General features: G+C 55.9%; 59 protein-coding genes, 1 tRNA gene and 1 riboswitch (1 of these 61 running past the window's edge). Of the genes, 24 read left to right on the forward strand and 36 right to left on the reverse strand.

The window, feature by feature from the left end; genetic code table 11:
* Positions 1–133: 133 nt before the first annotated feature.
* The 3 genes from AB4Y96_RS13475 to lepA all read right to left on the reverse strand — a co-directional run bounded on the left by AB4Y96_RS13475 (position 134) and on the right by lepA (position 2,441).
* Positions 134–298, reverse strand: a complete 165-nt coding sequence (locus tag AB4Y96_RS13475) for a hypothetical protein (RefSeq protein WP_091878955.1) — start codon at positions 296–298, stop codon at positions 134–136.
* 101 nt (positions 299–399) lie between these two features.
* Positions 400–597, reverse strand: coding sequence for a hypothetical protein (locus tag AB4Y96_RS13480; protein WP_441918003.1), 198 nt, complete (start codon positions 595–597; stop codon positions 400–402).
* 35 nt (positions 598–632) lie between these two features.
* Positions 633–2,441: a translation elongation factor 4 gene (gene lepA / locus AB4Y96_RS13485; RefSeq protein WP_441918004.1), complete on the reverse strand. Its 1,809-nt coding sequence runs from the start codon at positions 2,439–2,441 to the stop codon at positions 633–635.
* 60 nt (positions 2,442–2,501) lie between these two features.
* On the opposite strand from lepA, the gene AB4Y96_RS13490 reads away from it, so the two are divergent.
* Positions 2,502–4,319 (forward strand): phospholipase D-like domain-containing protein, encoded by a 1,818-nt coding sequence (locus AB4Y96_RS13490; RefSeq protein WP_441918005.1) that lies wholly within the window; start codon positions 2,502–2,504, stop codon positions 4,317–4,319.
* Here the strand turns inward: AB4Y96_RS13490 and AB4Y96_RS13495 are convergent.
* From AB4Y96_RS13495 to AB4Y96_RS13505, 3 genes are all read right to left on the reverse strand, one after another.
* Positions 4,310–5,314 carry a cytochrome d ubiquinol oxidase subunit II gene (locus AB4Y96_RS13495; RefSeq protein ID WP_441918007.1) on the reverse strand — a complete coding sequence of 335 codons (1,005 nt, stop codon included), beginning with the start codon at positions 5,312–5,314 and terminating at the stop codon, positions 4,310–4,312. The genes AB4Y96_RS13490 and AB4Y96_RS13495 overlap by 10 nt on opposite strands.
* Positions 5,315–5,526: 212 nt before the next feature.
* Positions 5,527–6,888 carry a cytochrome ubiquinol oxidase subunit I gene (locus AB4Y96_RS13500; protein WP_441918009.1) on the reverse strand — a complete coding sequence of 454 codons (1,362 nt, stop codon included), beginning with the start codon at positions 6,886–6,888 and terminating at the stop codon, positions 5,527–5,529.
* Positions 6,889–7,029: 141 nt separating this feature from the next.
* On the reverse strand, positions 7,030–7,908 hold the full coding sequence (locus AB4Y96_RS13505) for an SMP-30/gluconolactonase/LRE family protein (protein WP_441918011.1): 879 nt from the start codon (positions 7,906–7,908) through the stop codon (positions 7,030–7,032).
* A 116-nt stretch (positions 7,909–8,024) separates the two neighbouring features.
* On the opposite strand from AB4Y96_RS13505, the gene AB4Y96_RS13510 reads away from it, so the two are divergent.
* Positions 8,025–8,798 (forward strand): helix-turn-helix domain-containing protein, encoded by a 774-nt coding sequence (locus tag AB4Y96_RS13510; RefSeq protein WP_441918013.1) that lies wholly within the window; start codon positions 8,025–8,027, stop codon positions 8,796–8,798.
* A gap of 34 nt (positions 8,799–8,832) precedes the next feature.
* Here the strand turns inward: AB4Y96_RS13510 and AB4Y96_RS13515 are convergent, their stop codons facing one another.
* The 3 genes from AB4Y96_RS13515 to AB4Y96_RS13525 all read right to left on the reverse strand — a co-directional run bounded on the left by AB4Y96_RS13515 (position 8,833) and on the right by AB4Y96_RS13525 (position 12,682).
* A complete protein-coding gene (locus tag AB4Y96_RS13515; RefSeq protein ID WP_441918015.1) occupies positions 8,833–10,824 on the reverse strand; it encodes a PhoX family protein in 1,992 nt (663 codons plus the stop codon).
* 133 nt (positions 10,825–10,957) lie between these two features.
* Positions 10,958–11,590 carry a dihydrofolate reductase family protein gene (locus tag AB4Y96_RS13520; RefSeq protein ID WP_441918016.1) on the reverse strand — a complete coding sequence of 211 codons (633 nt, stop codon included), beginning with the start codon at positions 11,588–11,590 and terminating at the stop codon, positions 10,958–10,960.
* Positions 11,591–11,698: 108 nt separating this feature from the next.
* Complete coding sequence (locus AB4Y96_RS13525; protein ID WP_441918145.1) at positions 11,699–12,682, reverse strand: threonine ammonia-lyase; 984 nt, start codon at positions 12,680–12,682, stop codon at positions 11,699–11,701.
* Positions 12,683–12,838: 156 nt separating this feature from the next.
* On the opposite strand from AB4Y96_RS13525, the gene mbfA reads away from it, so the two are divergent.
* Positions 12,839–13,822, forward strand: a complete 984-nt coding sequence (mbfA, locus tag AB4Y96_RS13530; protein WP_441918018.1) for an iron exporter MbfA — start codon at positions 12,839–12,841, stop codon at positions 13,820–13,822.
* A 248-nt stretch (positions 13,823–14,070) separates the two neighbouring features.
* Complete coding sequence (locus tag AB4Y96_RS13535) at positions 14,071–14,205, forward strand: hypothetical protein (protein WP_280139032.1); 135 nt, start codon at positions 14,071–14,073, stop codon at positions 14,203–14,205.
* Here the strand turns inward: AB4Y96_RS13535 and AB4Y96_RS13540 are convergent.
* From AB4Y96_RS13540 to dut, 9 genes are all read right to left on the reverse strand, one after another.
* Positions 14,196–14,543 (reverse strand): antibiotic biosynthesis monooxygenase family protein, encoded by a 348-nt coding sequence (locus AB4Y96_RS13540; RefSeq protein ID WP_112522558.1) that lies wholly within the window; start codon positions 14,541–14,543, stop codon positions 14,196–14,198. The genes AB4Y96_RS13535 and AB4Y96_RS13540 overlap by 10 nt on opposite strands.
* The gene (locus AB4Y96_RS13545; protein WP_091878972.1) at positions 14,540–14,869 is read right to left on the reverse strand and encodes an NIPSNAP family protein; all 330 of its coding nucleotides are present in this window, start codon (positions 14,867–14,869) and stop codon (positions 14,540–14,542) included. The genes AB4Y96_RS13540 and AB4Y96_RS13545 overlap by 4 nt, the downstream gene beginning before the upstream one ends.
* 110 nt (positions 14,870–14,979) lie before the next feature.
* A complete protein-coding gene (gene cysK, locus AB4Y96_RS13550; protein ID WP_091878974.1) occupies positions 14,980–15,954 on the reverse strand; it encodes a cysteine synthase A in 975 nt (324 codons plus the stop codon).
* A 138-nt stretch (positions 15,955–16,092) separates the two neighbouring features.
* Positions 16,093–16,713 carry a LysE family translocator gene (locus AB4Y96_RS13555; protein WP_441918021.1) on the reverse strand — a complete coding sequence of 207 codons (621 nt, stop codon included), beginning with the start codon at positions 16,711–16,713 and terminating at the stop codon, positions 16,093–16,095.
* Between the two features lie 93 nt (positions 16,714–16,806).
* Complete coding sequence (locus AB4Y96_RS13560) at positions 16,807–17,196, reverse strand: energy transducer TonB (RefSeq protein WP_441918023.1); 390 nt, start codon at positions 17,194–17,196, stop codon at positions 16,807–16,809.
* Between the two features lie 14 nt (positions 17,197–17,210).
* On the reverse strand, positions 17,211–18,215 hold the full coding sequence (locus tag AB4Y96_RS13565) for a proline racemase family protein (RefSeq protein WP_441918024.1): 1,005 nt from the start codon (positions 18,213–18,215) through the stop codon (positions 17,211–17,213).
* Positions 18,215–18,871: an HAD family hydrolase gene (locus AB4Y96_RS13570; RefSeq protein ID WP_441918026.1), complete on the reverse strand. Its 657-nt coding sequence runs from the start codon at positions 18,869–18,871 to the stop codon at positions 18,215–18,217. Before AB4Y96_RS13570 ends, AB4Y96_RS13565 begins: the two co-directional genes overlap by 1 nt.
* Before the next feature lie 2 nt (positions 18,872–18,873).
* Complete coding sequence (locus AB4Y96_RS13575) at positions 18,874–19,692, reverse strand: isocitrate lyase/PEP mutase family protein (RefSeq protein WP_441918028.1); 819 nt, start codon at positions 19,690–19,692, stop codon at positions 18,874–18,876.
* A 22-nt stretch (positions 19,693–19,714) separates the two neighbouring features.
* Positions 19,715–20,200 (reverse strand): dUTP diphosphatase, encoded by a 486-nt coding sequence (dut, locus tag AB4Y96_RS13580; protein WP_091878983.1) that lies wholly within the window; start codon positions 20,198–20,200, stop codon positions 19,715–19,717.
* A gap of 163 nt (positions 20,201–20,363) precedes the next feature.
* Here dut and AB4Y96_RS13585 point away from each other — a divergent pair, with 163 nt between their 5' ends.
* The gene (locus AB4Y96_RS13585; protein WP_441918030.1) at positions 20,364–21,173 is read left to right on the forward strand and encodes a class II glutamine amidotransferase; all 810 of its coding nucleotides are present in this window, start codon (positions 20,364–20,366) and stop codon (positions 21,171–21,173) included.
* 15 nt (positions 21,174–21,188) lie between these two features.
* On the opposite strand, the gene AB4Y96_RS13590 is transcribed toward AB4Y96_RS13585, so the two are convergent.
* Both AB4Y96_RS13590 and AB4Y96_RS13595 read right to left on the reverse strand, forming a co-directional pair.
* Positions 21,189–21,503, reverse strand: a complete 315-nt coding sequence (locus tag AB4Y96_RS13590) for a HigA family addiction module antitoxin (RefSeq protein ID WP_091878986.1) — start codon at positions 21,501–21,503, stop codon at positions 21,189–21,191.
* A gap of 17 nt (positions 21,504–21,520) precedes the next feature.
* Positions 21,521–21,802 (reverse strand): type II toxin-antitoxin system RelE/ParE family toxin, encoded by a 282-nt coding sequence (locus AB4Y96_RS13595; protein WP_091878988.1) that lies wholly within the window; start codon positions 21,800–21,802, stop codon positions 21,521–21,523.
* A 169-nt stretch (positions 21,803–21,971) separates the two neighbouring features.
* Between AB4Y96_RS13595 and AB4Y96_RS13600 the strand changes: the two genes are divergently transcribed.
* The 4 genes from AB4Y96_RS13600 to AB4Y96_RS13615 all read left to right on the forward strand — a co-directional run bounded on the left by AB4Y96_RS13600 (position 21,972) and on the right by AB4Y96_RS13615 (position 25,067).
* Positions 21,972–23,561 carry a peptide chain release factor 3 gene (locus tag AB4Y96_RS13600; RefSeq protein ID WP_091878989.1) on the forward strand — a complete coding sequence of 530 codons (1,590 nt, stop codon included), beginning with the start codon at positions 21,972–21,974 and terminating at the stop codon, positions 23,559–23,561.
* A 143-nt stretch (positions 23,562–23,704) separates the two neighbouring features.
* Complete coding sequence (locus AB4Y96_RS13605) at positions 23,705–24,103, forward strand: ArsR/SmtB family transcription factor (RefSeq protein WP_441918032.1); 399 nt, start codon at positions 23,705–23,707, stop codon at positions 24,101–24,103.
* A 4-nt stretch (positions 24,104–24,107) separates the two neighbouring features.
* On the forward strand, positions 24,108–24,653 hold the full coding sequence (locus AB4Y96_RS13610; RefSeq protein ID WP_441918034.1) for an SRPBCC family protein: 546 nt from the start codon (positions 24,108–24,110) through the stop codon (positions 24,651–24,653).
* A gap of 48 nt (positions 24,654–24,701) precedes the next feature.
* A complete protein-coding gene (locus AB4Y96_RS13615) occupies positions 24,702–25,067 on the forward strand; it encodes a VOC family protein (RefSeq protein WP_441918035.1) in 366 nt (121 codons plus the stop codon).
* Between the two features lie 58 nt (positions 25,068–25,125).
* On the opposite strand, the gene AB4Y96_RS13620 is transcribed toward AB4Y96_RS13615, so the two are convergent.
* The 5 genes from AB4Y96_RS13620 to ubiE all read right to left on the reverse strand — a co-directional run bounded on the left by AB4Y96_RS13620 (position 25,126) and on the right by ubiE (position 30,100).
* Positions 25,126–25,659: a GNAT family N-acetyltransferase gene (locus AB4Y96_RS13620; RefSeq protein WP_441918036.1), complete on the reverse strand. Its 534-nt coding sequence runs from the start codon at positions 25,657–25,659 to the stop codon at positions 25,126–25,128.
* Positions 25,660–25,741: 82 nt separating this feature from the next.
* Entirely contained in the window at positions 25,742–26,254 is a 513-nt protein-coding gene (locus tag AB4Y96_RS13625; RefSeq protein WP_441918037.1) for a GNAT family N-acetyltransferase, read from the reverse strand.
* On the reverse strand, positions 26,251–27,669 hold the full coding sequence (gene coaBC, locus AB4Y96_RS13630) for a bifunctional phosphopantothenoylcysteine decarboxylase/phosphopantothenate--cysteine ligase CoaBC (RefSeq protein WP_441918038.1): 1,419 nt from the start codon (positions 27,667–27,669) through the stop codon (positions 26,251–26,253). The genes AB4Y96_RS13625 and coaBC overlap by 4 nt, the downstream gene beginning before the upstream one ends.
* A gap of 68 nt (positions 27,670–27,737) precedes the next feature.
* Positions 27,738–29,315: a 2-polyprenylphenol 6-hydroxylase gene (ubiB, locus tag AB4Y96_RS13635; RefSeq protein ID WP_441918040.1), complete on the reverse strand. Its 1,578-nt coding sequence runs from the start codon at positions 29,313–29,315 to the stop codon at positions 27,738–27,740.
* A gap of 8 nt (positions 29,316–29,323) precedes the next feature.
* Positions 29,324–30,100, reverse strand: coding sequence for a bifunctional demethylmenaquinone methyltransferase/2-methoxy-6-polyprenyl-1,4-benzoquinol methylase UbiE (gene ubiE, locus AB4Y96_RS13640; RefSeq protein ID WP_091879000.1), 777 nt, complete (start codon positions 30,098–30,100; stop codon positions 29,324–29,326).
* A gap of 116 nt (positions 30,101–30,216) precedes the next feature.
* Between ubiE and AB4Y96_RS13645 the strand changes: the two genes are divergently transcribed.
* Positions 30,217–31,200 (forward strand): adenosine deaminase, encoded by a 984-nt coding sequence (locus AB4Y96_RS13645; protein WP_441918041.1) that lies wholly within the window; start codon positions 30,217–30,219, stop codon positions 31,198–31,200.
* Between the two features lie 67 nt (positions 31,201–31,267).
* On the forward strand, positions 31,268–31,894 hold the full coding sequence (gene upp, locus AB4Y96_RS13650) for a uracil phosphoribosyltransferase (protein WP_091879003.1): 627 nt from the start codon (positions 31,268–31,270) through the stop codon (positions 31,892–31,894).
* A 177-nt stretch (positions 31,895–32,071) separates the two neighbouring features.
* Here the strand turns inward: upp and deoA are convergent, their stop codons facing one another.
* The 7 genes from deoA to AB4Y96_RS13685 are packed head-to-tail and all read right to left on the reverse strand — an operon-like array spanning position 32,072 to position 38,794.
* A complete protein-coding gene (gene deoA / locus AB4Y96_RS13655) occupies positions 32,072–33,385 on the reverse strand; it encodes a thymidine phosphorylase (protein ID WP_441918146.1) in 1,314 nt (437 codons plus the stop codon).
* A 6-nt stretch (positions 33,386–33,391) separates the two neighbouring features.
* Positions 33,392–34,192, reverse strand: a complete 801-nt coding sequence (locus tag AB4Y96_RS13660) for a purine-nucleoside phosphorylase (protein ID WP_441918042.1) — start codon at positions 34,190–34,192, stop codon at positions 33,392–33,394.
* Positions 34,189–34,596 carry a cytidine deaminase gene (locus AB4Y96_RS13665; RefSeq protein WP_091879006.1) on the reverse strand — a complete coding sequence of 136 codons (408 nt, stop codon included), beginning with the start codon at positions 34,594–34,596 and terminating at the stop codon, positions 34,189–34,191. The genes AB4Y96_RS13660 and AB4Y96_RS13665 overlap by 4 nt, the downstream gene beginning before the upstream one ends.
* Position 34,597: 1 nt before the next feature.
* Positions 34,598–35,569, reverse strand: coding sequence for an ABC transporter permease (locus AB4Y96_RS13670; protein ID WP_441918147.1), 972 nt, complete (start codon positions 35,567–35,569; stop codon positions 34,598–34,600).
* Complete coding sequence (locus AB4Y96_RS13675; RefSeq protein ID WP_441918044.1) at positions 35,569–36,714, reverse strand: ABC transporter permease; 1,146 nt, start codon at positions 36,712–36,714, stop codon at positions 35,569–35,571. Before AB4Y96_RS13675 ends, AB4Y96_RS13670 begins: the two co-directional genes overlap by 1 nt.
* Entirely contained in the window at positions 36,711–37,265 is a 555-nt protein-coding gene (locus AB4Y96_RS13680) for a cysteine hydrolase family protein (RefSeq protein ID WP_441918046.1), read from the reverse strand. Before AB4Y96_RS13680 ends, AB4Y96_RS13675 begins: the two co-directional genes overlap by 4 nt.
* A complete protein-coding gene (locus tag AB4Y96_RS13685) occupies positions 37,262–38,794 on the reverse strand; it encodes an ABC transporter ATP-binding protein (protein ID WP_091879010.1) in 1,533 nt (510 codons plus the stop codon). Before AB4Y96_RS13685 ends, AB4Y96_RS13680 begins: the two co-directional genes overlap by 4 nt.
* Before the next feature lie 159 nt (positions 38,795–38,953).
* Here AB4Y96_RS13685 and AB4Y96_RS13690 point away from each other — a divergent pair, with 159 nt between their 5' ends.
* The 3 genes from AB4Y96_RS13690 to AB4Y96_RS13700 are packed head-to-tail and all read left to right on the forward strand — an operon-like array spanning position 38,954 to position 40,815.
* Positions 38,954–40,126 carry an iron-containing alcohol dehydrogenase gene (locus AB4Y96_RS13690; RefSeq protein ID WP_441918148.1) on the forward strand — a complete coding sequence of 391 codons (1,173 nt, stop codon included), beginning with the start codon at positions 38,954–38,956 and terminating at the stop codon, positions 40,124–40,126.
* An 11-nt stretch (positions 40,127–40,137) separates the two neighbouring features.
* Complete coding sequence (locus AB4Y96_RS13695; protein WP_091879011.1) at positions 40,138–40,347, forward strand: SlyX family protein; 210 nt, start codon at positions 40,138–40,140, stop codon at positions 40,345–40,347.
* Positions 40,348–40,359: 12 nt separating this feature from the next.
* Positions 40,360–40,815: a GNAT family N-acetyltransferase gene (locus AB4Y96_RS13700; protein ID WP_441918049.1), complete on the forward strand. Its 456-nt coding sequence runs from the start codon at positions 40,360–40,362 to the stop codon at positions 40,813–40,815.
* Here the strand turns inward: AB4Y96_RS13700 and AB4Y96_RS13705 are convergent, their stop codons facing one another.
* From AB4Y96_RS13705 to AB4Y96_RS13715, 3 genes are all read right to left on the reverse strand, one after another.
* Positions 40,816–41,451: a LysE family translocator gene (locus AB4Y96_RS13705; protein ID WP_441918051.1), complete on the reverse strand. Its 636-nt coding sequence runs from the start codon at positions 41,449–41,451 to the stop codon at positions 40,816–40,818.
* A gap of 22 nt (positions 41,452–41,473) precedes the next feature.
* Positions 41,474–41,555: riboswitch (ZMP/ZTP riboswitch) on the reverse strand.
* A 118-nt stretch (positions 41,556–41,673) separates the two neighbouring features.
* Positions 41,674–42,672: a BMP family lipoprotein gene (locus AB4Y96_RS13710; protein ID WP_091879016.1), complete on the reverse strand. Its 999-nt coding sequence runs from the start codon at positions 42,670–42,672 to the stop codon at positions 41,674–41,676.
* Between the two features lie 247 nt (positions 42,673–42,919).
* Positions 42,920–43,243 carry a hypothetical protein gene (locus tag AB4Y96_RS13715; RefSeq protein ID WP_091879017.1) on the reverse strand — a complete coding sequence of 108 codons (324 nt, stop codon included), beginning with the start codon at positions 43,241–43,243 and terminating at the stop codon, positions 42,920–42,922.
* 372 nt (positions 43,244–43,615) lie between these two features.
* On the opposite strand from AB4Y96_RS13715, the gene AB4Y96_RS13720 reads away from it, so the two are divergent.
* Positions 43,616–43,706, forward strand: a tRNA-Ser gene (locus tag AB4Y96_RS13720).
* 203 nt (positions 43,707–43,909) lie between these two features.
* Entirely contained in the window at positions 43,910–44,284 is a 375-nt protein-coding gene (locus AB4Y96_RS13725) for a VOC family protein (RefSeq protein WP_441918052.1), read from the forward strand.
* 20 nt (positions 44,285–44,304) lie between these two features.
* Here the strand turns inward: AB4Y96_RS13725 and AB4Y96_RS13730 are convergent, their stop codons facing one another.
* Complete coding sequence (locus tag AB4Y96_RS13730; protein ID WP_441918054.1) at positions 44,305–45,210, reverse strand: LysR family transcriptional regulator; 906 nt, start codon at positions 45,208–45,210, stop codon at positions 44,305–44,307.
* Between the two features lie 99 nt (positions 45,211–45,309).
* Here AB4Y96_RS13730 and AB4Y96_RS13735 point away from each other — a divergent pair, with 99 nt between their 5' ends.
* The 8 genes from AB4Y96_RS13735 to AB4Y96_RS13770 form a co-directional block, all read left to right on the forward strand.
* The gene (locus AB4Y96_RS13735; RefSeq protein ID WP_441918056.1) at positions 45,310–46,362 is read left to right on the forward strand and encodes an NAD(P)H-dependent flavin oxidoreductase; all 1,053 of its coding nucleotides are present in this window, start codon (positions 45,310–45,312) and stop codon (positions 46,360–46,362) included.
* 164 nt (positions 46,363–46,526) lie between these two features.
* The gene (locus AB4Y96_RS13740; protein ID WP_441918058.1) at positions 46,527–47,927 is read left to right on the forward strand and encodes a glycerophosphodiester phosphodiesterase family protein; all 1,401 of its coding nucleotides are present in this window, start codon (positions 46,527–46,529) and stop codon (positions 47,925–47,927) included.
* Positions 47,928–48,036: 109 nt separating this feature from the next.
* Positions 48,037–49,404: a phosphatase PAP2 family protein gene (locus tag AB4Y96_RS13745; protein WP_441918060.1), complete on the forward strand. Its 1,368-nt coding sequence runs from the start codon at positions 48,037–48,039 to the stop codon at positions 49,402–49,404.
* Positions 49,405–49,916: 512 nt separating this feature from the next.
* Positions 49,917–52,289, forward strand: a complete 2,373-nt coding sequence (locus tag AB4Y96_RS13750) for a penicillin acylase family protein (RefSeq protein ID WP_441918062.1) — start codon at positions 49,917–49,919, stop codon at positions 52,287–52,289.
* A 166-nt stretch (positions 52,290–52,455) separates the two neighbouring features.
* Complete coding sequence (locus AB4Y96_RS13755; RefSeq protein ID WP_091879026.1) at positions 52,456–53,445, forward strand: AraC family transcriptional regulator; 990 nt, start codon at positions 52,456–52,458, stop codon at positions 53,443–53,445.
* 59 nt (positions 53,446–53,504) lie between these two features.
* Positions 53,505–54,713 (forward strand): MFS transporter, encoded by a 1,209-nt coding sequence (locus AB4Y96_RS13760; RefSeq protein ID WP_441918064.1) that lies wholly within the window; start codon positions 53,505–53,507, stop codon positions 54,711–54,713.
* Positions 54,714–55,078: 365 nt separating this feature from the next.
* A complete protein-coding gene (locus AB4Y96_RS13765) occupies positions 55,079–55,426 on the forward strand; it encodes a YciI family protein (RefSeq protein WP_441918066.1) in 348 nt (115 codons plus the stop codon).
* 49 nt (positions 55,427–55,475) lie between these two features.
* A protein-coding gene (locus tag AB4Y96_RS13770; protein ID WP_441918067.1) for an RNA polymerase sigma factor crosses the window boundary here: on the forward strand, positions 55,476–55,670 show its 5' end (the start). The gene runs 1,038 nt beyond the window's last position; the window shows 195 of its 1,233 coding nt (coding positions 1–195); its start codon is at positions 55,476–55,478; its stop codon lies beyond the right edge, outside the window.

Raw genomic sequence — 55,670 nt, forward strand, 5'->3', positions numbered from 1 at the left:
GGTCAAGCCCGAGGATGACGGAGATGAGGATTGCAGGGAGCCAAGTTCTGCAGGGTTGGTGATTAGCGTTGCAGCCCCCATGTCCCTCATGGTGAGCGTGTCGAACCACGCCCCCCTTGCCACCAAACCAAGTTCAGCTGCGGGTCATCTCGCGGGCGATGCGGGTAAAATCGGCCTGCTTGATGCCGATATCGGCGCGGTCTGCCGGGCTCATGGCATTCAGCAAAGCCATGGCATTGCGGAAATCCTGATCCTTGCGGCGACGCCCGCGCGTGGTGAAATCAAAAATGAAGCTCATTGGTGGTATCCGTGTCTCTGTTTTCTGGACACAGGATAGTTCCACACACTCGGATTGTGCAGTGCAATATCTGCATGGGACCCATGCAATAGCTCAATTCCTTACCAACCCACCTGCTCGGCCTCGTCGACCGTCAGCGGTTTGATACCCGGCGTTAATGGCTCGGGTTTTTCGTCCTGCATGACCGGGGATGCCGGTGTGGGTTGCCGCACGGTGGTGCAGGCGGCAACGCAGATAAGAAGCGTGCCAAAGGCAAACACCCCCGCCGTAGCGCGGGTGAGCCTGAAAACATCTGTCATGCCTGAAAAACCGGGTTTCACGTTTTCCAGATGGATCAGTTGTCGCTCATTTTCAGGGCCTGAATAAAGGCTTCCTGCGGGATTTCGACCTTGCCGAACTGGCGCATGCGCTTTTTGCCTTCCTTCTGCTTTTCCAGAAGCTTGCGCTTGCGCGAGACGTCGCCGCCGTAGCACTTTGCCGTCACGTCCTTGCGCAGGGCCGAGATGGTTTCGCGCGCGATCACCGTGCCGCCGATGGCTGCCTGAATCGGGATCTTGAACATGTGCTTGGGGATGAGATCTTTCAGCTTTTCGCACAGATCACGCCCGCGCTTTTCGGCGGCGGCGCGGTGCACCATCATGGACAGCGCATCGACAGGCTCGCCATTGACCAGCACCGACATTTTAACGAGGTTGCCCTCGCGGTAATCGGACAGGTGATAGTCGAAAGAGGCATAGCCCTGACTGATGGATTTCAGGCGGTCGTAGAAATCGAACACCACTTCGTTGAGCGGCAGATCGTAAGTGACCATGGCGCGCTTGCCGACATAGTTGAGATCGACCTGAATGCCGCGGCGGTCCTGACACAATTTCAGGATCGAACCGAGATAATCATCGGGGGTGAGGATCGTTGCGCGAATCCAAGGTTCTTCGATGGTGGCGATCTTCATCACCTCGGGCATATCAGCAGGGTTGTGCAACTCCCGCTGCGTACCATCGGTCATGTTGAGCTTGTAGACAACGCTTGGGGCGGTGGCGATGAGATCAAGGTTGAACTCGCGCTCCAGCCGCTCCTGAATGATTTCGAGATGCAGCAGCCCAAGGAAGCCGCAGCGGAAACCGAAGCCGAGCGCCGCAGAGCTTTCCATTTCGAAGGAGAACGAGGCGTCGTTGAGGCGCAGGCGGCCCATGGCAGCGCGCAGGTCCTCAAAGTCAGCCGCATCAACCGGGAAGAGGCCGCAGAACACCACTGGCTGTGCCGGCTTGAAACCGGGCAGGATGGTGTCGGTCGGACGCTTGTCCTCGGTGATGGTATCGCCAACGCGGGTGTCGGCCACTTCCTTGATCGAGGCGGTGATGAAGCCAAATTCGCCGGGTCCAAGCTCGTCCACAGCCAGCATTTTTGGCGTGAACACGCCGGTGCGTTCAACCGGATATTTCGCGCCGGTGCCCATCATGCGGATGGTCTGGCCCTTTTTCAGGACGCCATCAATGATGCGCACGAGAACGATAACGCCGAGATAGGCATCGTACCAGCTATCGACAAGCATGGCTTTCAGCGGCTTGGTGCGGTCGCCTTCGCGGGGCGGCGGCAGCTGGTTGACGATCGCCTCAAGCACATCGGGAATGCCAAGGCCCGTCTTGGCCGAAATCAGCACGGCCTGGCTGGCATCAATGCCGATGACCTCTTCCACCTGCTCGCGGATACGTTCCGGTTCGGCGGCGGGAAGATCGACCTTGTTCAGCACCACGACAATCTCGTGGTTGTTGTCGATGGCCTGATAGACATTGGCGAGGGTCTGCGCCTCGACGCCCTGCGAGGCGTCAACGACAAGCAGCGAGCCTTCGCAGGCGGACAGGGACCGCGACACCTCATAGGCAAAGTCGACATGGCCCGGCGTGTCGATCAGGTTGAGGATATAATCCTCGCCATTATTAGCCTTGTAGTTCAGCCGGACTGTTTGCGCCTTGATGGTGATGCCGCGCTCGCGCTCGATATCCATCGAGTCGAGCACCTGTTCCTTCATGTCGCGCAGCTCAAGCCCGCCTGTCTGCTGGATCAGGCGGTCGGCAAGGGTGGATTTGCCATGGTCGATATGGGCGACGATGGAAAAATTACGAATGTGGTCAAGTGGAGTGCTCATGCGCGCGATTTAGCAGTGAACCGGCAAAACGCAAAGCGGGAAATGCAGGGACACCGTCACATGTCTGCATCGAACGTGCTATATTTTGCCCCTGTGCCACACACGGGGGATGTGATGATGGACGAATTCTTCAATTTCAAAGAGACGGATGGGTTCCGCGTCAAACTATGGCGCGGCGAATATATGTGTCTGCTGGGCTTCGACGTGGATGCGCCGGAGGATGATTTTGTCGGTTTCGCGGTGGAATATAAAGAGCCGAAGGGCACGAAATTCCTCAATCTGCGCAACCGCATTGCCTTTGATTATGGCGAACCCGCCAAGAAGGCGGTGACGGGCGGGGTCAAATTCCCCACCACCGAAGCGCCGCTGCAAATGTTCCGCTGGGTGCATTTTCCCTATGAGCCGCAGGACGGTATCTACACCTATCGCATCACCAAGATGCATATGCCTGAAGATGGCAAGCTGGTACGCGGCACCATGATCGAGCTGCCGATCCGCTATGATGCCGTCACCTATGACGGGTTTCTTGATGTGGGTTTTACCCGCAACTTTGCCTCCTCGCAGGCTTTCGAGGACAAGAAAAAGCAGCTGCATCTGACCAATGACATCATCCCCGGCAATGCGGATGATGGTCTTGCCTTTGCGGCCAAGAAAGCCGAGATCGCCAAGACAGGCATTTATGACTGGCTGGGTTTCGAGGCGCGCCGGCTGCTGTTCGGCTTTCTCGACTGGGCGGTGAAGGACCCGACCATCGAGGTGGATGCGCTGGCCTATGATCTGAATGAGCCGGATTTTCTGGCGCAGCTGGAAAAGCTCGGCAGCCGTTTGCGTGTTATCGTCGATGACTCAGGCGCGGTGGACAAGAAGACCGGCGAGAAAAGCGGGCATGGTGCGGCTGATAGTGCGGAAACCCAGGCAACTGCACGACTGGTTAGCAGCGCTGGAGCCGACCACGTAAAACGCGGGCATTTTCGCGGGCTGCAGCACAATAAAGTGCTGATCGCCAAGCGCAATGGCGTGCCGGTGCGGGTGCTGGGCGGATCGATGAATTTCTCGTTTCGCGGGTTTTACATTCAGGCCAACAATCTGTTCATTTTCGATGATGAAACAGTGGCAGGGCTGTTCGAGCAGATGTTCACGCTGGCTTTCACCGACATGGAGAACTTCCAGAAAGATCCGTTCTCCAAGGTCTGGCATTCGGTGAAACGCGAGGGACGTCCGGCGGTGCATATCTGTTTCTCGCCGCACAAATCATCGGAGCTGTCGCTGCAGCCGGTGGGCGGAGCCATCGATCAGGCCACATCCTCGGTGTTCTATTCCTTCGCCTTCATGAACCAGACGAAATCCGGACCGGTGCGCGAGGCACTGGACCGGCTGATCAAGAAGCCGCTGTTCAGCTATGGCGTGGTCGACAAGAAAAGCGGCATGGAAATCCAGAAGCCGAGCGGCGAGAACGGGCTCGTTGATTTTGCCTATCTCGCCAAGAATGCACCGGAGCCGTTCAAGAGCGAATGGTCGGGGGGTAGCGGCATCAATATTCATCACAAGTTCGCGGTGGTGGATTTCGACAAACCAACGGCAAAGGTCTTTACCGGATCGAGCAATTTTTCGCCATCGGGCGAGATGGGCAATGGCGATCATCTCGTTATCATCGAGGACCAGCGGGTGGCGACAGCCTTTGCCATCGAGGCGCTGCGCATGTTCGACCATCTGAACTTTCGCAACCGTATGCAGGTGGAAATTGCAACACAGCCCAAGAAGATCACGCTGAAAAAGCCCAAGGCGATTTCGGGCGAGGCCAATGCATGGTTTGACAAATTCTATGTGGCGGGCAGCCAGCGTGAGCGGGACCGGCTGACCTTTTCGCGTCAGTCGTAACGCAGTTCGCTCGCCTTGCCGCCAAACACCCCGTAGGCAAAGATCGAATAGCCGATGATGACGGGCAGCACCACGATGACGCCGACAAGGATGATGCCGAGGCTTTCAGGCGCGCTTGCGGCTTCAAAAATCGTCAGCCTGTCAGGCACCACATAGGGGTAAAAGGAATAGGCAAGCCCGGCAAAGCCGAGGGCAAAAATGCCCGCCATCATCACGAATGGCAGGGCGGAATGCCGGTCATTGGCGGCGGGCAGATGGTCGAGCACATACCAGAGCGCGGCGAATAGCGATGCTGTAATGAGCGGCAGTGGTGCAAGCAGGATAATCTCCGGCAGTGAAAACCATTTGGCGAAAATGCGCGGGCTGGCAAGGGGCGTTACCAGCGAGATCGCGATCATGCCAAGCGCGACCAAGACCAGCGAGCGACGCATGAGCAGCACGGCTTTGTGTTGGAGCGCGCCTTCGGTTTTATGGATGATCCACGCAGCGCCAATCGCCGCATAGGAGGCGGTAAGGCAGAGCCCGACAAGCAGACCAAAGAGAATGCCGGTCCAGGATTGATCAAGCCCCAGAATATAGACGCCGAGCATATAGCCCTGCGCCATGGAAGCGGTGATCGAACCGGCATAAAAGGCGAAATTCCAGCGCGGTTTCACATGCAGATCGACCTTGGCGCGAAAATCAAAGGCGACACCACGCAGGATCAGGCTGATCAGCATGATGACAACAGGGATATAAAGGGTCGATAGGACTACGCCGTGCGCGGCGGGAAACGCCACCAGCAGCAACCCAATGGCGAGGACCAGCCATGTCTCATTGGCATCCCAGAACGGGCCGATAGCGGCAACCATAATGTCCCGCTCGGCATCATCAGTCCCGGCAAAGAGAATGCCGACACCGAGGTCAAAGCCATCGAGGATTACATAAACAAGGATCGAGAAACCCATCAGCCCGGCAAAAATGAGGGGGAGAATGGTGGCTGCGCTGTAGGTCATGACGGGCATCGTGCTTGATGTTCAAAGCACCCCCCTCTGCCCTGTCGGGCATCTCCCCCACAAGGGGGGAGATCAGCCTTAAATACCGCCTTTGCGAAACTTGAAGGGTTTGCGGCTGTGCAAAGGCCTCGATGCCAATGTGATCTCCCCCCTTGTGGGGGAGATGCCCGACAGGGCAGAGGGGGGTGAAACAGGAGGTTCAACACCATTTCTTACGCTCCCCTCACAGGTTGACCCAATGGTTGGTCCTCAACGCCCGGTTCCGGCTGTTTGTCACCCTCTTTGGCAGCCTTGACCGCAAGGCGGATGATCACCCCGATATAAGCAAGCAAAAGCACCGCATAGACCACGAGGTAAGCCACGAGCGACGAGGCAATCACGCCCGCTGGCACTGGTCCAAGCGCATCAACGGTTTTGAGTACGCCGCTGACGAGCCAAGGCTGGCGGCCAATCTCGGTGGTGTACCAGCCGGCGAGTGTCGCCACCCAGCCGGAAAGCGCCATCGGCACCATCAGCATGGCGAGCGGTCGCGCGATGGTTCCGCGCCGCCACAGCATCCATGCGGCCATCCATGACACGAGCAGCATCAGCACACCCGTTCCAACCATGATCCGGAAAGCGAAGAACAACGGCAAGACAGGCGGATGATTGCCTTCGAACTGGTTGAGACCGGGCAGCACGCCGGTTGCGCTGTGCCGCAGGATCAGGCTGGCGCCATCGGGCACCGCAATCTCGAAACGGTTCTCTCGCCTGGCCTCGTCAGGCACGGCAAAAAGCACGAGAGGCACATTGCTCTGGGTTTCCCAATTGGCTTCCATGGCGGCGATCTTCTGCGGCTGATGCTCGAGCGTGTTGAGCCCATGCTGATCCCCGGCGAAAATCTGGATCGGGATGAGTATGGCCGCAAGATAGACCCCGGTGCGCAGGGTCTTCCACATGGCATCCGTGCGGTCGCCTAAAAGCCAGCGGAGGGCGGAAACACCGGCAATCAGAAACGATGCGGTCAGCGCCGATGCCAGCAGCATATGCACGAGGCGGTAGGGCATGGACGGATTGAAGATGATGGCAACCCAGTCAGTGGCATAGGCTTTGCCGCCGCGCATTTCGAAACCGGCTGGTGTCTGCATCCACGAATTCAGCGCGATGATCCAGAATGCCGATACGGTGGTGCCGAAGGCCACAAGGAAAGTTGCCAGCGTATGAACACGATTGGACACGCGGCGAAAGCCGAAAAGCATGATGCCGAGAAAAGCAGCTTCCAGAAAAAAGGCGGTGAGAATTTCATAGGCCAGTAACGGACCGGCGATATTGCCGACCGTTTCCATATAGCCCGGCCAGTTGGTGCCGAACTGAAAGCTCATGGTGACACCCGAGACGACACCGAAAGCGAAGGACAGGGCGAATACCTTGACCCAGAAATGGTAGGCTTTCATCCAGGCATCGTCGCTGGAGCGGATATAGCGAAGCTTGAAGTACAAAAGTACCCAGCCGAGCGCGATGGTGATCGTCGGGAACAGGATGTGGAACGAGATATTCGCAGCGAATTGTATTCTCGACAGAATGAACGGATCCATGACGGCGTCCTTTCGCTGCGGACATATGTCACCGGAATGCCTTCAATGAGAAGTAGACATGCTGTCGCGCGGCATCACCTCTCGATAATAATGGCCGCGGAGATTTCGCGGCCATTGGGTAGAAACGGGATCGGGTGAGGACTAGTTGAGCGAGCTGACCTTCACCGCCAGCAATTCGCCCTCATACATCATCGGGACGAAAATCGTATCGTCATTTGATCCGATATCGACATCACCGGGTTTGAACTGGGCGGCCAGCCGGGGTGACTGTCCTTCAACAATTTCATAGAGCGCGCCCTTTGCAGGATCGCTTAAATAGATGCGTCCGGGGAAGTTGACGATCCCGTCGACATTGGCAAAGCGAGTGGCCTTCGGGAAAGGCGTGACGGCCTTGCTTGCCAGATCAACAGAAACGAGCCCACCCTGCTGATCCGTGCTGAAATCCGCATGTATCCCCGCGCCCCATGAGCCGACGATCAGTCGGTTGCCATCAACGATAATCCCATTGGGTGACTTCAGATCAGCGCTTTCCAGCCACAGCTCAATCTTGCCGCCGGAATAGCGATAGATGCGGTTAGCCAGCATATCCGTGACAAAGACATCGCCATTTCCGGAAGCCGCCACGTCATTGAGGAATACCGCCTTGTCAGCGGCTAGGCTTTCAACGATTTTGCCCGTATCAAGGTCGACAATGCGCAGTTTGGTGATATCCGAGACAAAAAGTTTGTTGCCAACGATTGCCATACCCTTTGGCCCGTCAAAGCCGCTGGCCCAATCCATCTGGATAATCTGGCCATCCAGCGAGACGAGCGACAGATAGCCATTGCCATCCACGGCATCCGGTGCGCCATTGATGTTGCTGACAATCAGACGCTGGTGCGCCTTGTCATAGAGTGCGGATTCCGGCGTTTTGAAGCCGGATACTTTCCAGACTTCCTTGGCAGGACCAGCATAGGCCTGACCAATAAAAACACTCGCGGCAACCGCGACAGCCGATAAAATCCTGAAACCTGCGTGCATGATGTTTCTCCTTGCATGATCAGGAGAAGCATTAGATTATTGTCCTTTATGCGAAAGCTACCTTCATTCAAGTATCATAAACCGATACTTTTATGGTCGATCCGGGATACATTCTGATGAACAAGATGCTGTTTGAAGCCTTGAAGCGCGGCCTGAAAGCCAAGAACATCACCTATGGCGATCTGGCCCGGCGGATGAAACTGTCGGAACCGACCATCAAACGCATCTTTCAGGAGAGGGATTGCAAGTTTGGTCGTCTCATTGAGATTTGCGAGGCGGCGGGGATCGAGATCGAACATCTGATCGGTTCGATGAACCGCGCGCCGGATCAAGGCACCAAGGTGACGCTGGATGTGCAGCGGCGGCTGGCGCAAAACCAGTCGCTGTTTTTCGTATTCATCCTCATTCTGGAAAAGTTCACGCCTGAAAGTATCATGCGCATTCATGGCCTGAGCGAAGCCAGCATGTTTCTCTATCTGCGCGATCTGGAAAAGCTTGGCCTGTTGCAGATCGGGCGCGGCCTGAACTTTCGCCTGCTGGTGGAGCAGCCGGTGCAATGGGATTTTGATGGACCGCTGCATCAGACATTCATCATGATGAACCGCAATTTCATCAGCTGGTGCATTGCCCATCGCGGCAATGATGGCCACTTCCTCAGCTTTTCCCGTCCCATGCGCCGCCAGACGGCGGATTTGCTGCGGCAGGAAGCGGAGGAGCTGGCCGAACGCGCCAAGCTGCTTTCCCATTACGACCAGCAGACCACGGCGGAAGCGGATCTCGTCGGCTATAAGTGGGCCTGGGGTTTCGGCGGCTCGCCCTTTGGCGAGATGATGCATGTGGACCCGCATCCACGCGAACAGACAGCATCAAAACTGGCAACGGCGGACTGAACCAAACGTTCGATCCGCCGCCTGCCTGTTCATATTATACGGCGATCTTGCCGCCACCCTTTTTGGTGATGGCAACAACGGCGGGGCGCACCGGCATATCGTCCTTGAAATCAGGCCAACGGGTGGACAGGTCCTCGTAATAGGATGGACGGCCAAAGCCTTTCCAGTCCTCGCCACCATCGCCCGGATGCTGGACGGCAACCATCATGGTCTGCATATCAGGCAGCATGAGCGGGCCGCACATTTCCGCGCCCACAGGCACGCGGAAGAACAGTTTTGACGTGGCGCGGGCGCCGCCTTCCGTATCGATAGCCCAGATACCATCGGTGCGGCCAGTGTCCTTCGGCGAGTTGCCGTCGGTGGCGACCCAAAGACGACCGGCGGCATCAACCGCGCAATTGTCAGGCATGCCGAACCAGCCGTTCTTGGTCGTCTCGGTGGAGAACGACGCGCCGACATCGGCCACAGCCGGATCGCCGCATTTCAGCAGGATTTCCCACTTGCCCTTGGTCGCGGCAAAGTTGCCGTCTTCCTCGGCGATTTCGACGATATGGCCGAACGCATTTTTGGCACGCGGATTGACCGCGTCAACCTGATCATCCTTGCGCTTGGTATTGTTGGTCAGCATGACATAGACTTTGCCATTGACGCCATTCGGACCGATGTCTTCGGGACGGTCCATCTTGGTCGCACCGAGCAAGTCACCGGCGCGGCGGGTTTCGATGAGAACATCAGCCTGCGAATGGAAGCCATTGGCTTCGGTGAGCGGCCCCTGACCAAAGACAACAGGCAGCCAGTTGAGCGAGCCATCAACGTCGAACTTGGCGACGTAAAGTGTGCCGTCATCAAGCAGGTCGAGATTGGCAGCGCGATTATCCGGATTGAATTTTCCTGCTGTCACGAACTTGTAGACATAGTCGAAGCGCTCGTCATCGCCGAGATAGAACACGACGCGGCCATCCTTGGCGACGATGGAATCAGCGCCTTCATGCTTGAAACGGCCCATCGCTGTGCGCTTCTTGGGAATGGAATTGGGATCATTCACATCGATTTCAACAACCCAGCCAAAGCGATTGGCTTCGTTCGGGTCCTTGGACAGATCGAAACGGTCATGGAACTTGCCCCAGTCGTAAACACCTTCCGGGATACCCATGCGCTTGTAATTGGCGGCTTCCTTGCTGTCCTCAGGCAGTTTGCCAAGGAAATAGCCGTGAACATTCTCTTCACCCGACACATAGGTGCCCCACGGGGTCACGCCGCCGGAGCAATTGTTGATCGTGCCGAAAACCTTGGTTCCGGTGGAATCAGCATTGGTCTTGACGCGCTCATGACCGGCAACCGGGCCGGACAGCTGCATTTGCGTGTTCGCGGTGATGCGGCGATTGAGCTTGCCATCCTTCACCACCTGCCACTTGCCATCGACCTTCCTGATCTCGACGACGGTGCCGCCATGGGCTGCCATTTCAATATCGACACGCTTCTTGTCGGCGGGCGCGACGCTGATCTTGCCCTCAACGACCTTGACGATGCCGGGGAACATCAGATGTTCATTGGTGTATTCATGATTGACCACGAGAATTCCGTGTTCGGACGAGCCATCGATCGGAATGAAGCCGACATAATCATTGTTGTAGCCGAACTGCTTTGCCTGCGATTCCGGTGTCTGGTTCTTCGGATCGAATTCAGGTGAGTCCGGGAACAGGGCATCGCCCCAGCGCAGAAGCACATCAGCATCGTAGCCAGCGGCAACATGATGCTTTTCATCAATGCCGACTTCGACTTCCTCGAAGGAGAAAGCGGATTTGGCGTCCGCAGCGCGGGCATCGTCAGCCAGCATCAGCGCCATCGGGCTGACGGTTGCGGCAATGGCGGAAACGGCAAGCGAACCTTTGAGGAAACCACGGCGCGAAAAACGCGCGGCGATGATCTCACCCATGGTGGCATTGTCGGAGAGGTTATGGCCGGGGCCGTCATTCTCTTCAAGCTGGCTGGTGCGGAATGGCTGCTGGGAGGGAAGTTCGTTCATGATGCTGACCTCTGGCTATCTGGCTGGGGGGAGCGGCTTCGAACCGTCCCCGACCGCTAGAAGGTCAGCGTAACATCTTCATGACAAAGCGATGAATATTCGCAAGTACCCGCCAAAGGTATGAGAAGCGTTGTCACGCGGGTCTATAAATCTGCGCCACCGCCCCGCCGGGGAATGCCTTTGAGCTGATCAGCTTGAGGCGCATTGGCGCGGCGAGTTCGCAGAAGAGTGGTAGGCCTTTGCCCAAGACAACGGGCGCCACGACGAGTGCGAACTGATCAACCAGCCCTTGCGCGACAAGACTGCGGGCGAAACTCACCCCGCCATGCGCGATGATCGGCTTGCCTTCTCCGGCTTTCAACTTGGCGATTTCCTCAGCCAGATCACCGGTCGCCACATAGGCCTTGGCCCAACTTGCAGCGCCGGGCTGCAGCTCGACAGACTGTCCTGTTGCCGCATTGGCGCTGACGGCATCAACTGCCGCCGCCGTGTTGACATTCCCAAGAATCGCCTGCCCTTGCTGCGAGAAGACGGCTTTGGGAATCTGGTTCATCGGCGGCGCGAACTGGTCGGTGGACGTCTGCCAGTAATTGGCCATGGCCTGGAAGCTGCGGCTGCCCATAATATGCAGGCTGGCATTCCATATATAGTCAACGCCCCAAGCCTTCGCCTCCTGGTCAGCGCCGAACATCCAACTGTTTCGGCCATCAAGATCACTCACAAAGCCGTCGATCGATATGGCCATCTTCAAGATCAGGTCTCTCACGGGTTTCCTCCTCATGACGCTTCTGCCCAAGGACGCGCCAGATCGACCGATTCCGACAAGACGCATTTGAAAAACCGAAAATAACCCGGTCACGACAGCCATATCGTTTTAAGCCGCTGCGATAAGCCCGCCATAAATATCAAGATCGACATTGCCGCCCGAGAGCACCACGGCAACTGTCTTGCCTTTGATCTCTTCCTTGCGCGCCGCCGCACCGGCAAGGCCGACGCAGCCGCCCGGCTCGACGATCACCTTGAGATAGGTCGCCGCATCACGCATGGCAGCCGCAACTGCGGCATCGGAAACGGCAACACCGCCAGCCAGATTTTGCTTGTTGATCGGAAAAGTCAGTTTGCCGGGCTGCGGCGTTAGAATGGCATCACAGATAGACCGGTGACCCGGCTCATTGGCAACAGGCTCGCCCGCAATCAACGAACGGCGTAGATCATCGAAATTGTCAGGCTCGACGCCCCAGATGCGCGTTTGCGGTGAGCGGGCCTTCACAGCAACAGAAATGCCGCTGATCAGGCCGCCGCCGCCACTTGGCACGAAAACATCATCAAAGGTGATGCCACGCTCCTCCGCCTCATCAATCAACTCAATCCCGATGGTGCCCTGCCCGGCCATGATGGCAGGATCATCGTAGGGCGGGACCAGAATCATGCGGCGGTCATTGATGAAGTCAGCGGCGATCTCCTCGCGGCTTTCCTTGTAGCGGTCATAGAGCACAACTTCCGCGCCGTAGGATCTCGTATTGGCAATTTTCAGTTGCGGTGCATCTGATGGCATGATGATCACAGCCGTGATGCCAAAGAGCTGGGCGGAACTTGCCACACCCTGCGCATGATTGCCGGAAGAGAAAGCAACAATACCGCGCTTGCGCTCTTCCGCCGTCATCTGGCTGATCCGGTTATAGGCACCGCGGAACTTGAACGAGCCTGTTCGTTGCAGGCATTCCGGTTTGAACAGGATGCGCGCGCCATATTTGGCGTTGAGCCCTTCTGACTCGATCAGACGCGTCGGAACAAGCTGGCCCTTGAGACGGGCGGCGGCATCCACAATGTCGGTATTGGCAATGGCTAAAGCAGTCATCATGTCCTCGGCTACACCCTGCGTGATGGTTTTGCCATTCATAGCACCACGCGCCAATCCCGGCATCCAAATCATTGTCATCATTGTCCCATGCGGCCTCTTGAAAGTTTGGCCATAACGCTATAGTTTAGAATTATTCTAAAGTAGGAAAATATCATGCTCAGCCGCTTCTTCGGACCCCGCCGCCACGAACTCCACGCATTGTCGGAACAGCAAATTCTGGCGCTCGCCATTTCATCGGAAGAGGATGATGCACGAATCTATCTTGCCTATGCGGATGGGCTTCGTGATGATTTTCCGCAAAGTGCCAGAGTGTTCGAGGATATGGCGGAGGAGGAAAATCACCACCGGCAGGTGCTTATCGATCTGCACCGCGAACGCTTCGGTGATCGCATCCCGCTGATCAGGCGCGAGCATGTGCGTGGCTATCTGGAACGCAAGCCGGATTGGCTGGTGCGTCCGCTCGGCATCGACAAGGTGCGCGAGATGGCCGAAAAGATGGAAGAGCAAGCCTATCGCTTCTACACGGAAGCGGTGAAGCTTGTCAGCGATGCCTCGACCCGCAAATTGCTGGGTGATCTGGCAATTGCCGAAAAAACCCATGAATCACTGGCGCACCAGCTGGGCGAACAGCACACGCCCGATGCGGTGCAGCAGGACGAGAAGCTGACCGAGCGGCGGCAGTTCCTTTTGACCTATATCCAGCCGGGACTTGCCGGGCTGATGGATGGTTCGGTTTCGACGCTTGCACCGATCTTTGCCGCAGCGTTTGCCACACAGGATACATGGCAGACGTTTCTCGTTGGTCTGTCCGCCTCGCTGGGTGCCGGTATTTCAATGGGCTTTACGGAAGCCGCACATGATGACGGCAAGCTTTCCGGGCGCGGATCGCCCTTGAAGCGCGGCCTTGCCAATGGTGTGATGACGGCCATTGGTGGATTGGGTCATGCCCTGCCCTATCTTATTCCGGATTTCTGGACAGCAACGACTGTCGCGGCAATGGTGGTTTTTGTCGAGCTTTGGGCGATTGCCTATATCCAGCACAAATATATGGAAACGCCGTTCCTCCGCGCCGCTGTTCAGGTCGTGCTTGGGGGCAGTCTGGTACTGGCCACGGGTATTCTCATTGGCAATGCCTGACAGATACCCATGTGATTTGTGTGTTGCAGACGAATCAAAAGTGACAAAACCCGGTGGTTAACACCGGGTTTCTTTTTATCTTTTCAACCGGAGAATTGCGGCCTGCCATAGGTCTTAAAGCTAATATTCGATGAATTTAAGCTGTTTTAACCATCCGCATTCAGCAAGCGTTCATCTTTAGAGGTTAAATTTTAGCTAAATAATCGCTAACCGATTTTTCGGGCGATTGAGATTCAGGATACGAAAAAATGACTATGATTGTTCAGCTGCGCGATACGCTTCGCGTCGTCCGTGAATTCATTGTTCCGACCTACCGTCCGGAACGCCATTACATGCGCGGCCCCGGCCCCGCTTGTGCCCAGCGCAACCACGGTCAGGCATGATGGTAAACACGCGCGTCAGACGGAGCCTCATCACGGGCTCGCAAGCCATAGTCACGCATAACAGCCGCAATCCGCAGCCGGTAATCGGCAAAGACCCCGGCGCGGCCTGCGCTCTGGGCAGCGCGATGTTCCTCGGTCTGGCGCCAAGCCGCAACTGAGGCTTCGTCGCGCCAGAATGACAGGGAAAGATAGCGGTTCTCGTTGGCAAGGCTACGGAACCGTTCGACGGAGATAAACCCGTCCATCTTTTCCAGAAGCGGGCGCAGATTGGCCGCCCGCTCGAAATATTCATGATCGAGACCTTCCGCAGGCTCAACTTCGAAAATCACCGCAATCATTTGATCAATCCCCCATTATTGCCCGTTACCCTGCGCAGGAACGTACGGTCCTCGCGGCGGATGAATTTTCTCTCACGCGAAAACTCATAATTGGCACGGCCAAGCGGATCAGCCGTCAACCGGGCACGATAGGCCTCATAGGCCGCCAGATCCTCGATATTGTAAATACCATAGGCGAGCGTGGCAGAACCTTCATGTGGTGCGTAATAGCCGATCAGATCCGCACCGCAGCGCGGGATCGCCTCGTTCCAGTTGCGCGCATAATCAACGAACGCATCTTTCTGATACGGATCGATTTCATATTTGATAATGCAGGTGATGCTCATAATGGCCGCTCCTTTGTGTGGACTGGCCTTTTGTAGAGCGGGCTGGCGCGTTGATGCTTCGATCCCGGCCGAAGTGTTGACCCGGCGGCAAGCGCCGGGTCAAAGATTAATCAGGCGTCGAGGCCGTCAAACAATGCCGTTGAGAGATAGCGCTCGGCAAAGGACGGAATGATCACAACGATATTCTTACCCTTGTTTTCAGGGCGCTTGCCCAGCTCAATGGCCGCAGTCAGCGCTGCGCCGGAAGAAATTCCGACTGGCACACCTTCCAGCTTTGCCACCAGACGGGCATTGATGAAGGCATCTTCATTGGAAACCTGAATAACCTCATCATAGATGTGCGTGTCGAGCACCTGCGGCGCAAAACCGGCCCCAATGCCCTGAATTTTGTGCGGGCCGGGATTGCCGCCTGACAGAACAGGTGAATCCTTCGGCTCAACCGCAACGATACGCACATCAGGCTTGCGCTGCTTCAGCACCTGACCGACACCGGTGATCGTGCCGCCGGTGCCGATGCCCGACACAAAAATATCAACCTTGCCGTCAGTGTCGTTCCAGATTTCCTCGGCCGTGGTCTTGCGGTGGATTTCCGGATTGGCCGGATTGTCGAACTGGCCGGGAATGACTGCATCCGGCGTTGTCTCAACCAGTTCGTTGGCCTTGGCAATCGCGCCCTTCATGCCCTTGGCGCCTTCCGTCAACACCAGTTCGGCACCCAGCAGTTTCAGCATCTTGCGACGCTCGACTGACATGGTTTCCGGCATGGTGAGGATCAGGCGGTATCCCTTGGCAGCGGCAGCGAAGGCCAGTGCAATACCTGTATTGCCAGAGGTCGGTTCAACAAAAGTGGTTTTGCCGGGCGTTGCTTTGCCCTGCGCTTCCAGAGCTTCAATGAGGGCTACGCCGATACGATCCTTGACGCTGGCAATCGGATTGAAGAATTCAAGCTTGGCCAGAAGATTGGCACCAACACCCTGATCCTTTGCCAGCTTATCAAGGCGGACAATCGGCGTATCGCCAATCGTATCGACAATGGAATTGTAGATACGGCCACGACCGGGTTTGCGCGCGTCACCAGTGCTCATGAAAGTGCTCCCTCGAATTGGACAGGTTGATATCTTATGGCGCGAGCATGAAAATTCATAGTCGAACTCATGCGCAAATGCCCAGTCAGTGAGAAAAATCTGCTAATATAGATATCCGATTAGAATAAAATTCTACATTTACGAGGTCCGGCCAGCGATAGCCAAAGCGGCACCCGCCATGAAAGCAGCCGCTGTCCGGTTCAGTCTTTTCAAGGCACGCGGGGATTGCAGAAACCAGCGTGCCTTGGAAGCAAGCGCCAGATAAGGCACGAGCACGCCTATCAAAGTCAGAACTGTCACCACGGCCAATACGGCATAATCCGCCAGCGTAATGGCGTGCAGATCAATCAGGGTCGGCGTGAGCGCGATATAGAAGATCATGGTTTTCGGATTGCCGAGCGTTACTGCAAGGCCCGAGAGAATGCCGGAGACAACGCCACCATTACTGCGTTTGGCTTCAATCTTTTCAGCCGAAATGCCGGAGTTCCAGAAACTCCAGGCAAGATAGGCAAGGTAGGCCACGCCAGCCCATTTGATCAGCAGAAACACGGTGCCAAAAGTCTGCGCCACCATGGCAAGGCCAAGCACCACGGCGGTCAGATAAGTCAGATCGCCAATGACGAGACCAAAGGACATATACAGCGCCGAACGGAAACCAGAACCGAGCGCACGCGCAATCAGCGCGGTAATACCGGGCCCAGGAATGGCGGCAGCAATGGCAAGAGCGCCTGAATAGGTGATGAAACCGGCAAGTGTCATGATCAATCCCTATCTGAGAACTGCGGCTGGAGAATACTCTGATTTTCGGCAGTGGCAACACGGCTCAACGAAACGCCAAACCAAGGTATCGTTTCAATTTTCAGGACTGGAGAAATTTATGATGACGTCTTTCAACTCATCATAAAGGGCCGGATTTTCCGCAATCACACTATAGGGCGCACAACGGATAATTGCACGAATACTGCTTTTCGCCAGCAGGTCAAAACTCTTTGCTTTGGATGGCTTGATGATTTCAGGCTTGCCGATAATCGTGCCATCCTTGTCCAACTTGAACTTCACAGTGACAGTGCGTGCAATATCCTTACGCATATCTGGTATATTCCAGCAGGCCTGAATGCTCAGTCTTATCTTTTGAGCAATTGCTTGGACTTCCAGATCCGAAGCCTTTTTGTCAGAAGCCTGAACTGCGGATGTCCCAAGGGGTATCGCCAAAGAAAGAGCAATGACAGCTCGTCCAATCATCCCTGACATCCCATTCATGGCACCAGAAAACCCTGTCCCAACGGATCATCATCCTCGACGATAAACTCCGCCTTGCCGCTGTAATAGGCATGCCCGGAAACCCGTGCCGTAATGGCATCGAAAGAGCCCGCCTTTGTTGTCGAAGCCACAGCCCCGGCAAAACGCGAACCGACAATGCTTTCAAAAATCCGGGCCTGACTTGCGTGAATCTGGCCCTTGGCATGCATGGCGGCAAGACGCGCTGTGACGCCCGATCCCGTTGGCGAGCGATCCAGCTGCGCATCGGCAAAAATACAGACATTCTTCGTCGGCGCTTCCGACCAGCTATCGAGCCCGTCAGTCAGGATCGTACCATAGAGAAAGGCGAGGTCCTTATGATCCGGGTGTTCCAGCGGCACAGCCTCTTTCACCGCCTCGGTCAAAAGCCTTGCCGCGTCGATGAATTTGCGGGCGGGATCGCGGCCAAATTCCAGACCGAACTGCTGGCAATGGGCGAGCGCATAATAGGCGCCGCCATAGGCCACATCGAATGTGACTTCGCCATACGTTGGCAGATTGATGGTGCGGTCTCCAGCAAACAGGAAAGCCGGAACGCTCTCGAACGAGACACTGGCTGACTTGCCGTCCTTCACCTCAACCGAGGCCACCACCATGCCGCATGGGCATTCGATATGAACCGTGGTGACAGGCTCGACCTTTGCCACCAGACCATAATCGATGGCATAGCGGCCAAGCGCGAGGATCGCGTGGCCGCACATGGTCGAATAGCCTTCATTGTGCATGAACAGCACGGCGAGATCAGCGCCGGGTAAATTCGGTTCGACCAGCAGCGCGCCATACATATCAAAATGGCCGCGCGGCTCGAACATCAGAATCTTGCGCAAATGGTCAAGATTGTCCCTGACATAGGCGCGCTTTTCGAGGATCGTGCCTTTTGGCAGCACAGGATATCCCCCGGTGATGATACGCAGCGGCTCGCCGCCCGTATGCATATCGACAACAGTCAGTGGCGCGGCCATCAGGCGATGCCCAGAAGTGCGAGCAGCTTGCGCATATCGTCGAAGAGAATACCGCCCGCCGCGACAAGACCTTCATGATCGGCATGTTCATCGCCGCAATAGGAAAAGACTCGCATTCCTGCCGCTGTTCCGGCGGTGGTGCCGGCAACGCTATCTTCAATCACCACTGACCGGGATGGTTCAAAGCCCATCTGCTTTGCCGCATGCAGGAAGAGATCAGGGAACGGCTTGCCCCGCGCCACCATCGACGCGCTGTAGAGTACATCCTGAAAGTGGCCGATCAGCCCGGTTTTGCCGAGCGTCAGGTGCATTTTTTCGATATTGGCCGAGGATGCCACGCAATAGGCAAGCTGGGCCTGCTTCACCGCGTTGATGACATCCTCAATATGCGGGATGGCCTCGACGCCATTTTCAAAGATGACTGGAATGGCCTGATACCAGCGCTCAACAAAATCCTCGCCCAGCGAATAGCCTTCCGCCTCGACCTTTTCTTTCACCGCCCGCATCGGCATGCCGCACAGGTTCTTGCGCGCTTCATCGAAGGTGATGGGATAGCCCGAAGCATTGAGCATCTTGATGAGATGCTGATTGGCAAGCGTTTCGGTATCGACCAGAACCCCGTCACAGTCGAAAATCACCAGATCGGGGCGCGTCATATTTACTTGTCCTTGTCGATGCCTTGGGAATAGAGATTTTGCAGCTCCGCAAACGTCACACCTGCCGTTGAGAACCCAAAAGTACCATTATCGAGCACTTCGCGGGCCGCATCGCGAATAGCGGTAAAGGCGGCGGTGGTCAGCCTTGGTCCCAGCGAAACACGCCGCACACCAACAGCCGCCAATTCGCTGACACTGAGCGGAGCCGGAGCCAAAACGCTGACCGGCTTCGACACCGACGCGCAGATGGTGCGGATAGTTTCAAGATCGGAAATGCCGGGGGCGAACAGCACATCGGCGCCCGCCTTGTCAAAAGCCTGCAGTCGCTTGATGGTGTCATCAAGGTCGCGACGGCCACGCAGGAAGTTTTCGGCCCGGGCGGTGAAAACGAAATCATTCTTCAATGCTCGCGCTGCTTCCGCAGCCGCTGCAACACGTTCAACCGCATGGGAAAAATCGTARATCGGCTTGTCCGGGTCGCCGGAGAAATCCTCGATGGAACAACCGGCAAGGCCAGCGGCTTCCGCAGCAAAGATCGTCTCGCCCGCGCTGTCGGCGCTATCGCCCTTGCCTTTTTCCAGATCGCCCGAGACAGGCAGATCGGTTGCCGCAACAAGATCGCGGCAATGCTGCATCATGACATCAAAGGTAATGGCGCCATCGGGCAGAGCACGCGAAAAGGCAAACCCGGCACTGCTGGTCGCCAGAGCTTTGAAACCCAATGAGCCGAGAAACTGTGCCGTGCCGGGGTCCCATGGATTAGGCATCAAGAGAATTTCCGGCCCCTGATGCAGCTGACGGAAAACCTTGCCCTTGTCCATGATATCCTCCACCATCATCAACTTACGACGTTCCCGTTGATCCGAATCCTCCGGCACCACGTGCCGTCTCACTGGCATGCTGCCGCTCTTCAACGGCAAGCTGAACCACTGGAGCCAGCACGACCTGCGCAATGCGCATGCCACGCTCGACATAGAAATCGTCATCTCCGAGATTGATCAGGATTACTTTTACCTCACCCCGATAGTCGGAATCAATGGTCCCCGGCGTGTTGAGGCAGGTAATTCCGTTTTTGAGCGCAAGGCCGGAACGCGGCCTGACCTGCGCTTCATACCCTTCAGGGATTTCGAAGATCAAACCGGTGGGAACCAATGCCCGGCGACCGGGTAACAAAAGGAGCGGTCTGTCCTCCGGTACGGCGGCACGCAGATCCATGCCGGCGGAACCTGACGTTTCATAGGAGGGCAAATCAAGGTCCTGCCCATGCGGCAACCTGACAAGACCGAGAGCGGGGCGCACAGATCGTGCGGAATCGGATGATTGAGACATGAGATCACCTTTTTCACCAGTCTGCGAGATTGGTCAACCGGCAAGATTTGCTGCGATCATTCTTTGCACACAATCTCTTTCTAGCTGTCAATGCGGCCAGACGATTCCCAAGCGCCGCGCGACGCGCTATTGTCAGCCATATCAGACGTGAATCGGGTGAATCATGTGTCGTTGGGCAGCCTATCTCGGACCTCAGCTTTATCTGGAAGATGTCATTGCCTCGCCCTGTCATTCGCTGATCGCCCAAAGCCATGACGCCCATGAAGCCAAGACCCGCACCAATGGCGACGGTTTTGGCGTTGCCTGGTATGGCGAGCGGGCTGAGCCCGGCCTTTATCGCGATATCCTTCCCGCCTGGTCGGATCAGAACCTGAAGAGCCTTTCCCGGCAAATCCGCTCCCACCTGTTTCTCGCCCATGTGCGCGCCTCCACCGGCGGCGCGACCAGCCGAACCAATTGCCATCCTTTTGTCTCGGGCAAATGGAGCTTTATGCATAACGGGCAGATCGGCCATTTCGATAAGCTGCGGCGCGGGCTGGAAGCCAGGCTTGATGATGCACTCTATGTGCAAAAGCTTGGATCAACGGATTCGGAACTGATTTTCCTGCTGATGCTRCAACACGGGCTCGACAAAGACCCGGCACAGTCGCTGATTGAGACGGTCAATGTGATCACGGCGGAAGCAGAACGCGCCGGTGTGCCGCCATTCATCCGGCTGACGGCTGCCTTTTCCGACGGCGCCCAGCTTTATGCCGTGCGTTATGCCACTGATCGCTTCGCGCCGACGCTTTACACGGCCACCCTTTCGCCCAGCTCCGGCCTTTGCGTTGTCTCGGAACCACTTGATGGTGAAGCGGAGAACTGGATGCCGGTTCCACCCAATAGTTTCGTGACAGTGAAAAACAGCAAGCGCATCGCCATCGAGCCTTTTATGGCGCAGGAGAAATCCGGGCCGGTGCTGGAGAGCGTTTGAACCGCGACATCGCTATCAAGCAGCTTGGTGTGTCATGGAATCGAGCGCGACGATCTTGTCGATTTCCGCCTGCTTGTTGCGGCTTTCAATCTTGAGATCATAGGACGTCTGCATATTCATCCAGAACTCAGGTGAGGTCTTGAAGAACTTTGCCAGCCGCAATGCGGTATCCGGCGTGACAGCCGTCTGCTCCGCAACGAGGCGCTCTATGCGCGTCCGCGGGACGTTAAGTGCTTTCGCCAGCGCACCGGCACTCATGCTGAGCGGGACAAGAAATTCTTCGCGAAGAATTTCGCCGGGATGAATTGGGGGTAAGTTGACTTTTGCCATGCTCGTTTCCTTGGAGGCTAATGATAATCGGCAATCTCTACCTGTTCAGCACCTGCATTGGTCCAGATAAAGCAAATGCGCCATTGATTGTTGATGCGGATTGAGTGCTGCCCTTTTCGATCTCCACGAAGGGCCTCCAACCGATTGGCCGGAGGGGCTCGAAGGTCGTTCAAAGACATAGCGTGTTCTATCATCGTCAGTTTGCGCACAGCGCGTTGAAAAATCTCCGCCTGAAACCCTTTTGGAATTTTCCCAAGTGCAACAGCTTCCGTTAATTTGTCCTTGAATGAACATATCATCACTGCCTCAAATACGTGTATCATAATATGATACACTGGTGAGTCAAGTCGAATGTATCACACCGTGATACAACCTTAGTATAAGAGCTATTTGAATTGATGGTCGACGGCAGCGGCTTCGGCTGATAGAAGGCGCGCAACCCTTGAATTATTGAGTTTGAGCCTTTTCATGTCTTCTGCCGATCATCCCGTTTCGAAACGCCGTACCTTTGCGATCATCGCGCACCCGGACGCCGGTAAAACCACGCTGACTGAAAAGCTGCTGCTTTTCGGTGGGGCGATCCAGCTTGCCGGTGAAGTCAAGGCCAAGAAGGACCGTATCCAGACGCGCTCCGACTGGATGAATATCGAGCGGGATCGCGGGATCTCGGTGGTCACATCCGTGATGACCTTCGAGTATAAGGACTGCATTTTCAATCTGCTTGATACGCCCGGTCACGAAGACTTTGCTGATGATACTTATCGCACACTGACTGCTGTCGACAGCGCCGTCATGGTCATTGATGCCGCCAAAGGTATTGAAGCACGGACGCTGAAACTGTTCGAAGTCTGCCGCATGCGCGATATTCCGATCGTCACCTTCGTCAACAAGATGGACCGGGAAAGCCGCGATCCTTACGAAATTCTTGACGAGATCGAGCAGAAACTGGCGCTGGATACGGCGCCGATCACCTGGCCGATTGGCCGAGGCAAAAGCTTTGCCGGCACCTATAATCTGCAGGACAACACCGTGCGTCGCCGCGATGAGGAAGAAAAGCCAACGCCAGTCAATGGCCCGGAAGCTTCAGGCGCCTCCGGATTGCTGCCGGAGAATGAACGGCAGGCTTGGATCGAAGAAGTGACGCTGGCGCGCGATGCGTGCAATCCATTCGATCTGCAGTCTTTCCGCGAAGGTCACATGACCCCGGTTTATTTCGGCTCGGCCCTGCGCAATTACGGCGTGCGCGACCTCATTGAAGCCTTCTGTGATTTCGGCCCAAGCCCGCGCGCGCAGGATGCCGATACACGCCGCGTCGAGGCGACCGAAGACAAGATGACCGGATTTGTGTTCAAGATTCAGGCCAATATGGACCCTAATCACCGCGACCGCATTGCGTTCCTACGCGTGTGTTCAGGCAAGCTATCGCGCGGTATGAAGGCGAAACTGGTGCGTACAGGCAAGCCGATGAGCCTTTCTGCACCGCAATTCTTCTTTGCCCGCAGCCGCCAGATTGCGGATGAGGCATGGGCTGGGGATGTGGTGGGCATTCCTAACCACGGCACCCTGCGCATCGGCGATACGCTGACCGAAGGCGAGGACATCCTGTTTCGCGGCGTACCGAACTTTGCGCCTGAAATTCTGCGCCGCGTGCGGCTTGACGATGCGATGAAGGCCAAGAAGCTGCGCGAAGCCCTGCAGCAGATGGCGGAAGAAGGCGTTGTCCAGCTGTTCCTGCCGGATGATGGCTCGCCCGCAATCGTCGGTGTTGTTGGCGCCCTGCAGATCGATGTTCTGACGGAACGCCTGAAAGTGGAATATACGCTGCCTGTCGGCTTCGAGCCCGCACGCTTTACCATTGCGCGTTGGATTACCGCCGACGATCCGGCGGAATTGCAGCGTTTCATCAATGCGCACCGGGCTGATATAGCCCACGATCTCGACAATGATCCGGTGTTCCTGGCGCAGAATTCATTCTCGCTGTCCTATGAGGCGGAGCGCTGGAAAGACATTCGTTTCGCCGCCATCAAGGACTATCAGGTCCGCGAAAAGGCGGCCTGATACCGTAATTCTTCAATTGAAACAGCTATTAAGCCTTTCCCTTTGCTTTTTGTAGCGAGGGTAAGGCCTTAACTGTCCATGCGCAGAATTTTATATTCAACCAAACGGTTGACAATCGAATTCATGCGCTTATATTAAACCCTATGGTTGAATATAGCACACCCACTCTCGACGCGGTTTTTCATGCCCTCTCCGATCCAACACGCAGGGCAATGCTGCACCGGCTGTCAACAAGCGAACGCACCGTCAGCGAGTTGGCGACGCCGTTCAACATGTCGCTCGCCGGAGCTTCCAAGCACATCAAGGTGCTGGAAGCTGCAGGACTGGTTCGTCGCCATGTACAGGGACGGACGCATATCTGCGCCCTCCAGGCGGCCCGACTGGCTGAGGCACAGGAATGGCTGCGTTATTACGAGCAGTTCTGGGAAGAACGTCTCGACGATCTGGAAGATATTCTGCGTGCAGAGGATCGCGCGCTTGCCGAAAAGGCAAAACACGAGCGCCGCAAGGGCTCAAAACCCAAACATGAAATCAAGGAGTAGGAAAATGAGCCTGCATCAGGGAAATGACCAACTTGGAGTAGCAACAGCCCAGCGCACCGTTCGCATCGAACGGCTGCTCCCCGGCCCCGTTGAACGCGTATGGGAATACCTCACAGACCCGGAAAAGCGGGGCAAATGGCTGGCCAAAGGTCCGATGGCCGGACATGCGGGTGGGCCCGTCGAACTGATATTCCGCCATTCCGAATTGTCTAGCGCGCCAACACCGGAAAAGTACCAGAAGTATGAAGGGCACAAGAATGCCGGAACCATTATTCGCTGCGAGCCGCCGACATATCTTGCCATGACCTGGGAAGAAGGCGCGGGCGAACCATCGGAAGTCAGCTTTGAACTACAGGCCGTCGATGGCGATACCCTGTTGACTTTGACGCACAGCCGCCTTGCCGATCATGGCGCGATGGTGAGTGTCTCAAGCGGCTGGCATACGCATCTAGGCGTGCTGATCAATGTGCTTGATGGCGTTGAGACAACCGACTTCTGGGGAAAACTGGAAAGCCTCGAAGCGGAATATGATCGGATACTACCGGCCTGACCGAGCCTTTCGCATCGACATTGGCATAGCTATCAAAGGACAGACCATATGAAACCGCATTATGAAGGCAGCCATAATATCGCGATGAAAGTGCCGCCGCACCAGTATGAGGCAACAATCGCCTTCTACCGTGATGTGATCGGATTGAAGCCACTGCAAAACCATCTGCCCTCTATCGGGTTTCATTTTGGTTCCATTCAGCTCTGGATAGACAAGGCACCCGGTATGAGCCAAGCCGAGCTATGGCTGGAGATTGCTGCCGACGATTTGCGCTCGGCGGCTGTACATCTGAAGGATGCAGCTATTGTGCGTTGCGATGAAATTGAGGCGCTGCCGGAGGGGCATCAGGATTTTTGGATCACCAGCCCCTGCCAGATCATCCATCATGTTTCGCAAAAAGGCGATGGATGGTAAGTAGTAACTTACGCCATACAACAGGCCGGCTTCGTGCCGGCCTTTTACATTTATCAAATCAGCGCCGGAACTTGCGCTCAAACAGCAGAACTTTTTCACCCGTATATTGAATTTCATCAATGCGCTCAAAGCCCGTCTTTTCAGCAACGCGGACGGAAGCGATATTCTCCGGCGAGATGATGCAGCGTGCATAATCCTGCTTGAAGAAGTCATCGCCCCAGGCAGCGGCAGCGGCGAGCGCCTCACTGGCATAGCCTTTGCCATGCGTCTCCGGCGCCAGAACCCAGCCCATTTCAGGCGTATCGCCAAAGGGCGGTTCGATGTCGCGTAGAAAATTGGCGAAGCCGAGATCGCCTATATAATGGCCGGTGGCTTTTTCCTCCACAGCCCAGAAGCCGTAGCCATTCAAAGCCCACAGACCCGCATATTTTAACAGACGTGCCCACGAAAGTTCACGGGTTGAGGGCTTGCCTGTAATGAATTCATAGACGGATGGATGTGTCCACACGGTGTGCAGGGCTTCGAAATCCCCAAGACGATGCTCACGCAGGATAAGGCGTTCAGTTTCAACAACAGGAATGGTGGAGGTCATACGGAATCCATTTGAAATCTTTGCATGACTTTTTGACGGCTGTTGCGCGCAGTGTCAAATGGCTAATTGTATAAGCACAGGCTTACAGATATTTGATCAGCACTGCGTTTGCATGACGCTCATCTTCAAGCGCAAAATCAACCGTGCCAATTCTCTCGAACGCCCTTGTTTCATAGAATGTTCGCGCGCGATGGTTCTCAAGATTGACCATAAGGAAAACCTCATTCCAGCCCTTGGCACGGCTGTGATCCATTGCCGCCTGCAACAGGGCACTGCCTACACCGTGACCGGAAAAATGCTCTTGAACATAGAGCGTTTCAATTTCGACGCTCTCAAGCCGACGCACCGGACAGATGGCGCGATATGCAATCTTCACATAGCCGACGAGACAGGCATCGACCTCGCATACAAGCAGCTGTTTTGCGCCATTCGCGATCTCTGCGGCCAGTTTTTTCTCGGTAAATGCAGCAAAGACGTAACGGGAGAGCGTATTGCGCAAACCGGCCTTGGCATAGGTGTGCAGCCAGACCTGAGTGGATAGGGCCGCAAGATTGAGCGCGTCATCAGCCTTGGCCATTCTGATATGGAAAGTCATACTTCGATGGTCCGCAATGCCGCAGCAATACGGGCTGCCAAGCGCTCCGCCACCTCTTCCTTGCTCATATCGGGCCATTCCTCGATGCCTGAGCGCGTAACGATACGCACCGCATTGCGGTCACCGCCCATCACACCGGTCGTGTGGCTGACATCATTGGCAACAATCCAATCGGCGCCCTTCTTGTCGAGCTTCTTGCGAGCATTGGCGAGCAGATCCTGTGTTTCGGCAGCAAAGCCAACCACAAGGCGCGGGCGCTGCTTGTTGTGCCCGACCCCAGCAAGAATATCGGGGTTCTCCACCATTTGCAGGGCGGGCGCTGCTTCACCTGATTGCTTCTTGATCTTTTCCCCAGCCTCGTTGGCGGTGCGCCAGTCCGCAACTGCGGCCACCATCACCGCCGCATCGGCGGGCAGAAACTGTTCCACGGCATCGCGCATTTCACGGGCCGACTCCACATGCACCACCGAGACGCCCTCGGGATCGGGAATCTTAACCGGCCCGGAGACCAGATGCACCGTTGCACCCAGCTGCGCCAATGCGGCGGCTATGGCATGGCCCTGCTTGCCGGAGGAGCGGTTGGCAATATAACGCACGGGATCAATGGGTTCATGCGTCGGGCCTGACGTCATGACAATGGTCTTTCCAGCAAGCGGTTTTGGTCGGCGATCCAGCAACTTTTCAATTGCTGCGACAATCTCCAGCGGTTCCGCCATGCGGCCCGCACCGCTCTCGCCACTTTCGGCCATCTCGCCACTGTTCGGCCCGACAAACCGGATGCCATCCTTTGCAAGGGTTGCGCGATTGCGCCTCGTTGCAGGATGGTTCCACATTCTTGGATTCATGGCCGGGGCGATGAGTACCGGCTTGTCCGTCGCCATCAGCACCGCCGAGGCCAGATCATTGGCAAGGCCATTTGCCATCTTTGCCATCAGATCAGCCGTGGCGGGGGCGACGACAATCAGGTCCGCCTCGCGCGACAGGCGGATATGCCCGACATCATGCTCGTCCTCACGGGAAAACAGCTCGGTAAACACCTTGTCTGCCGCCAGCGCACCAACAGAGAGCGGCGTAACAAACTCTTCCGCTGCCTTGGTCAGGACAGGACGCACATGTGCACCGCGCTCACGCAATCGCCGGATGAGATGAAGACATTTATAGGCCGCTATGCCGCCACCAATGATCAGAAGAATATCCCGCTCGGCGAGAAACTGAGCCGGGTTTTTCTTACCCTCCCCCTTGAACAAAGGGGCGGACCGCAGATGCGAGACGGGGGAGGATAAGGCAACATCATGCGTCATTTCACCAAGAAGAAGGCGTACTTCCTCCTCCATGGAGCGACCATGGGCAGCGGCGCGCAGCCGCAACTTTTCTTTGGTGGCATCGTCAAGGTTGCGAATGGTAATGCTGGCCATATGATTGCACTCCAGAGAAGAAGACTGCATGTAATGCAATCATTGCAATCATATTAGCGCAAATATACTCAAAAAAGAAGCGCGTAAGTGATGATGACAAGGCAGATTGCAATCACCCAAAGCGCAACACGCCCAGACCGGGTGTGCCGGGCTTCGGCTTTGCCGATGGCTTTTGCAGTCTCATCATCGAAGCGGAAGCCCTGTTCTGCCATCCGGTCCATTTCCTTGGACAGGCGATCCGCACGCGCAACGAGTTCCGGTGCCTGCCGGGCAAGATGCAGCATTGCCCCAACACCTTCGCGCGCATCGGCAAGGATACCTTGCGGGCCGAGATTGCGGCGAATCCATTCACCGACAACAGGCTCCGAGGCCTTCCACATATTGAAATGCGGATCGAGCGTGCGGGAGACACCTTCCACCACAACCATGGTTTTTTGCAGCATGACAAGCTCGGGCCGCGTTTCCATGTCGAAAAGCTCGGTGACCTCGAACAGCAAAGTCAGCAGCTTGGCCATGGAAATGGTTTCAGCCGGCTGGCCGTGGATCGGCTCACCAATGGCGCGGATTGCCTGGGCAAAGCTAGCCACATCGTGGTGATGCGGCACATAACCCGCCTCAAAATGCACTTCAGCCACACGGACATAGTCGCGGGTGATGAAGCCATAAAGGATTTCCGCAAGGAACCGCCGCTCCTTTTTGCCAAGCCGCCCGGTAATGCCAAAATCCACCGCAACAATATGGCCCTTGTCGTCAACAAACATATTGCCGGGATGCATGTCTGCATGGAAAAACCCGTCCCGCAGCGTGTGGCGCAGAAAAGACTGGATTAACGTTTCGGCGAGACCAACGAGATTATAGCCCGCAGCGCGCAAGCCCTCGATATCCGACATCTTGATGCCGTCAATCCACTCAAGCGTCAGCACATCGCGTCCGGTGCGCTCCCAATCAACAGTTGGCACGCGAAAACCCGGATCATTCTTGGTGTTTTCGCCGATCTCCGAAAGGGCCGCCGCTTCCAGCCGCAAATCCATTTCAATGCGTGTGGTCTGTGCGAGGGTGCGTGTCACTTCAATGGGACGCAGGCGGCGTGTGGCGGGAACATAACGTTCCTGCCATTGCGCCACCATGAAGAAGCTTTCCAGATCATTGTTGAAACGTTGACGTACGCCAGGCCGCACAACCTTGACCGCGACCTTATGGTCTTCGCCATTCACCTTGACGTAGGCAGGGTGAACCTGCGCAATCGACGCGGCGGCTATTGGTTCACCGAGGCTTACATAGAGATCATTGACTGAACGGCCAAGCGAGCCTTCAATGGCCTTTACCGATGCTTCCATCGGGAAAAAATCAAGCTGGTCCTGCAGAAGCGCCAGATCATCGGCCACTTCCGTGCCAACAACATCGGGCCGTGTCGCCAGAAACTGGCCGAGCTTCACATAGGACGGTCCCAGCTTGTTGATCGCCCGCGACATGCGCTCGGACCGGCGGGCCGTGCGGGCGCGTCGCCGTGCCAGTAGCCCCGCCACACGATGGCCAAATGCCGGAAGACCGCTCAGCCCTTCAGCTGGCAAAGCGGAGATAACGCCTTCGCGCGTCATGATCCATCCGGCCCGGATCAGGCGAAATACTGCTGCAAACTTACTCATTCAGAACGTCACAACTTCCAGCCGGAATGCAGGGCAGCAATACCGCCGGTAAAATTGCGCCAGCTGACGCGCTCAAAACCTGCTGTGCGGATCATCTCGGCGAAATCCGCCTGCCGGGGAAATTTACGAATGGACTCAACCAGATACTGATAGGAATCCGCGTCGCCCGTGACAGCCTTGCCGATTTTCGGAATGGCATTGAACGACCAGGCATCATAAATCTTGTCGAGAACCGGCAATTCAACCTCAGAAAACTCAAGGCAAAGGAAGCGCCCGCCGGGCTTCAGGACGCGGTAAGCTTCGGCCAAAGCATAATCAATACGCGGCACGTTGCGAATGCCGAAAGCGATTGTATAGGCGTCAAAGCTCGCGTCCTCGAAAGGCAGTTCTTCCGCATTTGCTTCGACAAACTCCGTGTTGTCGGCAAGGCCCTGCTTTTCGGCGCGGTCGCGGCCAACGCCCAGCATGGATCCGTTGATATCAAGAACAGTCGCATGGGCATTGCGGTTTGAAGCCTCAACAATACGGAAGGCGATATCACCGGTGCCACCGGCCACATCAAGCACTTTCCAGTTTGATGTTTTGGATGGCGCGAGCCATGCGATCATCGAATCTTTCCAGACACGGTGCAGACCGCCGGACATCAGATCATTCATCACATCGTAGCGTTTGGCGACGCGATGAAACACGTCATTGACGCGTGTCTGCTTTTCTCCGTCGCCGACATCCTGAAAACCGAAGGATGTTTCCATGCCGCCATGGGCACCGGTGCGTTGCTGGCTCATTGTGCTACCTGCTGATCTCTTTTGCGGCGGGAGCATAGAAGATTGAAACGCAGAAGGCTATTGTCTGTTGCGCGATGAAGCGACGCGCGGCGAAATTTGTTGAATGGAGACCGCCTATGGTGCTGAAAGCCGAACTGCATTGTCACGTCGAAGGCGCCGCCTCGCCCGCCCTTGTCGAGAAAAAAGCCGCCAAATACGGCGCTGATGTTTCGGCCTTTATTATCGATGGCAAGTTTGTCTGGCACGATTTTACGTCCTTTCTGCGCGCTTATGATCAGGCATCCGCGTTGTTTCGCACGGAGGAAGACTATGCGGACCTGTCAGAAGACTACCTTTTGTCCCTCGCCAAGCAGGATGCGATCTATTCGGAAGTGTTCATCTCCACGGATCATGCCATCAGTGCCGGTCTGTCCCCACGCGCCTATATCGAAGGGCTGGCGGAAGGTATGCACCGCGCCAAAGCAGCCACCGGCATCGAATCACGCATGATCGCCACGGGCCTGCGGCATAAGGGGCCCGATGCTGTGATGCAGGCGGCAAAATACATTGCCGACAACCCGCACCCACTGGTATCAGGCTTTGGCATGGCCGGAGACGAGCGCATGCATCACCCCGAAGATTTCGCCAGGGCATTTAATGTTGCGCGCGATGCGGGGCTGGGGATCACCGTGCATGCGGGCGAACTCTCCGGATGGGAAAGTGTTGCCAATGCGCTTGATGCTCTAAAGCCGTCGCGCATCGGCCATGGCGTGCGGGCCATCGAGAATCCGGATCTGGTGCGACGGCTGGCGGATGAACAAATTCTGCTGGAATGCTGCCCCGGATCGAATATTTCCCTGCAGGTTTACGCGGATTTCCCCTCCCACCCCTTTCCGGTTTTGGCCAAGGCGGGGGTGCCCGTAACGCTCAATTCTGACGATCCGCCCTATTTCCACACGGACCTGACCCGGGAATATGAAATCGCCGCTGAGTTTTTCGGTTGTGATGATGACACCCTGACTGAGATCACCAGAACGGCATTGAAAGCCGCCTATATAGATGAAACCACGCAAAACAGCCTGCTTGAACGCTTAAATACCGACAAAACTGTTAGTGCCTGAGTCACAGACTTTGCGGGATCGGTTGCAAGCCGTTAAGGTCGGATAAAATTTGAGTAGGAGTTTTCCCATGGGCGTTACGATCGTTTCCCACCCGCTTGTTCAGCACAAGCTTACCATCATGCGCGACAAGGATACGTCCACGGCTGGCTTCCGGCGGTTGCTCAAAGAGATTTCGCTGCTGCTCTGCTATGAGGTGACGCGCGATCTGGAATTGACCACAATCAAGATCCAGACGCCGATGATGGAAATGGAAGCGCCAGTGCTTGAGGGCAAGAAGCTGGTTTTCGCCTCCATTCTGCGGGCGGGTAACGGCCTGCTGGAGGGCATGCTTGATCTGGTGCCCGCAGCGCGTGTCGCGCATATCGGTCTTTACCGCGATCATGACACATTGCAGCCGGTGGAATATTACTTCAAGGCGCCTGAGGATATCGTCAACCGGTTGATCATCGTGGTTGACCCAATGCTGGCAACTGCCAATTCAGCCATTGCGGCAATCCAGAAGCTGAAGGATCGCGGCGCTACAAACATTCGCTTCCTCTGCCTGCTTGCTGCGCCTGAAGGCATAGAGCGCTTCACCAAAGCCCACCCCGATGTGCCTGTATTCACGGCTGCCATCGACAGCCATCTGAATGAAAAGGGTTATATCATGCCGGGGCTTGGCGATGCCGGTGACCGGATGTACGGCACGAAGTAAGTTTGCATCATTATTGGATGAACATCGTGCGTGGTTCGACAAGCTCACCATGAGGGAGAGTGAGGATGCAACGCTAATCGCCTACGTTGCAGAATGAAATGCCCCTCATCCTGAGCTTGTCGAAGGGCCTCATGGTGAGCTTGTCGAACCACGCACGATGTTCATGCAATGTGCTTTTTACCCACCAATCCGCCTTAGAATAGGTTTGATAGTCCTCGGCTTGCGGTCAGAAAAACCGTAAGCACCGAGGATCGCGCGGGCGGCGGTCTGTGCATCCGTTTCACCGCGGGCATGGATAAGTGCAATAGTATCGCCCTGTTCCATGCGCGCACCGATCGGCTGCAGGGCCGTGATACCAACCGCGTGATCAATCGGGTCCTGCGGGCGAATGCGCCCTCCGCCGAGCGTGACAACGGCAACACCAATCGCGCGGGTTTCTACCGATGACACATATCCTGTTTGCGGGGCTTTCACTTCCAATGTCACCGGCGCAACCGGCAGATAATGCCGGGCGCGCGACACGAAGTCTGCCGGACCGCCAAGCCCTGTGACCATGCGGCCAAAGACTTCCGCTGCCTTGCCGGAGTTCAGGGCTTGCGTAGCCATATCCATGGCGGCCTTTGGGCTCACTGCAAGCTTGGCCGAAACCAGCATTTCCGCAACAAGCGCGAGCGTCACCGCTTCAAGGCGGGAATCGCGGAGATCGCCGGTCAGGAAGTCGACTGCGTTCTGCACTTCGACGGCGTTGCCTGCGGCAAGCGCCAGCGGCTCGTTCATGTCGGTAAGCAAAGCAGTCGTCGTCAGCCCGGCACCGCTGGCAACCGCAACAATGCTTTCGGCCAGAGCCACCGCATCGCGGCTGCGCGCCATGAATGCGCCATTGCCGGATTTCACATCGAGCACCAGTGCATTGAGCCCTGCAGATAATTTCTTCGACAGGATGGAGGCGGTGATCAACGGAATGGATTCCACCGTCGCCGTGACATCGCGGATGGAATAGAACCGCTTATCGGCAGGTGCAAGATTGGCGGTCTGGCCAATAATGGCACAGCCAACCTCATGCACGACTTTGCGAAACAGCGCATTGTCAGGCTGGCTGCGATAGCCGGGGATCGAATCCATCTTGTCGAGCGTGCCGCCCGTATGGCCAAGGCCACGTCCGGAGATCATCGGCACATAGGCACCGCATGCGGCGGCAATGGGGGCGAGCATCAGCGAGACATTATCACCAACGCCGCCGGTGGAATGTTTGTCGACCGCAGGTCCCGGCAAATCGGACCAATCGAGAATGTCGCCGGAATCACGCATGGCGAGGGTCAAGGCAACCGCCTCATCACGCTTCATGCCGTTAAAGAATACCGCCATGGCGAAGGCGGCAACCTGGCCTTCGGTGATGGCACCTGAACTCATCGCGTTAACGAAAGCCGTGATATCCGCAGCATCGAGCGCATGACCGTCGCGCTTGCGACGAATGATTTCCTGAGGCAGCAACATGATCTAGCCGATCTCCCGAACCAGCGCCCGGATGATTTTCTGCAGGCGTGCACCGCCCTTCGGCGCAACATCCTTGGTCTCTTCATGTGAGAGTTCTGCCCCCGTCATACCAGCCCCGTAATTAGTAATCACCGAACAGGCGGCAACGCGCAGACCAAAGAAGCGCGCCAGAATAACCTCCGGCACGGTGGACATACCCACCGCATCGGCACCAAGCGTGCGTGCCATGCGGATTTCCGCCGGTGTTTCGAATGATGGCCCGGAGAACCACATATAGACACCCATCGGCAGCTTTTCGCCGACTTCCCCCGCAGCGATGACAAAGGCATCCTTGAGTTTTTTGTCATAGGCAGCCGTCATGCCGACAAAACGCTGGTCCGAAGCCTCGCCGATCAAGGGATTGAGCCCGGAATAATTGATGTGATCGTCAATCAGCATGACACTGCCGGGCGCCAGATCATGACGCACTGAACCAGCGGCATTGGTCAGAACAAGCATTTCAATGCCAAGATCAGCCAGTGCTGCCATGACAGGGCGCATAATTGCGGCATCACCCTTTTCATAATAATGGGCACGGCCAGCCAGCATCAGCACGGGCTTGCCGGAAAGATATCCTGCAACCACTTCACCCGCATGGCCGGAAACACCACTATGGGGGAAGCCGGGCAAATCCGCATAGGGAATGCGGATAGCATCATCGACCGCATCGACGAGCGATCCAAGACCCGAGCCGAGGACCATTGCCACACGCGGGGCAAGGCCTTTCAATTTGTGGATAAGAGCTCCGGTGGCAGGCGCGATCATGCGGCGTTCCCTTTGCCAAGGACTTCCGCTTCAAAGCCATAGGGGAAAATGTCCCGCATGGTCAGCGTTTCGACAATGCCATCATTGTCACAAAGATGCAGGCGTGTATCGGGTCCGGCAAATTCGGCAAGCCGCTGGCGGCAGCCGCCGCAAGGGGTGCATTTTGCCTTCTTTTCCGCAACCACAACGATGTCTGTGATTGTGCCGCCGCCGCCCATGACAAAATGCGACAGGGTTGTCGTTTCGGCGCACCAACCTTCCGGGTAGGAAATGACTTCAATGTTGCAACCGGAATAAATGCGGCCATCGCTGGTGCGCACCGCTGCACCCACCGGGAACTGCGAATAGGGCGCATGTGCTTTCTGCATTGCTGCAAATGCCGCGTCGAACAGGTCTTTACTCATTCTATCGCTCTTTCACATAAGCCACGCCGCCCGCCTTGGGCGGGATTGCCTTGCCGATGAAACCGGCAAGCAGCACGATGGTGAGAATGTAAGGCAGGGCCTGCATCAGCTGTACCGGGACCTCGCCAATCAATGGCAAAGGATGGCCCTGATTGCGGATGGCAAAAGCATCAAGGAAACCGAAGAGCAGGCAGGCAAACATGGCCTGTACCGGACGCCACTTGGCAAAAATCAGCGCAGCCAGTGCGATGTAACCCTTGCCTGCGGTCATGTCCCGGCCAAACCCTGCGCCATCTGCCGTAGAGAGATAGGCACCGGCAATGCCACAAAGCAGGCCGCAGCAGATAACGGCCCGGTATCGCAACCAAGGCACGGAAATACCGGCGGTATCAACGGCCGCAGGATTTTCGCCAACAGCGCGCAGACGAAGGCCAAAACGCGTACGGTACAATACCCACCAGGTAAACGGGACAAGCAGGAAGGCCACGTAAACAAGCAGGGGGCGACCCGAAATGAACCCGGAATAGAATGGGCCAATCACCGGAATATCACGCAATGCCTCTGCAAACGGAAGATCGATTGCATTGAATCTGGCCGCATCCGCAATCGGCGGCGTTCGCCCACCCTGCTTGAACCAGGCCTGCCCAAGCATCACTGTTGTTCCAGCGGCAATAAAATTGATGGCCATGCCGGATACAATCTGATTGCCGCGATGGGTGATCGAGGCAAAGCCATGCACCAGACCAAGCGCGACGGACACGAGCACGGCGGCAAGGAGACCTATATAGGCTGAACCGGTATAGGCAGCAGTTGCAGCAGCAGCAAAAGCGCCTGCCAGCATCTTTCCTTCCAGGCCAATATCAAAAATACCGGCGCGTTCCGAATAAAGCCCGGCCAGACAGGCAAGCAAAAGCGGAACCGAAAGGCGGACTGTTGCATCCAATACCTGAGCCGTTGCTATCAAGAAGTCCATCATTGTCCCCCTCCTGTCGCTACCGCGGGTGTCGCTTGTTGTTTGGTCCGGGCCAAACGCTGGAAAAGACGCAACAGAGATGGCCGGAACATATGCTCCAACGCTCCGGCGAACAGAATGACCAACCCCTGAATGATCACGATCATATCGCGGGAAATATTGGGCATGTCGAACGCGATTTCCGCGCCACCCTGATAGAGTACGCCAAAGAGGATTGCAGCCAGGACAATGCCCACCGGGTGCGAACGGCCCATAAGCGCGACGGCGATGCCAACGAAGCCAGCTCCCGCGACAAACTCAAGCTGCATACGATGCTGTGCACCCATGATCGGATTGATGGCTGCCATACCGGCAAGAGCACCCGAAATCAGCATTGTCACGATCGTGATGCGCACTTCACTGATACCAGCATAGCGCGCCGCCTTGGGACTGTGGCCCATGGTGCGGATTTCATAGCCAAGCTTGGTCCTCCAGATCAGCAGCCAGACGACAAAGGCTGCGACCAATGCCAAGAGAAAGCTGATATTGAGCGGTGCAGAGCGCATGTTGAGGCCGAACATACCGAGCAGCCAACCAAGATCCGGCAATTGACCGCCCGGACCAAAAACACGGGTTTCCGGCGCCTGTGTGCCCGGTGCTTTCAGAATGCCGACCAGCAGATAGACCATCAGGCTGGCACCGATAAAATTGAACATGATCGTGGTGATGACCACGTGCGAGCCACGCTTGGCCTGCAACCAGGCCGGAATGAAAGCCCAGAGTGCGCCAACAATAGCCGAGGCAATAATAGCCAGCGGAAAAGTCAGCCACCACGGCAGTACATTGCCAAGACCTAGCCCGACCAGGGCAACACCCAGCCCACCGACATAGGCCTGCCCTTCGCCGCCAATATTGAACAGGCCGCAATGGAAGGCCACGGCCACGCAAAGGCCGGTGAAAATGAAGTTGGTGGCGTAGTAAAGCGTGTAGCCAATACCATCGCCGGAGCCAAGGGCGCCCTTGACCATCAGGACGGCGGCATCGATTGGGCTTTCCCCGACCAGAAGAACAACAAGACCTGCAACGAAAAACGCCACGATTACATTGATCAACGGCAGGAGGCCGTAGTCAGCCCATGCGGGCAATTTGGCAAAAGGCTGGCTCATGGCAGGGCCTCAATGATGGCATCAGAAGTGGAAATTTTGGCATATTCGCCATCAAGAATGGAAAGCGTCAGGGCGTGGACATCTTCGGCAGACCAGTTTTTGCCTTGATGATCCTTGCGATCAATGCTCGCTACCGCATCCTCCGGGACGACCACCTCAAATCCGAGATTGGCGGCCATGCGCACCGTTGCGTCGACAGAATTCTCCAGCAAGACACCTGTGACCACCAAGCTGCGCACCTGCAATTCATCGAGCACGTCCATCAGATCAGTACCGATAAAGGCATTATTGGTGCGCTTGTCGACAACCGGTTCTCCGACCTGCGGAGCCACTTCGGATTTGAACTCATTGCCCTCGGTTCCGGGACGATAGGGCGATTGCGGATCGGTGGAATCATGCTTGATGTGGACAATGGGCAGGCGGCGCTCGCGCCAGGCATCCAGAAGGCGGGCAATATGCTGTTCCACATCGGGCTGGCCACGGCGACCCCATTTGGGATCATCGATTGCATGTTGTACGTCAATCACAAGAAGCGCCTGCGTAACGCTCATTCTGCGGCCTCCTGCTGTTCGACACCTGCCATGAGGAGACCGAGTTCGCCTTCGCTTGCATCCGAATCGCGCTCGCCGACGATGCGACCGGCGAACATCACCAGAATGCGATCCGACAATGAACGGATTTCATCCAGCTCCACGGAAACGAGCAGAACCGCCTTTCCCGCATCGCGCATTTCGATGATGCGCTTGTGGATGAACTCAATCGCACCCACGTCAACACCGCGCGTCGGCTGGCCAATGATCAGCACACCCGGATCACGCTCGATCTCACGCGCCAAAACGATCTTCTGTTGGTTGCCGCCGGAAAAATTGGCGGTTTTCAAACGCGGATCGCTGGGGCGGATATCGTATTTCTCAATCTTCTTGCGGGCATCGGCCTGTATGGCCTGAATGTCGAGGAAGGGTCCATTGAGATAGAGCGGATCATCATGATAACCGAGAATGGAATTCTCATATTCTTCAAAGGCCAGAACGAGGCCCATATGGTGCCGATCTTCAGGAACATGGGCGAGACCGCGATCGCGCAATTCACCCGGATCAGCAGCACCTGTTATATCGATGACCTGACCATCCAGAAGCACCCGGCCGGAGACCGCCGTGCGAATACCCGCAACCGTTTCGATGAGCTGCGACTGACCATTACCCGCCACACCGGCAATACCGACGATCTCGCCTGCCCGGACGGTGAAGGATGCATTGTCGACCATGATAACGCCGCGACTGTCGCGCACGGTGAGATTTTCCACCGACAGCTTTACCTCACCCGGCTTGGCTTCGCCTTTCTGCACCCGCAGAAGCACCCGGCGGCCAACCATCAACTCAGCCAGTTCCTCGACCGTTGTTTCGGTTGTCTTGCGCGTTGCCACCATGGAGCCCTGTCGCATGACGGAAACATTGTCGGTAACGGCCATGATCTCGCGCAATTTATGCGTGATGAGGACAATGGTTTTGCCCTGCGCCTTCAACTGCTCCAAAATCCGGAACAGGTGATCAGCTTCAGCGGGTGTCAAAACACCTGTTGGTTCATCCAGCACGAGAATTTCCGCGCCGCGATACAGCGCTTTCAAGATTTCCACACGCTGCTGCAAACCAACCGGCAATTCTTCAATCAGCGCATCGGGATCGACATCAAGCTGATATTCCTGTTCCAGCCGTTTCAGTTCGGCACGGGCTTTGGCGATACCGCGCTTGAGGAGTGGCGCGCCTTCTACACCGAGCATGACATTTTCAAGCACAGTGAAATTTTCCACCAGCATGAAGTGCTGATGCACCATGCCAATGCCAAGCGCGATGGCGGTATTGGGATCGCTGATCCGGGCAGGCGCCCCATTAATGCGGATTTCGCCATTATCGGCTTGATAGAAGCCATAGAGAATGGACATCAGCGTGGACTTGCCAGCGCCATTCTCCCCGATGATGCCGTGAATAGTGCCTTTTTCAACGCGCAAATGGATATCGCGATTGGCATGAACGGCACCAAAACGCTTATCAATCCCCACAAGTTCAATTGCCGATTCTGCCATGTCCCCATCCGCTGTTGATCAGCTTTTTACGTCTTTTCGAACTTTCGACCCTAACACGGGATTATTTTCTTTCCAGTCAAGAATTACACGATTCACATTCCATCGCGGCTCTCGACAAGCTTACCCCTGCTCTGGCAATCTCCTGATATGACCGACCAGATTGCTCCCTTTGCCTTCCATACCACGCCGCGCATCGTCTTTGCGGCTGGCGCCAGCGGTGATGTCGCCGCCCATCTGCGCATACAGCCCAAAGACCGGCTGCTTATCGTCACAGACGCAACCATCCTTGCCTTGGGACTGGCGCAACCGGCCATTGCCAATCTGCAAGCCGCCGGAGCGGATATCACGGTGTTCGGCGAGGTGGAAGCGGACCCATCGTTAAAAACACTGTTAAGTGCCGTCGAAATGGCCCGTGAGAACAGTGTGAACCATGTTCTCGGATTTGGCGGCGGTTCGTCGCTTGACGTGGCCAAACTGGTAGCGCTGCTGGCAGGCTCCAATGAGAATCTCGATGACGCCTGGGGCGTTGGAAACGCCAAAGGCCCGCGCCTGAAACTGACACTGATCCCAACCACGGCGGGAACGGGTTCCGAGGTGACACCCGTCTCCATTATTACCGTGGGCGGCAGCGAAAAACGCGGCGTGTCGTCACCGCTGATCCTGCCGGACGTGGCTTTGCTTGATCCTGATCTTACCCTCGGGCTTCCGCCGCATGTTACCGCAGCCACCGGTATTGATGCCATGGTGCATGCCATTGAGGCCTACGCGTCAAAGAATGCCAATAATAATCCTGTCTCACGCGCACTTGCTGTGGAAGCGCTGCGCCTGCTTGGGGCGAACATCGAAACGGCGGTCTTTAACGGCAAGGACAAGGCTGCGCGTTCAGCCATGCTGCTCGGTTCAATGCTGGCAGGACAAGCCTTTGCCAATTCGCCCGTCGCCGCCGTCCATGCCCTCGCCTATCCCATCGGTGGTACGTTCCATGTGCCGCATGGTTTGTCCAATGCCTTGGTTTTGCCCCATGTGCTGCGTTACAACGCCGCCGAATCCACAAATGGGGCGGCGGGGCTTTATGCAGCACTGGCACCTCATGCATTTGCAGATATCAATATGAGCGGGGGAATACAGCTCATTTGCAACAGGTTTATTGATCGCTTGGCCGAACTCTCGGCAAAACTCGGGCTTCAGACCCGGTTGCGGGATGTTGGCATTGGTGAACACGATCTGGCCTTCATGGCTACTGATGCCATGAAACAGGGGCGGCTTCTGGTCAACAATCCACGCGACGTGACCGAGGCCGATGCCTTGGCGATCTATAGAACGGCCTGGTAACGGAGACAGGGATGACTGCTGATACGGACCGCGTCACCAAGCTTGAAATTCTTGTGACGGAACAGGAAAAGACCATTGAGGAGCTTTCCACCCAAATTGCCGAGCAATGGAGGGTGATCGAGGGTATGCGCCGCAAGCTTGATGCCTTGACGGACCGCTTCCTCGTTCTGGAAGAGCAAACTGCGCCGGACGTTCCGGTGACCAAACCACCCCACTGGTAGGCACAAATCCCAATGATCACTGTTGAACCTCTGGAAAATCGTCCCGAACTTGTTCCCGTGTGCGCACGCTGGAATTTCCATGAATGGGGGCAGGCCTATGGCAGGACCATGGAGCAGACGGTCGACGCCCTGATGCCCATGCTCGATCCGGATAGCCGGCAAAAGGCGTTTGTTGCACTCGTATCCGGGATACCATCAGGCCTTGTGCTTTTGATCGATAATGATCTGGACAGCCACGAACATCTGACGCCATGGCTTGCCAGCCTTTACGTTGCCCCCGCCTTCCGCAACAAAGGCATTGGAAAGCAATTGATAGCAGTTGCGGAAGAAGCCGCCAGAAGTCAGGGCCACGAAGAACTATACCTCTATACGGACAAACCCGATTATTACCGGTCCGTTGGCTGGCAACCGCATGAAGAGCTTGCCGGTGAAAATCAGGGTATGACGATTCTCAACCGCAATCTTTGATCAGATCCGGTGCGCCTTGAATGCTTCCACAATCAGCTTCAAGCCGAGCGCACCCATAACCGCCCCCGCACCACGATCAATCCACGCCTTGAAACCGGCATAGGTAGCGCGGGCTCTGGCCGTCGAAAACATGGTGGCGACGAACATGTACCAGCCCGTTTCAATGAGAAACACCATGGGCGGCAGGGCGAGCAAAAGCCAAAGGGGCGCATTGGCTGGTAAAAGTGCTGCAAACAGGCTGGCATAAACAATTGCCGTTTTCGGATTGCTCAGCTGTGTCATCAACGCAAACGAAAAAGACCGGGTCACGGACATGCGCGCGCCGGTTCCCGGCAAAACCAAGGGCTCGGAAGCGCTGTTCCAGATGCGGATGGCGACATAAACCAGATAGGCTCCACCAGCCACTTTCAGGATCAGATAAAGCCATTCGACCTGCATCAACAAAGCAGTCAGCCCCAGAACGGCAAGACAGCTGAAGATCGTACCGCCAATGCCCATGCCAAGCGCTGCCGCAAGTCCATGCAGGCGCGGCGAGGTGATGGCGATACGGGAAACGAGAACAAAGCTCGGGCCGGGGCTCATGGCTCCCAGCAGCAGAACGCCAAGAATACTGAAGAAAACGGCTGTTGCAGACATAGGGCATCCTCCTTGGATTGGAACAAGCTGCCCAGGCGCGCGGCGTTTTAAATCTGCGCTTCCCGATGGTGCCCCATCTCAATGCGCCAGTTGCGCAGGTGGGCATAATCTCACAATTCGACGGGAAGACAAGCAACTGTTGGTGGCAAAAACAAAGCCGCCGGTCATGCAACCGGCGGCTCGTCAAATGATTAGAGAATTAGCCCTTGTAAGGGCAGAAAATCAGCCCTTGTAAGGGCAGGCATTGTCCGTGTTGTAGTTATGAACCTTGACCTTGCCCGAGATAATGTCGGCCTTGGCGGTTTCCACTGCCTTCTTGACATCATCGGTCAGAAGTTTGGCGTTGTTTTCGTCTGCGGCATAGTCAACACCGCCTTCCTTGACGCCGAGAACGTTGACGCCCGCTGTGAACTTGCCATCCGCACCATCTTTGAAAGCGTTATAGGTGGCAACGTCGACACGCTTCAACATGGAGGTCAGAACCTTGCCCGGATGCAGGCCGTTCTGGTTGGAGTCAACGCCAATGCTGAGCTTGTTCAGATCAGCAGCCTTTTGCAATACACCGATGCCGGTACCGCCAGCCGCAGCGAAGATCACATCCGAACCCTGATCGATCTGAGACTTGGCAATTTCACCGCCCTTGGCAGGATCATTCCACGCAGCAGGTGTATCGCCAGTCATGTTCTGGATAACCTTGGCATCCGGATTGGTTGCCTTGACCCCGCCGACATAGCCGCAGGCGAAGTTGCGAATCAATGGAACGTCCATACCGCCAACGAAACTGACAGTGCCTGTTTTCGACGACTTGGCGGCGATGACGCCGACAAGATAAGAACCTTCATTGTCGTTGAAGACAACCGAGCGCACATTCGGCTTGTCAACGACAGCATCGATGATGACGAACTTGGTATCGGGAAATTCCGTCGATACTTTTTCAATCGCCGCAGCGGCGGAGAAACCGGCAATCACGATCGGCGAATTGCCATCGGAAGCGAATTTGCGCAGAGCCTGCTCGCGCTGTGCTTCATTCTGGATTTCGAACTCGCGGAATTTTACACCGGATTCCTTGGTGTATTTTTCCGCGCCGTGAAACGCAGCCTCATTGAAGGATTTATCGAATTTGCCGCCGAGATCGAAGATCAAGGCAGGTTTATTGTCCGCAGCATAGGCCGAAACGGACATGGCTGTGGCAGCCAGCAGACCAAGAACAATACGCTTCATTTGATACCAACCCTCTGGATTTTGTTAACGAGGACCAACATTCTGCTGGTTCCGGAATTCGTTGCGACCTATCCCATTATGGCCGCCCCAAAAAGCAATCTTGCACGGCTCCGGGCAAAATTCACGCGGAATTTTGCCTCCCGGTCAAATATCAAAGAATAATACAATTTTAACAGAGGCTTAAATGGATTTTCCCTGTGGAATAGGACAGGAATATCCATATGGGATAGACCCTAGCTCACCCCTCTCAACGGGCCGCAAAGCGCCCTACCCGGTTCTCGCGGCGATATCCCAGCGCATATAGAAGAAAAGCCAGAATGGCGAAAACAACGAAGGTTGGGGTTTCAAGCACCCAAAGCATCAGGGGATTCCACAAAATGGGATAAAGATGAGCGTTGAAGTAGGTTTCAACGAGGGTAAGCGATGAAGCAGACAGGGATTGCCAGCTTTCGCGCAAGGATGTGGTGACCAGATGGGACGCGCCGACAGACCGGGCGGCATCGAGAACCGCCGCGATGATCGCCATGGCAAGAGCTATATAGGCGAAAAGCCTCAAAACGGGTCGGATCACATCACTCTCCAAAATCATCATTCAACGTCGCTCCGGCAACGCAAAAATCGCATTCTAGCGCGGAACATTGCCCGATTGAATGCGGATTTGGCGATAGTCTGATCCCGGAATGTGAAATTTCCCTGAAAATTCCCAACAATTTCAGAGGCAAACACATGAAAATGCGTCAAAGCGCAATTATGTTGAAATAGGTGTTGAACAAGTGCTTGTTCTGACTATAGTGCGCGCCGCACGGGGTCGTTGTTGGCTAACCATCTTCAAGTGACTCGCGCAAATTCCAAAGACTGAGTGACCGATGGTTGACGGTGCTCCTGAGCCGGTTTTTCCGGCTGAGAATGACCAACCCGACCGGCCCCATGCCGGACGATCTGCGGAGAGGTGGCCGAGTGGTTGAAGGCGCACGCCTGGAAAGTGTGTTTACGTCAAAAGCGTAACGCGGGTTCGAATCCCGCTCTCTCCGCCAGTCCTTCTATAATTCCTTATTTCAATTGTGATTCAATGCCTTAAGTGCATTTGCACCTGCGCCAAATTTCGTGTTACGCGCCTATGCCGTTGCAGCGACCATCAAGCCAACGTAGCAAAGGAGCCGTACTGCTGTCATAGTGTTAATGTCCTTGACTTACGGGGCGAGGACTTTGCACACGCGCAACGGCACGGGAAAACCTCATGTTTGATCACGTTAAATTCGGAGTCAGAGACTTTGCGGCAAGCAAGGCGTTCTACCTTGAAGCACTCAAGCCGCTCGGCGTCGCTGTTATCGCTGAGGGCCCGCCAACCTATGGCGTCGAGCTTAGCCCAGAGGGTAAGGCTTCATTATGCCTGTATCAATCCGAGGAGAAGCCGGCGCATCTGCATCTGGCATTTACAGCCGAGAATCGCCAGCAAGTCGATGCATTTTACCGCGCCGCTCTGGAGGCGGGTGGCAAAGACAATGGTGCGCCCGGTCTGCGCCCGCACTACCATGCCAATTACTATGCAGCCTTTGTAATTGACCCTGATGGCCATAACATCGAAGTGGTTTGCCACGTGCCCGCGGCATAATAGGCCTTATCGGAAACGGTTCAAGTAACGCGTACCGCATCATTTGTGGCCTCGAGATTGGAGCATTCCAACAGCAGCTCACGGAACTCTTTGAAAGCGGGCGTCCCGAAGCCTGGCCGGCTGGCGACCCATGTGTCGACCCGCATCAACGGCTTGATTGTGAATCGTGCAGCGTCGGGCACGAGATCGAGCACGCTGCGTGGCAAGATGGAGAAACACGACCCGGCCGCGGTACACGCTACCATGGCATGATAGGACGCCACTTCCTGAATCCGCAGCGCCGTCCTTTTCGAACCAAAGTCCATGGCCCACTCTTCGGCCAGCATGCGGTAGGTGCAACCGGGCGCGAATGCCGCAAGGGCACGCGGCTTGATCTCTTGCGAATGCTGGATCTCGGGATGCCCCGGCGGCAGCAGCAATACCAATTCCTCACGAAATACCGGAACCTTATCCAAGACATTTGGCGCGAGCCACCACTCACCTTCAGGCACCGCGATCAGCGCACAGTCGATTTGGTGAGCAAGGAGCGCGTCGATGAGCTGCCGGGTTGGTGCTGTCGAAAGGTCGATGGTGACCTGCGGCCATCGCATGTTAAACGCGGCGAGCGGCATGGGCAGACGCGTGGCGGCGGTTGACTCCATCGAACCGAGGCGCAGGACACCGAGCGGTTCGAGAGGATTAACCGTTTGCTGCGCCTCATCCGCCAGATTCAGGATGCGCTCTGCATAATCCAGATAGGTTGCACCTTCGGTGGTAAGATCCATACGCTTCTTGTCTCTCTGGAATAAAGGCACACCGATTTCCGCCTCCAGCTGCTGGATTCGGGTCGTGACATTTGAAGGCACGCGACCCAGCAATTCAGCTGCTCGGGTGACACTCTGCTCTCGGGCGACCGCGCGGAAAACAGCGAGCGATGCAAGGTCCATAAAATTCTCCATTGCAGAATAACTCTTAATATGTATTCTTTATATAAGAATTAAAGTCAATCATTCTCCAAATGAAATATGTTACACGAGGGTAAGCGCATGCTCAAAGCACTGGGAGTCCAGCTTCCTATTGTCCAGGCGCCTATGGCCGGGGTTTCCACTCCCGCTCTTGCTGCGGCAGTTTCCAATGCAGGCGGACTCGGATCACTCGGGATCGGAGCCAGCACGGTGGCACAGGCCCGTCAGGCGATGGAAGAAACGCGCGCGCTGACTTCCCGGCCCTTCAATGTGAATGTCTTTTGCCATGAGCCAGCCCGCCGGGATGCCGGGGTCGAAACCAATTGGCTGAAATATCTCGCCCCCCTTTTCATGGAATTCGGCATTGAGGCACCGGTTACGCTGGATGAAATCTACAAGACCTTCCTTGCGGACGAAGATGCGTTTCGCATGCTGCTCCATGAACGTCCGGCGGTCATAAGCTTTCATTTTGGTTTGCCTAGCCCCGACAAGATCTCTGCTTTCCGCAAAGCCGGTATCAAGATGCTGGCGACTGCGACCGGCCTGTCCGAAGCCAAAGCGATTGAGGGAGCCGGGATTGATGGAATAGTGGCGCAGGGAATTGAAGCTGGCGGCCATCGCGGCATTTTCGACCCGCAAGAGGTGGACGAGCGGCTGAGTACGTCGGTTCTCGTCCGATTGCTTGTCACCCGGACCAGCTTGCCCGTGATTGCGGCAGGCGGGATCATGGATGGCGCAGGCATCAGGGCATCGCTCGATCTGGGAGCGACTGCTGCACAGCTCGGAACAGCATTCATCCTATGCCCGGAATCCGCAGCAAATGCCAGTTATCGGGAATATCTCAAGAGTGACCGAGCCACTATCACGCGGTTGACGTCGGTTCTGTCAGGACGCCCGGCGCGGGGCATTGTCAACCGTTTCATTGCGTATTGCGAGGCGGCCGGAAGCCCGATACCCGCGCCCTATCCGGTAGCATATGACCTTGCAAAGCGGCTTCATGCTGGCGCGGCTAAACATGGCAACAACGAGTTTGCCGCCCAGTGGGCTGGCCAGGGAGCGCCAATGGCGCGCGAACTGCCCGCCGCACAGCTGGTAAAAGTTCTTGCCGATGAGTTGCAAGCTGCGGGTCATTGATTGCTTTGCCTCGATGGTCAAGTCGTTCTGTAGCCTGCATCTGCATCTCCCGGATGGTCATCCACTTGTCAGATAGTTGCGATAAGAAGGCGAAAAGGCGTTGGTGCGGCCGCGGATTTCGAGGTGCTCAGAGCCATGGCATCGGCAGGATTGGAGACGCGATCATGAAGTATATTCTCGCGGGGTCGAAAGTGCTGACCGGTTTCGCACTGTTGTGCTCGGTGGTTTTTGCGCTGAATACCCAGCGAGCGGCCGAGGCGCAAAGCGCTTCCGCTGCCGTGAGCCAAAAAACTTTCCCAACTCTGGATGGTAAGCCCCCGCTGATAGTCGGACATCGCGGCTTGCCCGGATTGGTACCGGAAGAGACCGAGGCGTCGTATGATCTTGCTGCGGCTCTGGGAACAGACGCCCTCGAAGAGGACTTGCATCTGACCAAGGATTGCGTGTTGGTTGCACGCCATAATCCATGGTTGAGCGACAATACCAACATCGCTGAGGTGGCAAAGAGCAATCCTGATGTTGCGGCCCGCAAGCGCACGGTGCCGGGTGTCCCGGTTAAGGTGAAGTGGGCGCAAACTCCGACCAGCGGGCCAGCAGAATATCTCACCGATCTCACCAATCCGGCGGATGCCAAATCGGTGCTGAAATCCCTGATCGTTGATGGCGAAGACCACACCGATGATTGGTCGATTACCGATTTCACCATGGCGGAACTGAAGAACTGGATTGCCGGTACGACTTTTGACGCAGCCAATGAACGACCAAAGGTTTTCAATGGCAAATTCCCGGTCCTCAGCTTTCAGGAGATCATCGATATCGCCAAGGCAAAGGCCAAGGAAACCGGTCGCGCGATCGCCGTCTATCCGGAAACCAAGAATCCGACATGGAACAATGCGCAGGCCATCGCCAATGGTTGCGGAGCGCCGGGTAGCCGCCCGCTTGAGGACGCCGTGATGAAGATCATCAAGGATAACGCCCTCGATTCAAAGGACGCACCGATTCTGGTGCAGAGTTTTGAACCAAGCAGTCTGAAATATATGCATGATCACGGACTGCAGACCAGACTGGTCCAGCTTATTGATGGCGACGGCGTTGATTTCAAAACCGGCAAAGTTCTCTATGACGACATCACCAATTCCCGCCCTTTCGACTGGACAGTCTCCGGCGATCCGCGCTGGTTTGATGCCATGCTGACCCCCGAAGGCCTCGCTGAGATCAAGACCTATGCCGACGGCATCGGCCCGTGGAAACCTCAGATCGTGCCTCTCAAGATCTCGCCATGGAAAGAGACCAACGCAGATGGCACGCCTTTCAAGGGATCAACGCCCGAAGCCTCGACTCAAGATGCCACCAGCCTGATCGCCGATGCACATAAGGCTGGTCTATTCGTGCATGTCTTCACCTTTCGGAACGAAAAGAAATATCTGGCCGCCGATTACCACGGCGATCCCAGCCTCGAATATCTCAAGTTCTTTCATTTGGGCGTGGATGGCGTCTTCACCGACTTCACACCCACCGGGGTGAGTGCGCGCGTCACTTACCTGCAGGAACCGGGATTGCAATAAGCAGCTTGACCAGGAATAGCGTCCATTTACAAATTATGAATTTCAACCTCCGAGCCACGTCAACCATCGTCAAGGGTTTGACAAAGCTACATCCCATAGGAGTTTAGCCTTGCGTATATTTAATTTATTCATCATCAGCCTCGGGCTTGGTCTGATATCTGCGACCCACGCGGAGGCTCAGACAGTATCCAATATTGCTGTCCTGAAAGGACTTTCGCCGCTGACCGTGCTGGGCAAATCGGCAAATGGCAAAGCAGCATTGTCTTCGAACTACGCTGTTACAGGCGGAATACAGACAGGCGACATTCGTCAGGCGACTTTGTTGCCCTTTACCGAACAACAACAGCAAGCACTCAAAGACGCCTTCATCACCGATGGCAATCTGGCCCAGCTGGCAGATGGACTTGGCACCACCTTGGGCGGAGCCTATGTGGCGCGCGCGCATTATCAGGATCGTGAGCATTTTACGAATGTGTCGCAGGCCGTGGCAGATCTGATCGCCTACACCAACGCGACGACGGCCCCCGACTCCAATTCGGGAAAGTATTTCTTCGCGAACACCACGACGGATGGCAAGAATCCGGTCTCGGCGGAAGCCTTGGAAATCCTGCAGAAGATTGGCGGCAGCGTTGATGTTTTCGGCACCAATTACGGCCGCCCAGCCGGTAGTCCCGGAGCCGATGCCTTTGGTGATTCTCGTCCTTTCCAGACGCAGCCACAGACTCTCGCTATCATCGGCCGGGACTATCTTGGCGTACCGGCGAACAATACCGTCTACAATCGCGGACCGGTCATGAACCTGACCGACAGCCCTTCTTTCCCCAGCGGGCATACGACTTACGGCTATATGGGGTCCATTCTGCTGGCCGTGCTGGTGCCGCAGAGATACCCGCAAATGATAACGCGCGCATCGGAATACGGTAATGACCGCATCCTCATGGGTGCGCATTATGCCATGGATGTTCTCGCAGGACGCACCCTCGCAACCTACGATTTGGCGCATCTGCTTGCCAATGACAGCGCCTATATAGGGCAAACTCTGAAGAATGCTCCTGTCATCAAGGACTATCAGGCGGCGGTGAAAACAGCGCAAGCCGAATTGACCGAGGCACTCAAGGCGGGCTGCGGTGCCGAAATTCGCTCCTGTGCGCACGACGATACGAGCCGGTTCAGTGACCCTGCCATAAACCAGTCGGCCTATGATGCCACGCAGACCTATGGCCTGCCTGTCGTCTATCCGGAGAATTTTGGTGTGAAGGAGGACGTCAATAAACTGGCACCCGAGGCCGGCTACCTGCTGACCACGGCATTCCCGTCCCTGACACTCGAAGAAGCCAACCAGATCCTGACGGCCACCGAAGGTCCTGGCGGCGGTTTCCTGGATAATGGCTCGTCATTTGGCGTCTATTCGCGGCTCAATCTATATGCGGCATCTTTGGCTGCGATGGAGCTGTCTGAACGCAAGAAGGTACAGTAAGGTTAGTCGTTATTTTTCCAGGTGACGAATTTCGTCAAGCACCAACGGTCTTGATCGGACGTGCGTCATATCCCTGCATATCTGCCCCTTGATGCGCGACGCGTTCATCAAGGGGCAAACATTGTCTTATCCATTACATTGCTAGGTTTGCGGCGGGCATGTTTGGGACCATGCATTTGATACGGAGGATTGTCTCGCAGAAGACCATGAATGCCCCTCAGCGTCATCTCCCCAACCGCACGCAGGCTTAGACTGAACGGCCCGTAGAGTAGAGCCAGACGATGCGAGCCACGATCTGGAACAGGTAACGCGGCTCTTGTAAGTCGGCGAACCTCTGCTCTCCCCCGAGACCAAGTGCCGATCTAACCGCTTCATTGCTTCGTTCCGTTCGATGAGGTTGACGGTCCATCGCTACGATGCTTTAATTAACCGACCGAACGGTTTATTATATAGCATTTGCCATCGAACCGAGTTTTCACAACCTGAAAACGTTCTGGGAGGAACATACCGCGATGAAGACTGGCTACAACCTGCGCAAGCTTTTTCTGGCTTTCGGCCTCTCGGGCCTGTCTATGGCCCCGACATATGCACAATCTAATGTTGAGATTTTGCGCGATGACTGGGGTGTCCCACACGTATATTCAGCTGATGTATATGGATTATATGCCGGGTTTGGCTATGTCGTAGCGCAAGATCGCTTATTCCAAATGGAGATGGCAAAGCGCTCTGTGCTGGGGACCGTATCGGAAGTTCTCGGGATCGACCGTTTACCGTATGACATACAAACACGTGCCAATTTCAGTCATGCCGAGATTAAACAGCAGATTGAACAATTAAACCCGGAAGAGCGCGCAATCCTCAAGGGATATGCTGCTGGCTACAATCGCCGCGTCCACGAGGTATTGGCTTCCCCCGATACGTTGCTGCCAAAAGAGTTCTCCGATTTCGGCATCACCCCCACAACTTGGACCGATTTTGATGTGGCGATGATCTATGTTGGCACGATGGCCGGACGCTTCTCGCATTATAGCACAGAACTGGCGAACGCTAAGCTTCTGGCGGCGCTCGAGAAGCAGCACGGAAGTGAAAAAGCCAAGGCTCTTTTCGAGCAGATGTTCTGGCTTGAGGATCCGCTGGCGCCAACGACTGTTCCCAAAGGCGAACAGTACAAGAAGGCGGAAACTCTGAAACTGGACGGAATTCGCTTTGCAGACCTGCTCGACTCGACGGTTCCTGGTGGAGATGACATGCGGCCACGCGCCAGTAACATTTGGATTGTAGGTCCCAAAAAGACAATCGACGGCAGCACCATTCTGGTCAATGGTCCGCAGTTCGACAATTTCAATCCTTCTTATGTGTTTAGTATCGGACTCCATGGAGCCGGTTTCGATCTGACGGGAAACACGCCTTTTGCCGTGCCGAATGTGTTGTTTGGAACGAATGGTAAGATTGCATGGGGAGCCACCGCCGGACCGCTGGATGTAAACGATTACTTCAAGCTCGATTTGAATCCACAGAATTCAACGAAATACCGCGTCGGGCACAAGTGGGTCGATATGCACCCACGCAAGGAGACGTTTCACGTCAAAGGCTCTCCGGATGTAGAGACGACGGTATATGAATCGGAATACGGGGTTGTCAGCCTCATCGATAAAAAGTCGAACTCAGCTTATGCCTTCAAGCGCAGTTGGAAAGGCAAGGAGATCCAGACCCTTTTTGCCTGGATCAATTCGACCAAAGCTCAGACATTCAATGAGTGGCTCGCTCAGGCACGGAAAGTTGCGACCACCATCAACTGGTACTACGCTGATCGTGAGGGCAACATCGGATATGTTTCCCCTGGGCTATTGCCGATCCGCTCGCCACAACAGGATATCAGGCTGCCCGCGAAAGGGGATGGCACCCAAGATTGGTCAGGTACTCAACCGTTCGCCATCGTTCCAAAGACCTACAACCCGAGCCAAAACTATATTGCCAATTGGAACAATCGATCAGCTCACGGCGCGGTTGCAACCGTTGAGGGTAGCGGCTGGGGATCGGCTGATCGTGTCCTTGAAATTACCACGCGGCTGGAAAGCAAAGACAAGCTCACGCCTCAAGAAGTTTGGGACATCAATCGACAGATCAGCTTTCTGGACGTCAACGCTCGCTATTTCCTCCCCTATATTTTGGATGCCACCAAGGACGTGGCTGACAATGACCCAAGGCAACCCATGATTGCAGCATTGAAGGCGTGGGACGGCCAGCAGCTTCGCGGTGCAGATGGGCGCGCGACGACACCCGCAGTGGCAATTTTCCGCCGTTGGCTGGAAACAATGGTCAGGGATGTGCTGCTGGATGACAGTCCCATCATTCCGGCAACCATCCAATATGGCCGCATTTCGCGAGCCGCGCAGATACTTCATAACGCGATGCTGGCCGACAAGGCTGGCGTGCCCCAGACCTATGATTTCTTCAATGGTGCGGATGCTAAGGGGCGTCAACAGATCATTCTTTCGGCGCTGGAGAAAACGGGCAACAGTCTCAAGGACGAATATTCCAGTGGCGATGTCAGCAATTGGCGTGTTCCTCTTCCCCAGCATGTATTCGAAACCTCGAACTATATGGGCATTCCTCAGGCTAATCCCGATGAGGGCAAGGCAATCGCTACGAGCATGAATCGCGGCACGCAAAGCGACATGGTCACGTTCCGCGATGGGAAAGTCAGTTTTTGCGCCGTCACCCCTCCGGGCCAAAGCGGCTTTATCGACCCAACCGGCAAACGGTCCCCACATTATGAAGATCAACTGGATCTTTATCAGCGCTTCGAGTGCCGTCCGCAGGCGTTCTTGCGAGCAGATGTGGAAAAGGCCGCTCGGGAGACCATCCGGTTTCGGATCGAATAAAGCGACGAAATTATTCTGCCGAGGAAGACCAGATGGGGAGCAGGTAATGCCAATCGACAAATTGCGGGGAAAATCCTGCGATGGCCTTATCAGCGACTGAAAAGGCGATTGTATAGAAGAATGGTCTCCACTTGCTTGCCGGACGTCCTGCATATATATTGACGAAATGCTTGACCATCCGTCCCGACCATCTTCGCCACCGCACATCCCGATGGATGCGCTCAGCGAAGTCCTGCAAGACTTTCGCATGAACGGCGTCAACTATGGCCGCTGCGAACTACGACATCCATGGAGCTTCGCCTTTCCGCAACAACAGCTGCTGCGTTTTTACTTTGTCAGCAAGGGTCCATGCTGGATTCATACAGAGGTGCAAGGCTGGCAGGAGTTGCACGATGGCGATCTGGTGTTGCTGCCGCAAGGCATCGCCCATCAGCTGGCCAGCGCGCCTGATGTTGTGGGCGACTCACTCGAGAGTTGCCAGGTAACCAAGTTGGGAAGCAATGTCAGCGAAGTGGTGCGGGAAGGAACGGGCGCGGCAAGCACCCTTTTCTGCGGCTCCATGGCCTTGGGCGCCTGTGCACTCAATCCCCTAATCACTTTGATGCCGCCAATCATCAAGGGCTGCGACGTGGCTGGCAATGACCCGATTGTTGGCCCCTTGCTCGCGGCTATGACGGTTGAGGCTGCACAACCCCAGATGGGTAGCGCCACTATCTTATCACGCATGGCGGACCTGCTCACAGCGCGACTCATCCGTTGCTGGGTCAATTGTACCGGAGCCCCGACCACCGGTTGGCTCGCCGCCATCCGTGACCCCCATATTGGCCGCGTTCTGGCAGCCATGCACCGGGACCCCGGCCATAACTGGACACTCGAAAACCTTGCTGGCCTTGCTGGCCAATCGCGCACGATTTTCGCCGAGCGCTTCAGTGCTGTTTTAGGAGAAGGCGCGGCACGTTATCTTGCCCGTCTGCGTATGCAGCTTGCCCGCGAGTTGCTGGGCCAAAGCGGCATGTCGGTTGCCGAGGTCGCTACCCGTTTGGGCTATGAATCCGAAGCATCCTTCGCACGCGCCTTCAAGCGCATCACCAGCGTCTCGCCAGGTGTTGTGCGCCGCACAATTTCCGGACGAACGGACATGGATTTCGGATTTTAAGATACATATCATCCGGGTCGACTCGTCTATAAAGTTCTCCAAACCTTGGAGATACTTCAATGACAGACACGACATTACAGCTTGAAGACGCGGCGATAGACCTTGATGCCGCTGCGCCAACCGCGTGGAGTCCGGCCACCTGGTTCGCGGTCCTTTCGATGGCAGCCGCCAGCTTTGCGCTGGTGTCAGCCGAATTTCTACCGGCAGGCCTGTTGACGCCAATGGCGCGCGATCTCGGCATCAGCGAGGGAACCGCCGGACAGGTCGTCACTGCTACCGCTTCTGTCGGCGCGGTGACGGCTATGCTGAGCAATGTTCTTATCGGTAAATTGAACCGTAAGACGGTGCTTGTTGGTCTGAGTGCCCTAGCGATTGGTTCCAATATTCTTGCGGCGGTAGCAACCGATTTCTGGCTGTTATTGTTAGGCCGGGCCGGGCTGGGCATCGCCCTCAGTGCGTTCTGGGCTCTTTCGGTTGCCGTCGTAGCACGGCTGGTTGGCGCCAATGCCACTGGTCGGGGCATGGCTATCGTCACCCTCGGCGTTTCGCTCGCCACCATTGCCGCACCGTCGATGGGTGCGTTGATCAGCGACTGGGTGGGTTGGCGCAGCGCTATGGCTATGACCGCAGGACTGGCCGCCATTGCCATGCTGCTGCAGTTTCTCAGCCTGCCAACCTTGCCTGCAACAACAAGCAACAGCCTTGCCGATGTCTTTCGGCTGACACGGCGGCGCGGCATTCAACTTGGTATGCTTGCGATCCTTTTGCTCATGACAGGCCACTTTGCTGGCTCGGTCTATGTGCGCCCTTTCCTTGAACACGTCACGCTCCTTGGAACCGGGCCGATTGCCCTGGCACTCCTCGGATTTGGTATCGCAGCTGTAATCGGTAACATCGCTGGCGGTCGTATGGCCGATGCCAATATCCATATGGCCCTCGCAGCCACCGCCGCCTTAATGGCGATTGCAGCACTCGCTTTGGTGCTTTGGGGCGTGCACATTGGCATTGCCTTCGGTTTCGTTACGCTGTGGGGCCTCGCCTTCGGCATGGCGCCTGTCGTGCTACCGACCAATTTGTCCCGCGCCGCGCCTGACGCGCTGGAAGCGGCGGGCAGCCTGATGGTCACCTCTTTCCAGGTCGCCATTACCATTGGCGCGGTTGCCGGCGGCTATGTGGTGGATCATTATGGTGCGACGGCGCCCTTAACCCTTACGGCTATCCTTGCGGCATCGACAGCTGTGCTGGCACTGCTACAGCCCCGCAACTGATCTTTGCTGCAGCACGATAGGTCCGGAACAAAAGATGCGGCGGGAATTCGCCGCATCTTCAAGGTGACAGATGAGACCCGTGCCTAAGGCGTGAGCGGCCCTTCCTCTGTCTGATGGATAACATCACCTACAAGACACAAGGCTCACCGATCGCTGTCGCTCATTGCGCCGATCGCCACGCGAACAGGCGTTGGCAAGTTTGGTCTTCAGGAAAACGCCAAATTTCATATATTTGACTGCTATCATAGGCGATATTTCACGTCTCGAAATTGCACGGGGTTGGAAATTTAGCTGACATTGTCGAATTCCGCCCAGTTCGTTCGACTATGGATGCAAACAGTTGTTGCTATGAAAGGGTGGAAGCAATGGAATATCTGTGCCTGGTCTATTTTGACGAAAAGATGCTTGCTGATCGATCAGACCAAGAGAAGGCAACCTTGGGGCGCGAGTCGAAGGCATATGACGAGGAACTTGCCGCAAGTGGACACCTCATTCTGGCCCATGCACTCGAGAGGCCGAGCAACGCCGTAACGGTTCGCGTGCGTCATTCAAAAATGTCGACGACTGACGGGCCTTTTGCAGAAACCAAGGAAATACTGGGCGGATTCATTCTCATTACCGCCGCTGATCTCAACGAAGCGATCCGAATAGGAGCAGGCATTCCTTTAGCGAAACTTGGCAGTATCGAGGTTCGACCCATTATGAAGTGGTGAGTTGTGATCCAGATGGCTGCACCAGACGGAGTCAAACTCGAGTGAATAAATGCAAGCGGTAATCAGCAGCATTTATCGTACGGAATCTCGCTGGGTTCTTGCGACGCTCATCCGGCTTGTCGGTAGCTTTGATTTGGCAGAGGAGGCTTTACACGATGCTTTTGTTGCAGCAGCAGAACAATGGCCGCGTGATGGCGTTCCCTCCAATCCACGCTCTTGGCTTGTTTCGACCGGGCGCTTCAAG

The organism is Phyllobacterium sp. TAF24, assembly GCF_052113785.1.
GTDB lineage: Bacteria > Pseudomonadota > Alphaproteobacteria > Rhizobiales > Rhizobiaceae > Phyllobacterium.

Excerpts from the sequence above, each read along its gene's own strand:
- AB4Y96_RS13475 (WP_091878955.1), bottom strand. The coding sequence starts at position 298 with ATGAGCTTCATTTTTGATTTCACCACGCGCGGGCGTCGCCGCAAGGAT.
- AB4Y96_RS13480 (WP_441918003.1), bottom strand. The coding sequence starts at position 597 with ATGACAGATGTTTTCAGGCTCACCCGCGCTACGGCGGGGGTGTTTGCC.
- lepA (WP_441918004.1), bottom strand. The coding sequence starts at position 2,441 with ATGAGCACTCCACTTGACCACATTCGTAATTTTTCCATCGTCGCCCAT.
- AB4Y96_RS13490 (WP_441918005.1), top strand. The coding sequence starts at position 2,502 with ATGTCTGCATCGAACGTGCTATATTTTGCCCCTGTGCCACACACGGGG.
- AB4Y96_RS13495 (WP_441918007.1), bottom strand. The coding sequence starts at position 5,314 with ATGACCTACAGCGCAGCCACCATTCTCCCCCTCATTTTTGCCGGGCTG.
- AB4Y96_RS13500 (WP_441918009.1), bottom strand. The coding sequence starts at position 6,888 with ATGGATCCGTTCATTCTGTCGAGAATACAATTCGCTGCGAATATCTCG.
- AB4Y96_RS13505 (WP_441918011.1), bottom strand. The coding sequence starts at position 7,908 with ATGCACGCAGGTTTCAGGATTTTATCGGCTGTCGCGGTTGCCGCGAGT.
- AB4Y96_RS13510 (WP_441918013.1), top strand. The coding sequence starts at position 8,025 with ATGAACAAGATGCTGTTTGAAGCCTTGAAGCGCGGCCTGAAAGCCAAG.
- AB4Y96_RS13515 (WP_441918015.1), bottom strand. The coding sequence starts at position 10,824 with ATGAACGAACTTCCCTCCCAGCAGCCATTCCGCACCAGCCAGCTTGAA.
- AB4Y96_RS13525 (WP_441918145.1), bottom strand. The coding sequence starts at position 12,682 with ATGACTGCTTTAGCCATTGCCAATACCGACATTGTGGATGCCGCCGCC.
- mbfA (WP_441918018.1), top strand. The coding sequence starts at position 12,839 with ATGCTCAGCCGCTTCTTCGGACCCCGCCGCCACGAACTCCACGCATTG.
- AB4Y96_RS13535 (WP_280139032.1), top strand. The coding sequence starts at position 14,071 with ATGACTATGATTGTTCAGCTGCGCGATACGCTTCGCGTCGTCCGTGAA.
- AB4Y96_RS13540 (WP_112522558.1), bottom strand. The coding sequence starts at position 14,543 with ATGATTGCGGTGATTTTCGAAGTTGAGCCTGCGGAAGGTCTCGATCAT.
- AB4Y96_RS13545 (WP_091878972.1), bottom strand. The coding sequence starts at position 14,869 with ATGAGCATCACCTGCATTATCAAATATGAAATCGATCCGTATCAGAAA.
- cysK (WP_091878974.1), bottom strand. The coding sequence starts at position 15,954 with ATGAGCACTGGTGACGCGCGCAAACCCGGTCGTGGCCGTATCTACAAT.
- AB4Y96_RS13555 (WP_441918021.1), bottom strand. The coding sequence starts at position 16,713 with ATGACACTTGCCGGTTTCATCACCTATTCAGGCGCTCTTGCCATTGCT.
- AB4Y96_RS13560 (WP_441918023.1), bottom strand. The coding sequence starts at position 17,196 with ATGATTGGACGAGCTGTCATTGCTCTTTCTTTGGCGATACCCCTTGGG.
- AB4Y96_RS13565 (WP_441918024.1), bottom strand. The coding sequence starts at position 18,215 with ATGGCCGCGCCACTGACTGTTGTCGATATGCATACGGGCGGCGAGCCG.
- AB4Y96_RS13570 (WP_441918026.1), bottom strand. The coding sequence starts at position 18,871 with ATGACGCGCCCCGATCTGGTGATTTTCGACTGTGACGGGGTTCTGGTC.
- dut (WP_091878983.1), bottom strand. The coding sequence starts at position 20,200 with ATGTCTCAATCATCCGATTCCGCACGATCTGTGCGCCCCGCTCTCGGT.
- AB4Y96_RS13590 (WP_091878986.1), bottom strand. The coding sequence starts at position 21,503 with ATGGCAAAAGTCAACTTACCCCCAATTCATCCCGGCGAAATTCTTCGC.
- AB4Y96_RS13595 (WP_091878988.1), bottom strand. The coding sequence starts at position 21,802 with ATGATATGTTCATTCAAGGACAAATTAACGGAAGCTGTTGCACTTGGG.
- AB4Y96_RS13600 (WP_091878989.1), top strand. The coding sequence starts at position 21,972 with ATGTCTTCTGCCGATCATCCCGTTTCGAAACGCCGTACCTTTGCGATC.
- AB4Y96_RS13605 (WP_441918032.1), top strand. The coding sequence starts at position 23,705 with ATGGTTGAATATAGCACACCCACTCTCGACGCGGTTTTTCATGCCCTC.
- AB4Y96_RS13610 (WP_441918034.1), top strand. The coding sequence starts at position 24,108 with ATGAGCCTGCATCAGGGAAATGACCAACTTGGAGTAGCAACAGCCCAG.
- AB4Y96_RS13615 (WP_441918035.1), top strand. The coding sequence starts at position 24,702 with ATGAAACCGCATTATGAAGGCAGCCATAATATCGCGATGAAAGTGCCG.
- AB4Y96_RS13620 (WP_441918036.1), bottom strand. The coding sequence starts at position 25,659 with ATGACCTCCACCATTCCTGTTGTTGAAACTGAACGCCTTATCCTGCGT.
- AB4Y96_RS13625 (WP_441918037.1), bottom strand. The coding sequence starts at position 26,254 with ATGACTTTCCATATCAGAATGGCCAAGGCTGATGACGCGCTCAATCTT.
- coaBC (WP_441918038.1), bottom strand. The coding sequence starts at position 27,669 with ATGGCCAGCATTACCATTCGCAACCTTGACGATGCCACCAAAGAAAAG.
- ubiB (WP_441918040.1), bottom strand. The coding sequence starts at position 29,315 with ATGAGTAAGTTTGCAGCAGTATTTCGCCTGATCCGGGCCGGATGGATC.
- ubiE (WP_091879000.1), bottom strand. The coding sequence starts at position 30,100 with ATGAGCCAGCAACGCACCGGTGCCCATGGCGGCATGGAAACATCCTTC.
- AB4Y96_RS13645 (WP_441918041.1), top strand. The coding sequence starts at position 30,217 with ATGGTGCTGAAAGCCGAACTGCATTGTCACGTCGAAGGCGCCGCCTCG.
- upp (WP_091879003.1), top strand. The coding sequence starts at position 31,268 with ATGGGCGTTACGATCGTTTCCCACCCGCTTGTTCAGCACAAGCTTACC.
- AB4Y96_RS13660 (WP_441918042.1), bottom strand. The coding sequence starts at position 34,192 with ATGATCGCGCCTGCCACCGGAGCTCTTATCCACAAATTGAAAGGCCTT.
- AB4Y96_RS13665 (WP_091879006.1), bottom strand. The coding sequence starts at position 34,596 with ATGAGTAAAGACCTGTTCGACGCGGCATTTGCAGCAATGCAGAAAGCA.
- AB4Y96_RS13670 (WP_441918147.1), bottom strand. The coding sequence starts at position 35,569 with ATGGACTTCTTGATAGCAACGGCTCAGGTATTGGATGCAACAGTCCGC.
- AB4Y96_RS13675 (WP_441918044.1), bottom strand. The coding sequence starts at position 36,714 with ATGAGCCAGCCTTTTGCCAAATTGCCCGCATGGGCTGACTACGGCCTC.
- AB4Y96_RS13680 (WP_441918046.1), bottom strand. The coding sequence starts at position 37,265 with ATGAGCGTTACGCAGGCGCTTCTTGTGATTGACGTACAACATGCAATC.
- AB4Y96_RS13685 (WP_091879010.1), bottom strand. The coding sequence starts at position 38,794 with ATGGCAGAATCGGCAATTGAACTTGTGGGGATTGATAAGCGTTTTGGT.
- AB4Y96_RS13695 (WP_091879011.1), top strand. The coding sequence starts at position 40,138 with ATGACTGCTGATACGGACCGCGTCACCAAGCTTGAAATTCTTGTGACG.
- AB4Y96_RS13700 (WP_441918049.1), top strand. The coding sequence starts at position 40,360 with ATGATCACTGTTGAACCTCTGGAAAATCGTCCCGAACTTGTTCCCGTG.
- AB4Y96_RS13705 (WP_441918051.1), bottom strand. The coding sequence starts at position 41,451 with ATGTCTGCAACAGCCGTTTTCTTCAGTATTCTTGGCGTTCTGCTGCTG.
- AB4Y96_RS13710 (WP_091879016.1), bottom strand. The coding sequence starts at position 42,672 with ATGAAGCGTATTGTTCTTGGTCTGCTGGCTGCCACAGCCATGTCCGTT.
- AB4Y96_RS13725 (WP_441918052.1), top strand. The coding sequence starts at position 43,910 with ATGTTTGATCACGTTAAATTCGGAGTCAGAGACTTTGCGGCAAGCAAG.
- AB4Y96_RS13730 (WP_441918054.1), bottom strand. The coding sequence starts at position 45,210 with ATGGACCTTGCATCGCTCGCTGTTTTCCGCGCGGTCGCCCGAGAGCAG.
- AB4Y96_RS13735 (WP_441918056.1), top strand. The coding sequence starts at position 45,310 with ATGCTCAAAGCACTGGGAGTCCAGCTTCCTATTGTCCAGGCGCCTATG.
- AB4Y96_RS13740 (WP_441918058.1), top strand. The coding sequence starts at position 46,527 with ATGAAGTATATTCTCGCGGGGTCGAAAGTGCTGACCGGTTTCGCACTG.
- AB4Y96_RS13750 (WP_441918062.1), top strand. The coding sequence starts at position 49,917 with ATGAAGACTGGCTACAACCTGCGCAAGCTTTTTCTGGCTTTCGGCCTC.
- AB4Y96_RS13755 (WP_091879026.1), top strand. The coding sequence starts at position 52,456 with ATGCTTGACCATCCGTCCCGACCATCTTCGCCACCGCACATCCCGATG.
- AB4Y96_RS13760 (WP_441918064.1), top strand. The coding sequence starts at position 53,505 with ATGACAGACACGACATTACAGCTTGAAGACGCGGCGATAGACCTTGAT.
- AB4Y96_RS13765 (WP_441918066.1), top strand. The coding sequence starts at position 55,079 with ATGGAATATCTGTGCCTGGTCTATTTTGACGAAAAGATGCTTGCTGAT.